This is a genomic window from Hafnia sp. HMSC23F03 (assembly GCF_001816025.1).
Lineage (GTDB): Bacteria > Pseudomonadota > Gammaproteobacteria > Enterobacterales > Enterobacteriaceae > Hafnia > Hafnia paralvei.
This window is the reverse complement of record NZ_KV824188.1, coordinates 87,494-145,164: the sequence shown is the minus strand read 5'-3', so window position 1 is coordinate 145,164 and position 57,671 is coordinate 87,494. Positions and strand designations below refer to the sequence as shown.

Annotated in this window: 52 protein-coding genes (1 of these 52 cut by a window edge); 25 read left to right on the top strand and 27 right to left on the bottom strand. The window is 48.4% G+C overall.

Annotated elements, in window-relative coordinates:
- Nucleotides 1–436: the 5' portion of a tonB-system energizer ExbB gene (gene exbB, locus HMPREF3091_RS01795; protein WP_139146182.1), read on the bottom strand. Its footprint begins 410 nt before the window's first position; the window shows 436 of its 846 coding nt (coding positions 1–436); its start codon is at nt 434–436; its stop codon lies beyond the left edge, outside the window.
- A gap of 380 nt (nt 437–816) precedes the next feature.
- Between exbB and yddG the strand changes: the two genes are divergently transcribed.
- The gene (gene yddG / locus HMPREF3091_RS01790; protein WP_035503954.1) at nt 817–1,713 is read left to right on the top strand and encodes an aromatic amino acid DMT transporter YddG; all 897 of its coding nucleotides are present in this window, start codon (nt 817–819) and stop codon (nt 1,711–1,713) included.
- Nucleotides 1,714–1,746: 33 nt separating this feature from the next.
- Here yddG and HMPREF3091_RS01785 read toward each other — a convergent pair whose 3' ends face one another.
- The 12 genes from HMPREF3091_RS01785 to HMPREF3091_RS01730 all read right to left on the bottom strand — a co-directional run bounded on the left by HMPREF3091_RS01785 (nt 1,747) and on the right by HMPREF3091_RS01730 (nt 13,822).
- Nucleotides 1,747–2,259 (bottom strand): 4-hydroxyphenylacetate 3-monooxygenase reductase subunit, encoded by a 513-nt coding sequence (locus tag HMPREF3091_RS01785; RefSeq protein WP_004095473.1) that lies wholly within the window; start codon nt 2,257–2,259, stop codon nt 1,747–1,749.
- A gap of 20 nt (nt 2,260–2,279) precedes the next feature.
- Nucleotides 2,280–3,842, bottom strand: coding sequence for a 4-hydroxyphenylacetate 3-monooxygenase, oxygenase component (hpaB, locus tag HMPREF3091_RS01780; protein WP_004095476.1), 1,563 nt, complete (start codon nt 3,840–3,842; stop codon nt 2,280–2,282).
- Between the two features lie 209 nt (nt 3,843–4,051).
- The gene (hpaA, locus tag HMPREF3091_RS01775) at nt 4,052–4,939 is read right to left on the bottom strand and encodes a 4-hydroxyphenylacetate catabolism regulatory protein HpaA (protein WP_004095477.1); all 888 of its coding nucleotides are present in this window, start codon (nt 4,937–4,939) and stop codon (nt 4,052–4,054) included.
- Nucleotides 4,940–5,016: 77 nt separating this feature from the next.
- On the bottom strand, nt 5,017–6,393 hold the full coding sequence (gene hpaX / locus HMPREF3091_RS01770; protein WP_004095486.1) for a 4-hydroxyphenylacetate permease: 1,377 nt from the start codon (nt 6,391–6,393) through the stop codon (nt 5,017–5,019).
- A 23-nt stretch (nt 6,394–6,416) separates the two neighbouring features.
- On the bottom strand, nt 6,417–7,229 hold the full coding sequence (hpaI, locus tag HMPREF3091_RS01765; RefSeq protein ID WP_070713684.1) for a 4-hydroxy-2-oxoheptanedioate aldolase: 813 nt from the start codon (nt 7,227–7,229) through the stop codon (nt 6,417–6,419).
- A gap of 10 nt (nt 7,230–7,239) precedes the next feature.
- Entirely contained in the window at nt 7,240–8,043 is an 804-nt protein-coding gene (hpaH, locus tag HMPREF3091_RS01760; protein ID WP_070713877.1) for a 2-oxo-hept-4-ene-1,7-dioate hydratase, read from the bottom strand.
- A 25-nt stretch (nt 8,044–8,068) separates the two neighbouring features.
- A complete protein-coding gene (locus tag HMPREF3091_RS01755) occupies nt 8,069–9,547 on the bottom strand; it encodes an NAD-dependent succinate-semialdehyde dehydrogenase (RefSeq protein ID WP_070713680.1) in 1,479 nt (492 codons plus the stop codon).
- An 87-nt stretch (nt 9,548–9,634) separates the two neighbouring features.
- Complete coding sequence (locus HMPREF3091_RS01750) at nt 9,635–10,018, bottom strand: 5-carboxymethyl-2-hydroxymuconate Delta-isomerase (protein WP_008814416.1); 384 nt, start codon at nt 10,016–10,018, stop codon at nt 9,635–9,637.
- A 9-nt stretch (nt 10,019–10,027) separates the two neighbouring features.
- Entirely contained in the window at nt 10,028–10,885 is an 858-nt protein-coding gene (gene hpaD, locus HMPREF3091_RS01745; RefSeq protein ID WP_035503958.1) for a 3,4-dihydroxyphenylacetate 2,3-dioxygenase, read from the bottom strand.
- 68 nt (nt 10,886–10,953) lie between these two features.
- Nucleotides 10,954–12,420, bottom strand: coding sequence for a 5-carboxymethyl-2-hydroxymuconate semialdehyde dehydrogenase (gene hpaE, locus HMPREF3091_RS01740; RefSeq protein WP_070713677.1), 1,467 nt, complete (start codon nt 12,418–12,420; stop codon nt 10,954–10,956).
- Nucleotides 12,417–13,181 carry a fumarylacetoacetate hydrolase family protein gene (locus HMPREF3091_RS01735; RefSeq protein ID WP_070713674.1) on the bottom strand — a complete coding sequence of 255 codons (765 nt, stop codon included), beginning with the start codon at nt 13,179–13,181 and terminating at the stop codon, nt 12,417–12,419. The genes hpaE and HMPREF3091_RS01735 overlap by 4 nt, the downstream gene beginning before the upstream one ends.
- Complete coding sequence (locus tag HMPREF3091_RS01730; RefSeq protein ID WP_070713671.1) at nt 13,178–13,822, bottom strand: fumarylacetoacetate hydrolase family protein; 645 nt, start codon at nt 13,820–13,822, stop codon at nt 13,178–13,180. The genes HMPREF3091_RS01735 and HMPREF3091_RS01730 overlap by 4 nt, the downstream gene beginning before the upstream one ends.
- Nucleotides 13,823–14,193: 371 nt before the next feature.
- Here HMPREF3091_RS01730 and hpaR point away from each other — a divergent pair, with 371 nt between their 5' ends.
- From hpaR to yjjG, 5 genes are all read left to right on the top strand, one after another.
- Complete coding sequence (gene hpaR / locus HMPREF3091_RS01725) at nt 14,194–14,634, top strand: homoprotocatechuate degradation operon regulator HpaR (protein ID WP_035503990.1); 441 nt, start codon at nt 14,194–14,196, stop codon at nt 14,632–14,634.
- A gap of 255 nt (nt 14,635–14,889) precedes the next feature.
- Entirely contained in the window at nt 14,890–15,528 is a 639-nt protein-coding gene (locus HMPREF3091_RS01720) for a hypothetical protein (protein ID WP_070713667.1), read from the top strand.
- Between the two features lie 435 nt (nt 15,529–15,963).
- The gene (gene cspA / locus HMPREF3091_RS01715) at nt 15,964–16,176 is read left to right on the top strand and encodes a transcription antiterminator/RNA stability regulator CspE (RefSeq protein WP_004095506.1); all 213 of its coding nucleotides are present in this window, start codon (nt 15,964–15,966) and stop codon (nt 16,174–16,176) included.
- Between the two features lie 307 nt (nt 16,177–16,483).
- Entirely contained in the window at nt 16,484–17,428 is a 945-nt protein-coding gene (lpxP, locus tag HMPREF3091_RS01710) for a kdo(2)-lipid IV(A) palmitoleoyltransferase (protein ID WP_050854800.1), read from the top strand.
- 167 nt (nt 17,429–17,595) lie between these two features.
- On the top strand, nt 17,596–18,270 hold the full coding sequence (gene yjjG / locus HMPREF3091_RS01705; RefSeq protein ID WP_035503960.1) for a pyrimidine 5'-nucleotidase: 675 nt from the start codon (nt 17,596–17,598) through the stop codon (nt 18,268–18,270).
- A 78-nt stretch (nt 18,271–18,348) separates the two neighbouring features.
- On the opposite strand, the gene HMPREF3091_RS22980 is transcribed toward yjjG, so the two are convergent.
- From HMPREF3091_RS22980 to HMPREF3091_RS01695, 3 genes are all read right to left on the bottom strand, one after another.
- Nucleotides 18,349–18,480 (bottom strand): hypothetical protein, encoded by a 132-nt coding sequence (locus HMPREF3091_RS22980; RefSeq protein WP_004095510.1) that lies wholly within the window; start codon nt 18,478–18,480, stop codon nt 18,349–18,351.
- A 301-nt stretch (nt 18,481–18,781) separates the two neighbouring features.
- Complete coding sequence (locus HMPREF3091_RS01700) at nt 18,782–19,207, bottom strand: GNAT family N-acetyltransferase (protein WP_070713664.1); 426 nt, start codon at nt 19,205–19,207, stop codon at nt 18,782–18,784.
- 114 nt (nt 19,208–19,321) lie between these two features.
- Nucleotides 19,322–19,525, bottom strand: coding sequence for a hypothetical protein (locus HMPREF3091_RS01695; protein ID WP_004095514.1), 204 nt, complete (start codon nt 19,523–19,525; stop codon nt 19,322–19,324).
- A gap of 301 nt (nt 19,526–19,826) precedes the next feature.
- Between HMPREF3091_RS01695 and HMPREF3091_RS01690 the strand changes: the two genes are divergently transcribed.
- From HMPREF3091_RS01690 to HMPREF3091_RS01680, 3 genes are all read left to right on the top strand, one after another.
- Complete coding sequence (locus HMPREF3091_RS01690; protein ID WP_004095515.1) at nt 19,827–20,141, top strand: DUF2623 family protein; 315 nt, start codon at nt 19,827–19,829, stop codon at nt 20,139–20,141.
- A gap of 101 nt (nt 20,142–20,242) precedes the next feature.
- On the top strand, nt 20,243–20,671 hold the full coding sequence (locus HMPREF3091_RS01685) for a TOBE domain-containing protein (protein WP_070713659.1): 429 nt from the start codon (nt 20,243–20,245) through the stop codon (nt 20,669–20,671).
- A 4-nt stretch (nt 20,672–20,675) separates the two neighbouring features.
- On the top strand, nt 20,676–21,155 hold the full coding sequence (locus HMPREF3091_RS01680) for a GNAT family N-acetyltransferase (protein WP_070713655.1): 480 nt from the start codon (nt 20,676–20,678) through the stop codon (nt 21,153–21,155).
- 65 nt (nt 21,156–21,220) lie between these two features.
- On the opposite strand, the gene HMPREF3091_RS01675 is transcribed toward HMPREF3091_RS01680, so the two are convergent.
- Nucleotides 21,221–22,582, bottom strand: a complete 1,362-nt coding sequence (locus HMPREF3091_RS01675; protein ID WP_064573086.1) for an APC family permease — start codon at nt 22,580–22,582, stop codon at nt 21,221–21,223.
- A 730-nt stretch (nt 22,583–23,312) separates the two neighbouring features.
- On the opposite strand from HMPREF3091_RS01675, the gene HMPREF3091_RS01670 reads away from it, so the two are divergent.
- A complete protein-coding gene (locus HMPREF3091_RS01670) occupies nt 23,313–23,852 on the top strand; it encodes a DUF1003 domain-containing protein (RefSeq protein ID WP_070713653.1) in 540 nt (179 codons plus the stop codon).
- 86 nt (nt 23,853–23,938) lie between these two features.
- Here the strand turns inward: HMPREF3091_RS01670 and yegD are convergent, their stop codons facing one another.
- Complete coding sequence (gene yegD, locus HMPREF3091_RS01665; protein ID WP_070713650.1) at nt 23,939–25,291, bottom strand: molecular chaperone; 1,353 nt, start codon at nt 25,289–25,291, stop codon at nt 23,939–23,941.
- 195 nt (nt 25,292–25,486) lie between these two features.
- Here yegD and alkA point away from each other — a divergent pair, with 195 nt between their 5' ends.
- Both alkA and HMPREF3091_RS01655 read left to right on the top strand, forming a co-directional pair.
- Nucleotides 25,487–26,920 (top strand): DNA-3-methyladenine glycosylase 2, encoded by a 1,434-nt coding sequence (gene alkA, locus HMPREF3091_RS01660; protein ID WP_070713648.1) that lies wholly within the window; start codon nt 25,487–25,489, stop codon nt 26,918–26,920.
- Nucleotides 26,920–27,402 carry a methylated-DNA--[protein]-cysteine S-methyltransferase gene (locus HMPREF3091_RS01655; protein WP_070713645.1) on the top strand — a complete coding sequence of 161 codons (483 nt, stop codon included), beginning with the start codon at nt 26,920–26,922 and terminating at the stop codon, nt 27,400–27,402. Before alkA ends, HMPREF3091_RS01655 begins: the two co-directional genes overlap by 1 nt.
- A gap of 10 nt (nt 27,403–27,412) precedes the next feature.
- Here the strand turns inward: HMPREF3091_RS01655 and HMPREF3091_RS01650 are convergent, their stop codons facing one another.
- From HMPREF3091_RS01650 to HMPREF3091_RS01640, 3 genes are all read right to left on the bottom strand, one after another.
- Nucleotides 27,413–30,400, bottom strand: a complete 2,988-nt coding sequence (locus HMPREF3091_RS01650; protein WP_070713641.1) for a PAS domain S-box protein — start codon at nt 30,398–30,400, stop codon at nt 27,413–27,415.
- A 216-nt stretch (nt 30,401–30,616) separates the two neighbouring features.
- Entirely contained in the window at nt 30,617–32,053 is a 1,437-nt protein-coding gene (gene mgtE / locus HMPREF3091_RS01645) for a magnesium transporter (RefSeq protein ID WP_004847704.1), read from the bottom strand.
- 65 nt (nt 32,054–32,118) lie between these two features.
- Nucleotides 32,119–32,361, bottom strand: coding sequence for a YfgG family protein (locus HMPREF3091_RS01640; RefSeq protein WP_004847705.1), 243 nt, complete (start codon nt 32,359–32,361; stop codon nt 32,119–32,121).
- A gap of 541 nt (nt 32,362–32,902) precedes the next feature.
- Here HMPREF3091_RS01640 and HMPREF3091_RS01635 point away from each other — a divergent pair.
- The 3 genes from HMPREF3091_RS01635 (at nt 32,903) to proY (ending at nt 38,604) form a co-directional block, all read left to right on the top strand.
- Entirely contained in the window at nt 32,903–35,107 is a 2,205-nt protein-coding gene (locus HMPREF3091_RS01635) for a sensor domain-containing phosphodiesterase (RefSeq protein WP_004847707.1), read from the top strand.
- A gap of 638 nt (nt 35,108–35,745) precedes the next feature.
- Entirely contained in the window at nt 35,746–37,065 is a 1,320-nt protein-coding gene (gene brnQ / locus HMPREF3091_RS01630; protein WP_004847710.1) for a branched-chain amino acid transport system II carrier protein, read from the top strand.
- 144 nt (nt 37,066–37,209) lie between these two features.
- Nucleotides 37,210–38,604: a proline-specific permease ProY gene (proY, locus tag HMPREF3091_RS01625; protein WP_004847712.1), complete on the top strand. Its 1,395-nt coding sequence runs from the start codon at nt 37,210–37,212 to the stop codon at nt 38,602–38,604.
- Nucleotides 38,605–38,803: 199 nt separating this feature from the next.
- On the opposite strand, the gene HMPREF3091_RS01620 is transcribed toward proY, so the two are convergent.
- Together HMPREF3091_RS01620 and HMPREF3091_RS01615 are read right to left on the bottom strand one after the other, a co-directional pair.
- On the bottom strand, nt 38,804–39,088 hold the full coding sequence (locus tag HMPREF3091_RS01620) for a hypothetical protein (RefSeq protein ID WP_035503966.1): 285 nt from the start codon (nt 39,086–39,088) through the stop codon (nt 38,804–38,806).
- A 159-nt stretch (nt 39,089–39,247) separates the two neighbouring features.
- Nucleotides 39,248–40,498: a mechanosensitive ion channel family protein gene (locus HMPREF3091_RS01615; protein WP_004847716.1), complete on the bottom strand. Its 1,251-nt coding sequence runs from the start codon at nt 40,496–40,498 to the stop codon at nt 39,248–39,250.
- Between the two features lie 277 nt (nt 40,499–40,775).
- Between HMPREF3091_RS01615 and malZ the strand changes: the two genes are divergently transcribed.
- Nucleotides 40,776–42,602, top strand: a complete 1,827-nt coding sequence (malZ, locus tag HMPREF3091_RS01610; RefSeq protein ID WP_070713637.1) for a maltodextrin glucosidase — start codon at nt 40,776–40,778, stop codon at nt 42,600–42,602.
- 80 nt (nt 42,603–42,682) lie between these two features.
- On the opposite strand, the gene HMPREF3091_RS01605 is transcribed toward malZ, so the two are convergent.
- Together HMPREF3091_RS01605 and HMPREF3091_RS01600 are read right to left on the bottom strand one after the other, a co-directional pair.
- On the bottom strand, nt 42,683–43,285 hold the full coding sequence (locus HMPREF3091_RS01605) for a peroxiredoxin C (RefSeq protein ID WP_004847724.1): 603 nt from the start codon (nt 43,283–43,285) through the stop codon (nt 42,683–42,685).
- Between the two features lie 222 nt (nt 43,286–43,507).
- Entirely contained in the window at nt 43,508–44,089 is a 582-nt protein-coding gene (locus HMPREF3091_RS01600; RefSeq protein ID WP_070713633.1) for an ACP phosphodiesterase, read from the bottom strand.
- Nucleotides 44,090–44,277: 188 nt separating this feature from the next.
- Here HMPREF3091_RS01600 and queA point away from each other — a divergent pair, with 188 nt between their 5' ends.
- The 5 genes from queA (at nt 44,278) to secF (ending at nt 49,998) form a co-directional block, all read left to right on the top strand.
- Complete coding sequence (gene queA / locus HMPREF3091_RS01595) at nt 44,278–45,351, top strand: tRNA preQ1(34) S-adenosylmethionine ribosyltransferase-isomerase QueA (protein ID WP_004847726.1); 1,074 nt, start codon at nt 44,278–44,280, stop codon at nt 45,349–45,351.
- A gap of 154 nt (nt 45,352–45,505) precedes the next feature.
- The gene (tgt, locus tag HMPREF3091_RS01590) at nt 45,506–46,633 is read left to right on the top strand and encodes a tRNA guanosine(34) transglycosylase Tgt (RefSeq protein WP_004096760.1); all 1,128 of its coding nucleotides are present in this window, start codon (nt 45,506–45,508) and stop codon (nt 46,631–46,633) included.
- 166 nt (nt 46,634–46,799) lie between these two features.
- A complete protein-coding gene (gene yajC / locus HMPREF3091_RS01585) occupies nt 46,800–47,132 on the top strand; it encodes a preprotein translocase subunit YajC (protein ID WP_004096758.1) in 333 nt (110 codons plus the stop codon).
- Between the two features lie 27 nt (nt 47,133–47,159).
- Nucleotides 47,160–49,016 (top strand): protein translocase subunit SecD, encoded by a 1,857-nt coding sequence (gene secD, locus HMPREF3091_RS01580; RefSeq protein ID WP_071778749.1) that lies wholly within the window; start codon nt 47,160–47,162, stop codon nt 49,014–49,016.
- Nucleotides 49,017–49,026: 10 nt separating this feature from the next.
- Nucleotides 49,027–49,998 (top strand): protein translocase subunit SecF, encoded by a 972-nt coding sequence (gene secF / locus HMPREF3091_RS01575; protein ID WP_004096756.1) that lies wholly within the window; start codon nt 49,027–49,029, stop codon nt 49,996–49,998.
- Nucleotides 49,999–50,081: 83 nt separating this feature from the next.
- On the opposite strand, the gene HMPREF3091_RS01570 is transcribed toward secF, so the two are convergent.
- Nucleotides 50,082–50,615, bottom strand: coding sequence for a DUF3251 domain-containing protein (locus HMPREF3091_RS01570; RefSeq protein ID WP_008814315.1), 534 nt, complete (start codon nt 50,613–50,615; stop codon nt 50,082–50,084).
- Between the two features lie 316 nt (nt 50,616–50,931).
- Here HMPREF3091_RS01570 and nrdR point away from each other — a divergent pair, with 316 nt between their 5' ends.
- The 4 genes from nrdR to nusB all read left to right on the top strand — a co-directional run bounded on the left by nrdR (nt 50,932) and on the right by nusB (nt 53,627).
- Nucleotides 50,932–51,381 carry a transcriptional regulator NrdR gene (gene nrdR / locus HMPREF3091_RS01565; protein ID WP_004096754.1) on the top strand — a complete coding sequence of 150 codons (450 nt, stop codon included), beginning with the start codon at nt 50,932–50,934 and terminating at the stop codon, nt 51,379–51,381.
- A gap of 41 nt (nt 51,382–51,422) precedes the next feature.
- Nucleotides 51,423–52,544, top strand: a complete 1,122-nt coding sequence (ribD, locus tag HMPREF3091_RS01560) for a bifunctional diaminohydroxyphosphoribosylaminopyrimidine deaminase/5-amino-6-(5-phosphoribosylamino)uracil reductase RibD (protein ID WP_070713631.1) — start codon at nt 51,423–51,425, stop codon at nt 52,542–52,544.
- Nucleotides 52,545–52,716: 172 nt separating this feature from the next.
- Nucleotides 52,717–53,187: a 6,7-dimethyl-8-ribityllumazine synthase gene (gene ribE / locus HMPREF3091_RS01555; protein WP_004096750.1), complete on the top strand. Its 471-nt coding sequence runs from the start codon at nt 52,717–52,719 to the stop codon at nt 53,185–53,187.
- A 20-nt stretch (nt 53,188–53,207) separates the two neighbouring features.
- A complete protein-coding gene (nusB, locus tag HMPREF3091_RS01550) occupies nt 53,208–53,627 on the top strand; it encodes a transcription antitermination factor NusB (protein ID WP_004096748.1) in 420 nt (139 codons plus the stop codon).
- Nucleotides 53,628–53,886: 259 nt separating this feature from the next.
- On the opposite strand, the gene HMPREF3091_RS01545 is transcribed toward nusB, so the two are convergent.
- On the bottom strand, nt 53,887–57,671 hold a 3,785-nt coding region (locus HMPREF3091_RS01545; RefSeq protein ID WP_246839939.1), incomplete at its 5' end, for an Ig-like domain-containing protein.

Here is a 57,671-nt window from a genome sequence, read left to right as displayed (position 1 = left end):
CTGAGAGCTGCTTTTCATCCTGTGCATCGTTCAGTAGAGCGGCACTGATGCTGTCTTTCTCGAAGGATTGGGATAACTCACAGGCGGTAGCTAATGAAAGTGAGGGAAATAACAGGCGATATTCTTGCTGTAATTTGCGCTTGGCACGTAGTAAGGCGATGCCTTTGGCAAATAGGATCGTCCAAGTAATGACGGATATCACCAATAAGCCAATCATGACACTTTTCACTACAATGTCAGCCTGTTGATACATGCCGAAAATAGAAAGATCCAGCGATGAAATTTCCCCCGTTGAAACGTTGGGGGGCATGTTTTCAGCTGTATTAATAACTGTATCTGCATATGCAAATCCGGCCGTTCCCGCACTCAATAAAATAGTTCCGGCGAGTTTTCGCATTGCGCTTAGTTTGCTGTAAAAAGGATGTACCTGTGCCATAAAGTTTTCCGCAAATGCTATGCGGAGCCTCCGTTTTATTTTTTTCATTGGATTGAACTGCATTTGTTGCGGACAGAATGCTAGCAAAGAATGAGATCAAATGATACTCATTATCATTCTCATTTAATTAGTAAGGTAATGATTTTGTAAGTTAGGAATTTATTTAGGTTAATTCATTCACATAGGTGTACTGATGTTAGTGGTGGCCATTTAAGTAAGAGATGAATAATAACCATAATGATGGTGTTGGATTTATGGAGGAGAATGCGTGAGAATGGAGGATTGTTGTAGCGGGGCATAACGTATATAACTATTTATTTATCAAGAAAAAATTGGCTATAAAGCAAAAGTCACTCTTCATTGAACACAGGGCGGAAAGCATGGACAGCACGAGAACCAAGGCAAATTTGTGTGGGATTTTGGCCATTTTGCTCTGGAGTACTATCGTCGGTTTGATCCGTAACGTTAGTGAAGGTGTGGGAGCCGTAGCGGGGGCTGCCCTGATTTATACCGCAGGCTCGGTGTTCCTTTTTCTTCTTCTGGGATCACCCAAACTACGAGCGTTCAAACCCGCCTATTTGTTTGCCGGTGGCGCCCTATTTGCCAGCTATGAAATATGTCTATCACTGGCTCTTGGCTATGCCACGACGCGAGCCCAATCTATTGAAGTTTCTGTCATTAACTATTTATGGCCGAGTTTTACCGTATTGCTTTCTTTCTTATGCAATGGGGGAAAGTTAAAACTTAGCCTATTGCTCGGGGTGCTACTTTCACTTTTAGGCGTGACGGTTGTGATCAGCGGCGGTTCGCTCACTTCACTTTCCGGTATGGCTGACAATATTATTGCTCATCCCGTCAGCTATATATTGGCGTTTGTTGGCGCTATTCTTTGGGCGGTATATTGTGTCGTGACGAATAAATATGCCAATGGTCAGAATGGCGCGGCGTTATTTTTTGCCCTAACGGCACTATGTTTGTGGATCAAGTGGTTATTAGGTGGTGCGCAGAGCTTTACTATTTCTTTGCACAGCGCGTTTTATATCGCGATGGCAGGGGCCGCAATGGGGTTTGGTTATGCCGCATGGAATATCGGCATGATTAAAGGGGATATTAATCTATTAGCGACGCTGTCTTATTTCACACCTATTCTTTCTGCGTTATTTGCTTCGTTGATTTTATCCTCGTTGCTGCCTACAACGTTTTGGCTCGGTGTATGTGCAGTAACGGCAGGGGCGCTTATTTGTTGGTTATCGACCAAAAAAAGAAAAGCGCAGTAGCTTGCACTCTGCGCTTGTCTTATTGGCGATGATTTACACCGCGACCGCTTCTAACATGACCGGATGAAAGTGGCGCTTAAAGTAAATAAGCCCGTGGCCAGCTTCGCTGAGGGTAATTTGTTTAATTTGCACCAGATACACCAGATGAGTGCCGATGGTTTGTACCTGCTCGATTTCCCCTTCCAAGCTGGCTAATGTGCCACGCAGCATCGGTTGACCCAGAACGCCTTTAGTCCATATGTCCCAGCTAAAACGCTCTTCCATACTGGTTCCCGTCATGCCGGCAAAATGGCGCGCCATCAGTTCCTGTTCATGGTTAAGGACGTTAACGCACAGCTTACCGTTTTCTTGAAATACAGGGTTCATCGCGCTGTTGCTATTGATACAAACCATCAGCGACGGTGGCGTATCGGTTACCGAGCAGACGGCGGTTGCGGTGATACCACAGCGGCCAGCAGGGCCATCGGTGGTAACGATATTGACGGCAGCCGACAGGCTGGACATCGCATCGCGAAAACGCAGACGGTGTTCATTTTCTAAAGACATACAGGCCTCCCGCTACTGAACTATTTCAGCAGCTTGTCTAACATATTAATGTCGTTATTGTTGTGCAGGTGTGGAACTGTCCAGCCGTGCTGGTCGTATTCAGACAGGCAGCGATCGACCATGGCCATCATGCGATCCATGTTGCCGGAGGATTGCGCCTGACGCAGGCATTGCAGACGGATTTCGTCTTGGCTGCCGGAGTAGTTGATTTCGTATAGCTCATGACGGCCACCAAATTCACTGCCGATGGCATCCCACATCAGTTTTAAAATCTTGATGCGTTCGACGTGATCCATACCGTTTGAGCCGCGAACATAGCGAGCAAGGTATTTGTCAATTTCGGGGTTATTCAAATCACGGGCACTAGAGGGCAGATATATCAGGCCACTGGTGACGTTGCGCTCAATAATATTTTTGATCTTGGCATAAGCCATCGGTGCCATCACGCGGTAGGTTTGCAGAGCAGCATGATCTGGCAGATAGGCTCCGTTAACCCATGGTGTCGCTTCGGAGCACATCGAATCACTCAGTGCCCAGAACATATTACGCCATGCGACCACTTCACCCAGATCGGCCTGCACGCCACGGAATTCGGAGGTTCCGGTACATTCCAAGCTTTTCTTCAGCAATGCCGTAATGAAATCAAGTTTAACCGCTAAACGCACGCAGGCCTGTAACGGGTACATACGGGCGAATCCGCCTTCCATTGTCCAGCGTCGGCAACGGTCGAAATCACGATAAATCAGCACGTTTTCCCATGGGATAAGCACTTTATCCATGACTAAAATCGCATCATTTTCATCAAAACGACTGGATAGCGGGTAGTCATACGGCGAGCCGGTTGCGCCCGCGACCATTTCATATGATGCACGAGAGATAAGTTTGACTCCGTCGGCGTCCATTGGGGCGACGAACATCAGCGCGAAGTCGGGATTTTCCCCCATCACCTGTGCCGAACCGAAACCAATCATGTTGTAGTGGGTCAGCGCTGAGTTGGTTGCAACCACTTTAGCACCGCTAACGATAATGCCTGCGTCGGTCTCTTTTTCCAGCTTGATATAAACATCTTTCACTTCATCAGCAGGCTTATGGCGATCAATCGGTGGATTAACGATGGCATGGTTGAAATAAAGACCGGTTTCTTGAATGCGCTTATACCAGTTGCGGGCGTTGTCCTCGAACTGACCATAAAACGCCGGATTTGCACCTAGGGCGCTGCCGAACGCGGCCTTGTAATCAGGCGTACGACCCATCCAGCCATAGCTCAAACGCGACCATTCGGCGATGGCATCGCGCTGTTGACGTAAGTCATCGCTGCTTTTGGCGAAACGGAAGAACTTATGGGTATAACCGCCGCTGCCGGTATCCGTGCCCCAGCAGAGTTTGTCCTGCATTTCAGGCTTATGCAGCGCATCGTAAAGCTGGCCTACCGAGGCGGCGGCGTTGCGAAAAGCTGGGTGAGTGGTGACATCTTTTACGCGTTCGCCGTAGATATAGATCTCGCGACCATCTTGCAGGCTTTTCAGGTACTCTTCACCGGTTAACGGGCGCTTGTTGTCGGCACGAAAATCTTCTGGTTTCATGTTTACCTCGGAGTAAGGGCAGAGAACGATGGCAGCCCTGTATTAGGCATTCTATCGTTGTTTGTTAATTTATTGTTTTGTTTTTGTTTCTTAATTGAAGCGTTTATATCAGCTTTCGGGAAGATACTTTTGAGGTAATTGCTGGTACTTTTCGGACGAGGAACTGGGTTTGTCTGAAGAATGTGATCCAGCACAAATTTTGAGCTGGATCAGTGGGAGACGGCAATCTGCTCAGCGCGATAGGCACTCGGTGAACTACCGACTAACCGATTAAAAAATCGGGCAAAATAGGCCGGATCTTTAAATCCGAGCTGATAGGCAATTTCGCTGACCGCGTAGTCACTGAACAACAGCAGGCGTTTGGCCTCGCGCAGTTGTCGATCGAAAATAAGGCGCTTGGGGGGACGATTGGCAAAACGTCGACACATATCGGTGAGTCGCGATTCGGTTACGCCGAGCTTGTTGGCATATTCTGGCACTGACCAGTGCAGTCTAAAGTTGTCGTCAATGAGCTGATTAAAACGCTGAAAAATGCGCATTTCTCCACGCATTCCGCATGATGCCTGCTCATCCAGAGGTACGTTCCTGAGCAAAAGGGTAAAAACGGCTTGGGCTAAAAGTACCAGCGTATGTTCACGCCCACCTAAATCGTTGACCGATTCACGCGCAATCAAGGTCCAGTAGTGTTCAAGTGCCGCCAGCTCCTGTGGTTTGTCAGACAGCGAAAGGCAAATACCAGGCAGATCGAAAGCATCACGCTTACCGGGATAGAGTACTTCCAGCAGCGGCCAGATTAATTCTTGCCGTACCGTGAGTACGTGACCATCGCTGTCTGGCTCAGTGAAGAACGCATGCGGCACTGAAGGCGGCGTGAGCACAAATAGCGGAGCCTGTACCGAATAGCGGTGATCGTCTAGCTGTAGCTCGATTTGGCCTGTATTCAGAAAGTGCATCTGAAAGAAGCTGTCGTGACGGTGTGGCTTCATATCACGACCAAAAAATGCCGCCATTCGGGCAAAAGACTGATAATGAACGTCGTCTGAGCCCTGTGTTTCGTCATAGTCTTTGCTGATATCGATATTGGTAATTTGGCTCATGGATTTCTCCTTTTACTCTTTGGTTTTTGCTCCCCCAACGCCTCAAGAACGCCTCTCATTAGGGGAGCAACTGAAACCTACGGCGTCGCTCTTGGCCGTGATCCTTTCATTGGGATCAGCCAGATAATAATGGCGCCGATCACGAGCAGCCCTGCGACAAAATAGAGTCCTGAATTAAAGTTTCCGGTTTGATCTTTCAGCCAACCAATCAGCAATGGGCTCACGGCTGAGCCAACGTTGCCCGTGGCGTTAATCACGGCGATCCCCACGGCGCGGGCGCGGAAGCTGATCGATTGATCGGGCGTGGTCCAGAAGATCGCCATGGCGCTAAAAGAGCCGGTAGACGCCATCACGATCCCCAGTAGTTGGATCATGCTGTGATCGGTGGCAGACGCGAGCAACCAGCCTACGGCAGCAAACAGGAACGGAAGCGCGGTATGGTGCTTGCGCTCCTGCATGCGGTCTGAGTGTTTGCTCCACCAAATCATTCCGGCGATGGTGCAAAACTGTGGGATGGCTGCCAGCAGACCAATCGTGATATTGCTACTGGATTGGTTAAAGCTCTGCATGATCTGGGGTGTCCAAATGCTGATAGCGCTCAGCGTATTGGTGAGGCAGAAATAAGCCAGCGTATACATCAGGACGATAGGGGTAAAAACTTCGCGCCACATGCTGGGCTGCTGCAACGCGCTATGGCTACGGGCTCCTTCTGGCTGTACTAACTGGAGATTATCGCTGTCCATCATTTCTTGTAGACAGTCTTTATCTTCTTTGCTTAGCCACTTCGCTTTAGACGGCTTGTCATCCAGATAGAACCAAACGACGATACCGAGCAAAACGGAGGGAAAACCTTCCAATAAGAATAGCCACTGCCAGCCTTTTAAGCTCATGATGCCGTCGAGCGATAAAATATAGCCGGAAACCAGTGAGCCGAGCGCGGTGGTGACAGGCATAGCAATCATAAATAATGCGTTAGCGCGTGCGCGAAAATAGGCAGGGAACCAGTAGGTGAGATACACCAGCACGCCAGGTAAAAAGCCCGCTTCGGTGATCCCCACGATCATGCGCAGAACATACAAACTGTGAGGGCCGGTAGCAAACATGGTTGCGGTAGAGGCGATCCCCCATAGCACCATAATCGTGGCTATCCAGCGCCGTGCGCCGACGATGCCCAGCATGATATTGCTAGGAATACCGAAAATCACGTAGGTGGCGTAAAACAGGGTGGTTGCCAGCCCGAACATGGTGGAGCTTAGTCCGAGATCTTTCCCCATCGTCAAACCGGCGAAGCCGATATTGATTCGGTCGAGGAATGAAAATACAAACAACACGAATAAAAATACGATCAGGCGGCGAAACAGTTTATTGATAACGCTTTGCTGCTGTGCGGTCAGGTTTTTATGCCGATGAGCTGGGTTGGCCTCATGGGTTACCGCTGATGATGAATCGCTCATTTGTCTTTCCTCTCAGAATGAACTCAGTACACGCTAGCGGGAGCCGGAGGCTCATTACCTTTGCCTGCGCCAAAACGTGCCGCTAATGCTTCTGCGGCGCGAGCGAGTAAGGTGGTGTCTACACCCACGGCGACGAATAGCGCGCCGAGTTTGAGGTAATGCTCGGCTACATCAGGTGCAGCCATCAGAATTCCCGGTGCTTTGTTTGCGGCTTTAATCTGCAAAATGGCATGCTCGATGGCGCTTTTGACTTCAGGATGCTGAGGATTTCCGGCAAATCCCATATCCGCGCTGAGATCGGCAGGGCCGATAAATACGCCGTCAACGCCTTCAACGTCCAAGATCTGCGGCAGGTTACGCAGGGCTTCACGGGTTTCGATTTGCACCAGAACGCACATTTGTTCGTTAGCTAACTGCAAATAGTCGGGAACGCGATTCCAGCGTGAAGCTCGAGCTAGCGCGCTGCCTACGCCGCGAATTCCCTGTGGTGGATATCGTGTGGCGCGAACGGCGGCACGGGCTTCATCGGCATTTTGCACCATCGGCACCAACAGCGTTTGCGCACCGATATCGAGCAGTTGTTTGATCTGTACAGCATCATTCCAAGACGGACGCACTACCGGTTGGCTAGGGTAGGGCGCGATAGCTTGAAGTTGGGTCAACACGGTCTGTACGTTATTAGGGGCGTGTTCACCGTCAATTAGCAGCCAGTCGAAACCGGCTCCTGCCAGTAATTCCGCGCTATAGCTGCTGCACAAACCAAGCCATAAACCAATCTGCGGGCGCCCCTCTTTGAGGGCTTGTTTAAAGCTGTTATGTAGGGAAGCTGAGGACATGACGTTTTCCTTATACAAAGCGGCAGCTAATGCAGCCCATATTGCCGTAGTCAACGTGGAAGGTATCACCGCGACGTGCCGGAACAGGTCGAGTGAAGGACCCCCCCAGAATGATTTGTCCTGCCTCAAGCTGAACGTCATGGGCGGCCAGTTTGTTTGCCAGCCAAGCTACGCCGTTGGCCGGATGATTAAGCACCGCGGCGGCAACGCCCGATTCTTCAATCACACCGTTGCGATACATCAGCGCGCTAATCCAACGGAGATCGAGTTCATCCGGTTTAATCGGGCGACCGCCAAGAATCACACCCGCATTGGCGGCGTTATCCGAGATGGTGTCGAATACCTTGCGCGGACGCTGGGTATCGGGATCAATGTTGTGGCAGGGCGCGTCAATTAGCTCCAGCGCGGGGATGACATAATCCGTCGCGTTGTAGACGTCAAACAGCGTGCAGTTGGGGCCTCGGAGCGGTTTTGCTAAGACGAATGCCAGCTCGACCTCAATACGTGGCACGATGAATTTGTCGATGGGAATATCGCTACCGTCTTGGAAGAACATGTCATCAAGCAAAGCGCCATAGTCGGGTTCGCTAATCTGTGAGCTAGCCTGCATCGCTTTGGATGTTAGGCCGATTTTGTGCCCCTTGAGTACACGCCCTTGGTCGATTTTCAGATCAACCCACTGACGCTGGATCGCATAGGCATCTTCAATTGTGATCTGCGGGTGATCGAGTGAAATTTGGCGGATCTGCTCACGGCTTTGCTCAGCCTGGTGTAGGCGATGCGCGATCTGGCTGATTGTTGCTTTATCTAACATTGCGTTTTTTGCCGACATAGGCACCTCAGTTGTTCTCAATTCCGCCAAAGCAGAGATATTTCACTTCCAGATAATCCTCGATGCCATAGCGTGAACCTTCACGCCCAAGCCCGGATTGCTTGATACCGCCAAACGGGGCGACTTCGTTAGAAATCAGCCCTTCGTTGATGCCGACCATTCCGCTTTCCAGTGCTTCAGCGACGCGATAGATGCGTCCGATGTCGCGCGAATAGAAATAGGCGGCGAGGCCGGATTCGGTTTGATTAGCTAAACGAATCGCGTCGGCTTCATCATGAAATTTGAAGAGTGGGGCGACAGGTCCGAAGGTTTCTTCGTGTGCCACTCGCATGGATTCATTAACGTCGCGGAGTACCGTGGGTAGGTAAAAGAGTCCGCCCAATGGATGCTTTTTACCGCCGGTGAGGATGCGAGCACCGTGAGAATCTGCGTCAGCCACATGCGCCTGCACTTTGTCGATAGCCGCCTGATTAATCAGCGGTCCTTGCTGTGATGCGGGCTCACTGGCGGGGCCTACGCGTAGCTCATTTACTGCACGTGTCAGGCGCTGGGCGAATTCATCATAGACGCCGTCTTGCACCAGAATGCGATTGGCGCAAACGCAGGTTTGTCCACTGTTACGAAATTTTGCCGCGAGAGCGCCCTGTACGGCGGCGTCGAGATCGGCATCGTCAAATACGATAAACGGCGCGTTGCCGCCGAGTTCCAATGACAGTTTTTTTACCGTCGCAGCGCTTTGTTCCATCAGTAACTTGCCGATACGGGTAGAACCGGTGAAGGACAATTTACGTACGATAGGGCTTTGGGTTAGCACGTTGCCAATGGCGGCGGCATCGGTGCCGGTGACGATATTAAGCACGCCTGCAGGTAGTCCAGCGTCGTGTGCTAGCACCGCCAGCGCGAGTGCTGATAACGGCGTTTCCGGTGCTGGCTTTAATACAACGGTACAGCCTGCCGCCAGCGCTGGCGCGACTTTGCGGGTAATCATCGCGTTGGGGAAGTTCCATGGTGTAATGGCAGCCACCACACCCACTGGCTGTTTAATCGTGCTGATTCGTCGGCCGGGCAACGGTGACGGAATTGTTTCGCCGTAAGTTCGCTTTCCCTCTTCGGCAAACCATTCGATAAAACTGGCACCGTAGGCGATTTCCCCCATCGCCTCAGCCTGTGGTTTTCCTTGCTCTAAGCTTAATAGCTCCGCAAGTTCGGCCTGATTTTGCATAATCAATTGGAACCAGCGTTGCAAAATCTGGCTACGCTGCTTCGCGGTGTGTTTACGCCATGCGGGCAGCGCTTCAGCAGCGGCGTGAATAGCCTGTTCGGTTTCAACGCCAGATAAATCGCTGACCTCGGCGATGGTGTCACCGTTGGCGGGATTGAGCACTGAAAAGGTGCGTCCATTGGCCGCGCTTTGCCAATGCCCGTTGATATAGGCCTGATGGCGCAATAATCCGCGCGATATGCTGGTGGTGAAAGGCGATGTCATGGTTGATCCTTTTTGTTTTTATCGTGCCTTCAAGCCCCGAACCTTCAGCCCATCAAAGCAGTGGCAGAGCGGGGCGAGTGCTTTCAACTAAGACTTAAACAGCGCATGCACGTTGTTTTGTTTGTAATTTAGCTGCGGGTGTAGCTCTTCAATTTCGAACGACAGCGCCAGATAACGACTTTCCATCAGCGCGGCGAAGTGGGTTTTAATGAGCTCGAATAGCATTTCGCCAACCTGCTGGCGACTTTCCAGACTGCGCCCGCTGCCGATTTTTAGCGTCATATGCACAAAGGCGTAATCATGCTTTCCATCCGCCATTTGCCAAGTGTCTAACCAGATTGCGCGGCTGCGGATCCCGCCGATGGGGAAAATACCGGTATCGGCCAGTGCGGCATTCACCTTGGCAAATAACGCCGGAAGATCGGCCTGTTGGCGGATATTGTCGGTACATTCAGCGTAGAAATGTGGCATAGCAACTCCTTACGCCTGTTCCGGCAGAGGGAAAACGGCGTTGACCTGCCCCGTGCCTGAACTGGCAAATAGGTCAGTAATGAATTCCACTTTGCCGTCGTATTTGTCCCAGCCCAGCATGCCAAGCAGCATCACGGTGTCATGCATATTGCCCTCGCCGTAACAGTAATCAGCGTACTCCGGCAGCATTTCACAGAACTCTTTGAACTGGCCTTCGCGCCAAAGCTTGACCACGCGTTCATCCATTTGATGGTCAAACTCGCGGGTATAGCTATTCATGCCTTGTTCAGCACGCTGATCGTCAATGAAGCGGTGAGAGAGCGATCCGCTGGCGAAAACGGCCACGGTGCCGTCGTATTGTTCAATGGCTTTGAGAATGGCTTGCCCCAGCTTGCGGCTGTCTTCAAAGGCGTGAACGGTGCAAAACGCTGAGATAGAGATAACTTTGAAATGCTTATCGCTGTTCATATAGCGCATCGGTACCAGCGTGCCGTATTCAAGCTTCAGGCTTGGAATATTGTGTGCCTGAGCGCGAACGCCTAAGGCGCAGGCTTCTTTAGCAATCAGTTGCCCTAGCTCGGGATTGCCGTCGTAGTCATAGGTCATGTCCCGAATAAAATGCGGTAATTCGTTGCTGGTATAGACTCCGCTGAAGTGATCAGCGCAGTTAATGTGGTAGGCGCTGTTGACCAACCAGTGGGTATCGAACACGATAATGGTATCTACGCCCATTTCGCGGCAGCGTTTGCCGATTTCTTTATGGCCATCGATGGCTCCCTGACGGCAACCATGGTTTTTACCTGGAAGCTCTGATAGATACATGGATGGAACGTGCGTGATCTTGGCTGCTAAGGCTAACTTTCCCATACATCCTCGCTTGAATAATTTTATATCAGCTGGGGAGTCCCCTGCGGGTTAACGCAGGGAAACAGGTATCACACACCCCATTTAGGGATGGGGTGATCGCCCATCGAGATACAGACGTTTTTCATTTCAGCAAATACTTCAAAGCTATACTCACCGCCTTCGCGCCCGGTACCAGAGGCTTTTACACCGCCGAAGGGTTGACGCAGGTCACGAACGTTTTGGGTATTCACAAACACCATGCCCGCTTCAATGCTGCGTGCTAGGCGTAGCACTTTGCTGATGTCCTGAGTCCAGATGTAAGACGCCAGACCGTATTCCACGTCGTTTGCTAAGCGCAGGCCTTCAGCTTCATCTTTGAAAGGCATCAGGCAGGCTACTGGACCAAATATTTCTTCCTGCGCCACACGCATTCGGTTGTCTACGTCGGCCAGTACGGTTGGGCGAAGGAAATTACCGTTTTTCAAATGTGCAGGTAGATCGCTAGGTTTATCAGGGCCGCCGGCCAGCAGCGTTGCCCCTTCTTCAATACCTAAGCGGATGTAGCCGGACACTTTCTCCCAGTGCTGGCGACTGATAAGTGCACCGACCTGAGTGTTAGGGTCTTGCGGATCGCCAACGCGCAGGCGGTTGGCACGCTCGGCAAAACGTTTCACAAATTCGGGGTAGATGCTTTGTTGAATGAAGATACGTGAGCCGGCGGTGCAGCGTTCGCCGTTGATAGAGAAAATCGTGAACAGCGCAGCGTCTAAAGCGCGCTCAATATCCGCATCTTCAAAAATCAGCACTGGAGATTTACCACCCAGCTCCATTGAGTATTTTTTCAGCCCTGCGTTTTTCATGATGTTGCGGCCGGTTGCAGTGCCGCCGGTAAAGGAAACTGCGCGGACATCATGATGGCGAACCAGCGCGTCACCTGCTGTTGCACCGTAGCCTTGCACTACGTTGAGCACGCCAGCAGGAATACCCGCTTCTAACGCGAGCTCCCCTAAACGATCGGCGGTAAGCGGCGAAAGCTCAGACATTTTCAGCACTGCGGTATTCCCGAGCGCTAAGCAAGGCGCAACTTTCCACGTTGCGGTCATAAACGGCACGTTCCAGGGGGAAACCAGCGCACACACACCGACGGGCTGTACCAACGTGTAGTTGAGCATTTTGTCGTCAACTGGATAGGTTTTGCCGTTCATCTGCTGACATACTTCTGAGAAGAACTCAAAGTTATGTGAAGCACGTGGGATCAGCACATTTTTGGTCTGATGAATCGGCAAACCGGTGTCTGCGGTTTCCATGGCCGCAATGTCTGGCACGTTTTCATCAATTAAATCGCCCAAGCGACGCATCAGACGGGCGCGCTCTTTCATTGGGAGATTGGCCCATTTAGGAAACGCTTCTTTAGCTGCGGCGACGGCCTGATAAATTTCATCTTCTCCACCTGAGGCAACTTCGGCTAATACTTCACCGGTGGCTGGGTTGGTGGTTTCAAAATACTGCTTGCTGGCAACGTTTTTACCGTCGATCCAATGATTTACCTTTTTCATCTCAGGCTTTCCTCATAATCGGTTTGGCTGATAATGCGGTTGACCAGACGAGCTACGTCCTCAACCTCAACAATCACTTCGTCTCCCGGTACTACGTCGGATAGACCTTTGGGGGTTCCGGTGGCGATCATGTCGCCGGGTTGGAGCGTCATAAATTCGCTTAAATAGGCGATCAAAAACGGGATATCAAAAATCAGATCGGCAGTGGTACCACGCTGGCGGAGCTCGCCGTTGACGTAGGTGCTTAGCGCTAAACGATGTGGATCGGGTATTTCTGATTTATCGATAATCCACGGGCCAATAGGCGTGAGGGTATCGCGGCTTTTTACCCGCAAATTGGGGCGATAGTAGTTTTCCAAATAGTCGCGAATAGCGTAGTCGTTGCAGACGGTATAACCCGCTACGTAGTCCATGGCTTCATCCGGCGTTACCTGATGTGCGGTTTTTCCGATAACTACCACCAGTTCGGATTCATAGTGCATGTACTCAACGTTATCTGGGCGTACCGAGATCTGCTGGTGTCCAGTTAATGAATTTGGCGCTTTGATGAAGATCAGCGGTTCTTCTGGTGCTTTAAACTCTAATTCAGCGGCGTGATCGGCATAGTTCAGGCCGAGTGCAAACAAAGTGCCTTCGGCAGGGGGGAGCCATTCCACTTGTTCGGCCGTGAGTGTGGTTCCGTCGGGTAAACAAACCCGCAGCTGTTCATCCACGGTGACATCAAATTTTTTCCCTTGATAGCGGATACGAGCGTGTTTCATGCTGTTTCTCCCGTCCTTTTGGGTTGTAAACGCACGCTGTTTTCCAGCGTAGGAAGACCGGCAGCTTTGATAATGATGCTATCGCCCGGCTTGATGCTGACGCGCTGCTGAGGTGTACCGAGTAGGATGACATCGCCAGGCTGTAGGGTGGCAAAATCGCTCAGGGCGCAGAGTAGCTCGGCGGCAGAACGATTGAGATCGGCTGTGCTCCAGCGATTGGCCTCTTGGCCGTTGATTTCAGTCACGATCTCAACGGAGTCCACGTTGGTAAGCGGCGCTAGCTCACCTAATGGACAAAACCCATCACGGCATTTGGCTTTGATCGCGGGGCGATAGAATGAGGTTTCCGGCAGGCTGACATCGTTCGCCAGAGCGTATCCGGCGATGTAATTTGCAGCATCAGAAGCTGAAACTTTGCGCGCCGTTTTGCCAATCACCAAGGCAATGGTTGCGCCGCTGCATACTTCTTCACCTTGAGGAAAAGGAATGGCGTCACCGCTGCGGATCACGGTATTGCGCGGCTTGATAAACCAAACCGGCGTTTGAGGTGGTGTTTTATAGGGCGGTTGCAGAAATGCATCGTGCCAGGCTTCTGTCTGGCTACGGTGATTGAGCGCAACGGCAAAGACGGTGCCTTTCATAAGCGACTCCTTTGAAAACGGTCGAATTAGTGCGATAAATGGTTTTTATTAATATGTTAATGATAATGTTTTAACCCTTGTTTAACATTTAGGCAATCGAATCAACTTGAAGTGTGATCTTGGTAACAGTGTTTTTACATGTTGAAGTTTTATTTGTTTATTAATCAGTTTGTTATGATTTTTTATAAGAAATTCATCATCTGTAATGTAACTTTTCATAAACATATGATGCTCGCTAAATAAAATTATTTAGTTATTAATGAGATTCAATTTAAACTCATGGTAAGTACATGTAGAATGCCGAAATGTACCTATAATCGAACTTATGGTTGCCACACGATGTTGGCTGATTTTGTGAAGAGTGCTCCGTTATGCATGAATCTTTAACTATTGCTTTACTGCAGGCTCGGGAAACGGCGATGGGCTTTTTCCGTCCTATCTTGCAAAGCCACAATTTGACTGAGCAGCAGTGGCGCATAATTCGCGTTTTGGCCGATGGTCAGTCAATGGATTTTCATGAACTTTCATGTAAAACCTGCATATCGCGCCCTAGCTTGACCGGGATCTTAACGCGTATGGAGCGCGATGGACTGATTCTGCGACTAAAGCCGGTTAACGATCAGCGTAAGCTGTATGTTTCACTGACGCCTGAGGGAAAGTCGTTATATGAAAAGGCGCGGATGCAGGTTGAAGAGGGGTATAGAGCCATTGAACAGGCATTTTCGAGCGAGAAAATGACGCAGTTGACGCTGCTTTTGGATGAGCTGATTGCTTTGGGAAATTTGTCATCAGCCACCGAAAATGATGAGTGATCCTCTTCCTATTAAAATAAATATATTGTTATACGTAACGTGCGCTATTTATCTCTGTGGATGAAAATTAGGCTATTTAATTTTAATTAATTGTTTTGTGGTCTTTTTATTTTTATCAAATTGTGCGGTATTTTTATAACCAGATATATTATGAAATATAAGTTGTACAAATTTAACTCTGAGCACAAATTGAAAAATATAATGATAGCGTCATTGTTAAATTGATAGGATCGCCATTCTAGATGTAGAAATCCTATGAAAATGAATAAAACGCTTTCACCTGCGACAGCGCTTCTGGCTATTATCGTTGCTGCTTTCCCTTTGCTTGCTATCTTAAAACTCCCCCTTGCTCATGGGGCTGTGGTTCAGGTCATTGAAGATGCACAGTCTGTCTGGCTGCTTTTTGGCGCGATTTTTACCTGGTGTTATATGAAGCCATTAACTCTCCCTCCGCGACAGAAGGTGTTTTGGTGCTGGGCTACAGTATGGTGGATAGTGCTTTTTGGACGGGGTATTAGCTGGGGGCGTGATTTCTTTCCGGAAGTGCATAAGATTTACTTTAGGACTATTTCGGTCATCCTTATTGGCACGCTATTACTTATGCTTTTTATTCCTGCTTTACGTAAAGATATTGCCACGAGGTTTAAATACCAAAGTATTCCTCTATGGACAGTATTACTGATGGTCGTAAGCTTCCTTATTTCTGATACGATTGAACATCATCGTTTATTATCTCCGCTTTTTATTAGAGATCGGCAGTATCAGGATTTGTTAGAAGAGCTCTATGAGCTCCCGTTTATGCTGTGCTTATTTAGTGTTGCTTTTGGCATTATGCGGTCAGATAAAAAATTGCACCGCAAGGAACGTCTTGCGCTTATCGAGTCTTATCATTAAACATTCTCGTATGAAGAAAGCCTTCAAAAAGTAGAAGAGTAGAAAAAATGTGCGCCAGAGGTTTAGGCGCACCATATCGATAAGCTTTCCCTAAATTTTTTCTCCTAATGCGATTTCGTTGAAAATTATTTTTTCTGATACGATATGTCTGCAATGCAAATAGTGTTTTTTCTGCTTTGATTTCATTACCTTTTTTTTATATATGGCAAATTATCATGATAGTGCTTGCGTAAAAGTACCAAACATGAGTTAATGCCTTCGGTTTGTAATGCAGAACCAGTATGAAAGACATTTTAGTAAAGCAGTTCTTTGTTTAGCGATGTGTATCACTTCGCTCATGAATTTCCTTCTTTAGTGCTCCCGTACGTCCTCTGATAGAACAGACCTTTTTCGCCCGAGAGCGGCGACTCTACTTTAAATAAATTAGGAAATATCATGTCTGATAAAATGACTGGCTTAGTAAAATGGTTTGACGCTGGTAAAGGTTTCGGCTTCATCACTCCAGACAACGGCAGCAAAGACATTTTCGTTCACTTCTCTGCAATTCAGAGCACCGCATTCAAAACTCTGGACGAAGGCCAGCGTGTTGAGTTCACTGTTGAAAACGGCCAGAAAGGTCCTTCAGCAGCTAACGTTGTAGCTCTGTAATATTGCTAAGTGACCACCAGAGTTTGTGATTTTAGGAAATCCTAAATTGCTAAACCGGTAATCATTTAATTAGAACGGGTCCTGTATATTCAGGGCCCGTTTTATTTTGTCTGCTAATATCATTAAAAGTTATTATTTGTAAATTTAGTATCTTTCTGAAAAATAAGACAGATAAGATAAATCTGCTATGCGACACCGTCGCGATTTATTAAGTTTTAATTTCGCTGCAACTTAATCGAACACAGCGAGTCAAATACAATAATGTACCGCTATAGATAAATTCTTCTTTATGCGATACGCCATGGGTATGTGTAAAGAAAGAAGGTCTATCGTGAAACATTCTGCTTTTTCTAAAAGCTTGTTACATCCGCGTCATTGGTTTCTTTGGTTTGGATTAGGTATTTTATATTTATTGGTTCAATTGCCTTATCCGATCATTCGCCGTCTTGGTGGCGCTATGGGACGACTCTCCAAACGTTTTCTGAAACGTCGTGTCACGATTGCACGCCGTAATCTTGAATTGTGCTTTCCCGACCTCTCTCCTGAAGAATTAGACGCGCGTGTCACGGACAATTTTACCTCGCTAGGTATGGGATTGTTAGAAACGGGCATGGCATGGTTCTGGCCTGATGAGCGCATCAAAAAGTGGTTTGACGTCAGTGGCATTGAGAATTTAAACGCCGCTCTGGAAGAGAAGCGTGGCGTGATGGTAATTGGCGTACACTTTATGTCTCTTGAGCTCGGCGGGCGCGTGATGGGCTTGTGTCGACCAATGATGGCCATGTATCGCAAGCATAACAACAAAGTTATGGAATACGTGCAGACTCGCGGCCGTTCTCGTTCGAATAAAGCGATGATTGACCGTCGTAATCTGCGCGGCATGGTTCATGCTCTGAAGGCCGGTGAAGCCGTTTGGTTTGCACCAGACCAAGACTTCGGGCCAAAGGGGAGTTCGTTCGCGCCATTCTTCGCAGTAAAAAAAGCGGCGACGACCAATGGAACCTTTACCATTGCCAAATTAGCCAAGCCGGTTTTGCTGACCACCGTTCTGATCCGTAAGCCGGACGGCAGCGGCTATCATTTGATTATTCAGCCTGGTCTAAAAGACTATCCTTACGATAATGAACAAGCGGCTGCGGAGTTTATTAACGCGGTAATAGAAAAAGAAATTTTGCGGGCGCCAGAACAATATCTCTGGTTGCATCGTCGATTTAAAACGCGACCGATTGGGGATATTTCCCTCTACGCATAGTTTTCTTTTGCAACGCTAATAATAATACAATCTTAAGCCCCGAATATTTTGTTAAGAAAATGTTCGGGGTTTACGCTATTCTAAGCGGCAGATTTTTAGGTAAGACGAGCTATTTGAACGTGTTTGGATAGGCTTTAAAGAGTGAAATGACGAGAGAGGCGAGCGTAATGAAATACAGTTGGGTTCTTTTTGATGCGGATGAGACATTGTTCCGGTTTGATGCTTTTGAAGGTTTAAAGCTGATGTTCTCTCGTTTTAACGTTGATTTTACCGATAGTGATTATGCTGAATATCAGGCAGTGAATCAGCCTCTGTGGGTTGATTACCAAGACGGGCGCATCAACGCAGAGCAGTTACAGACGACTCGTTTCGAGCTGTGGTCTCAGCGTCTGGGCGTGACGGCCAATCACATTAATGAAGCGTTTCTACAAGCGATGGCTGATATTTGTGATGTGTTGCCTGGGGCAAGGGAGCTGATTAACGCATTAAGCGGTAAGGCGAACTTAGGTATCATTACGAATGGCTTTACCCAATTGCAGACAATCCGCTTAGAGCGCACAGGAATGAAGGATGCCTTCTCGACGTTGGTGATTTCTGAGCAGGTAGGTATTGCAAAACCAGACGTCGGTATTTTTGAATATGCTTTCTCACTGATGAATAATCCACCGAAAGAACGTATTTTGATGGTCGGTGATAACCCGCACTCTGATATTTTAGGTGGAATTAACGCGGGCATTGATACCTGTTGGGTAAACTCGGCGGGGAGTGCTTTACCCGAAGGGATTTCACCAAGTTATCAAGTAAGCTCACTGAGTGAACTGCAAAAAATTTTGTTGGCTTAAGTATATAATGTAAACAAAAACATCTCCTCAATTGGAGATGTTTTTGTTTGAAAAAGTAAGAAAGAAATAGGAATTTATTTACCAATACATTTTGGTGAGTAGGATACAGGCGACAATACCTAATGCAGCGACACCCCAGCAGAAGCGAAGCACTAGAGTATCGATAGTGGATTTGTTGTCTGAAATATAACTTTTAACTGTGGTTGTCATTATTATCGCCTTGAAATATCAATGTGGATAAATCCTTTTTATACTTCAAAACGGTGTTTCATTGTGATCGTTATCACACTATCTAGAATAGGTCATACAAATGCTGTATTGACGTACAGAATTCAAAAGTTTTCGCACGTATGGCTAATTCTGAAAGGGGAAATGTTCCCCTTTCTTAGACTAAAAATGAATCTTGAGAAAATAAAACCAAAATCTAGTCAATCTACCACGCCGTCCCTGCATCATTTCTCAGGTTGATGCTTCTCTCAAAATGGTGATTAGAACAGAGGCGAAGTGAAAATCAGCAGAAGTGTTGAGCTGTACAGGTCCATGCGCTTGGGTGTTTATCAAAGCCGATACGTGGGTAATATTCCTGTGCCAGTGGGGCTGCGAGGAGAATAACTTTGCAGTCAGGCTTTAGCTGACGACAAGTCATTTTTATTAATTCCTGGCCAACGCCACCTTTTTGCACCGACTCGGACACCGCGAGATCGGACAGATAGCAGCAATAGTGAAAATCAGTTACCGATCGGGCCACACCGATAAGATGCTCTCCTGCCCATGCGGTTACGAGAATATCGGCATGTTCTAGCATCCCAGCTAAGCATTCATGATTATCCAATGGGCGACGAGGGCCAAGCGTCGTTTCAGACAATAGCTGTACAAATTGCTCAACGGTGATTGGTTTATTCACGTGGTAACTTATTTTTTCAGGCATTGGCGACATGGCTTATTTTCCTATCGTCTCAAAGATAATGAAACTAATGAATTAGATATGGCCTACATCATTACATTATCTCTGAGAGATTAGAATTATAAATAATGGCTTATTCATCACCTATTAGCGCTGGCGCTGTGATTTAGCCCATTGTGCTTTCTGCCAATCTTCGCAGCAGTCTTTATCGCAGAAGTTACCACTTTCGATTTTCTCGTGGCAGTTATAGCACATACCGGTAAATGGCATTTGTGTCTTTTGGCGATTAGCCAAGGCTAAATCACGCTCTAACTCTTCCAGTGCACTGGCATTATCAAATTCATCAGCCATTTTTATTCCTCTAATAAATAGTTGTTACAGAACTTTATAGTTACAGAACATGGTGGTTACAGAATCGCTATTCTGCGCCGCTTTCGAATCAAGCCGGCGATTATACTCGGTTGTGAGATGTTCGTCATAGCCCAGAATCGTTTCAGATTAAATATCGGACTACTCCTTGGCATACCTCGCGTAGGGTATACCTTTTGTTGATAAAATCGTTATATAATGATTTATATAACGAGCGTTATTTGCTCAAGTATAGCGGGTTATCGAGGTTATCTCACATGGCTGGTGGATCGTGGAGGATGATGTGAAAAACCATTTTGGTGAAGGCGTGATGGATGGTGTTCGGGCATATGAGCCGAAAACGGCTTCAGAGATGAATCAGCGCTGTTTTGACTATCGCCGTGGATTCGTGTGCGGTTTTGCGCATAGTTTCGGCAAAAGAGTCGATAATCGCTATATGGCCGCTTGTCGAGCAGGTGAACTGGCGCGTGATTATGGGCTTGAGCGAGACGCCATCGCCGATTTTTTCCATGGTAGCGAAGAGCGAGGGCTTCAGGATTATTACTATTCCGGCTATGAGCGTTCGCGGCGAGCTGATGAATTATCGCTTGATGCATAAACTATTGGACTCACAGTTATTAGCGATGCTTCTGTTGTTATGACATGCATCTGTTACTATCAGAAACAGTTTCTACATGTCTAATCTCCAAGGAGAGTCGAATGTCTGTTTCTGCACGTAATCAGCTAAGTGGTGTTATCTCAGCGGTAGCGGATGGGGCGGTGAACGATGAGGTGGAGCTAACTCTCAACGGTGGCGCTAAAATCGTTGCTGTCGTGACCCATGCCAGCAAGCAAGCGATGGGGTTGGTAAAAGGCAAAGAAGCCGTGGCTTTGATTAAAGCGCCGTGGGTGATCCTCGCTTCGGTTGACTGTGGTTTAGTATTCTCTGCCCGTAACCAGTTTGCTGGGGAAGTCAGCGCGTTGCTTAAAGGCGCAGTGAATTCGACGGTGCACATCAAAACCGATCAAGGCATTACGCTGACGTCTGTTATTACCAATGAAAGCGCAGAAGAGATGGCGCTAAGCAACGGAAGTCGTGTGATCGCGTTGATCAAAGCCTCAAGCGTAATGCTGGCGACTAAAGCTTAACGCTATGCGTCAAATTCGATTTCGGCCTTTTGTCGAGGCGGATATTTTACCGCTCAGGCACGTTTATGAATCCGCGGTTTCTGAACTTACCGCTCGAGAATATACCCAAGAGCAGCGCATTGCGTGGATTCAGGCCAGCCAAGCGCCAGAACGTTGGCGAGCAACGCTGGAACGTATTCAGCCGACAGTGGTCGTTATCGATGACGTTATTGGAGCATACTTCGATCTACAGCCAGACGGTTTAATCGATCAGTTCTATGTTGCAGCACCGTTCGCCCATCAGGGCATTGCGCGTCAGATGATGACGGAGATCCTGCGTCGAGCTCGGCAGCAACGTTTGCCAGAAATTTATGCTTATGTCAGTCTCACGGCCCAGCCGTTTTTTGCTCGTAACGGTTTTGAGATCGTTTTTGCTCAGAAAATTGAGCTAGGCGGACAGGTGCTTGAGAATGCGCGGATGCGTAAAGTTCTGCAGCCTGAGTAAGTACTAACCTCCCGATGTAAAAAAAGCCCGCATTGCGGGCTTTTTCAGTTAATCAGGTAGAGTTTTTACTGAGCGATTTCTGCATCGTACTGCGGAGGCGGCTGACGGAAACGGCGGGTCAGGAAGGTCAAGTAGCCCAGACCAATAGCGCCCCAAATCAGGCCTAACGTCATGGAGCTTTCTTCCAAGTTCACCCACAGAACGCCTACGGTCGCGGCACCCAGAACAGGCAGGATCAGGTAGTTAATGGTGTCTTTCAGCGTACGATTACGTTTTTCACGAATGTAGAACTGAGAGATCACTGACAGGTTCACGAAAGTGAACGCGACCAGTGCACCAAAGTTAATCAGCGCCGTTGCAGTGACTAAGTCAAAGGAAACCGCAGACAGTGCAATTGCGCCAACCAACAGTACGTTGAACGCCGGGGTACGCCATTTAGGATGGATATACCCGAACAGACGCTCTGGGAATACGCCGTCACGACCCATAACATACATCAGACGAGAAACGCCAGCATGTGCTGCCATGCCTGAAGCCAGTACGGTCACGCAGGAGAACACCAGAATAATAGACTGGAAGAACTTACCTGCAACGAACAGCATGATTTCTGGCTGTGATGCATCTGGGTTGGTGAAGCGTGAAATATCTGGGAAGTACAACTGCAAGAAGTACGACACCACGATAAAGATCACACCGCCAATCAGGGCAGTCAGGAAAATCGCTTTAGGGATAACGCGGCCTGCATCTGGCGTTTCTTCGGACAATGAGCTGATGCCATCAAAGCCCAAGAACGAGAAGCAGAGTATCGTTGCCCCAGTTATCATTGGTATCACATGCGCATTTTCAGAGATGAATGGACGGCTGCTGATCAGCGTACCGGCACCTTCACCACCGTAAATACCGTGGATGACCAGACCCAAGAAAATAACCATGATAGAAACCTGAATCACCACAATGATGGAGTTCAAGTTTGCAACGAGGTTAATGCCTCGTAGGTTAAACAGGGTCATCAGCGTCACTAAACCCCCAACGAAGATCCAAGATGGCACGCCTGGGAAAATCGCTTCTAGGTAAATTTTAGCCAGCAAAATGTTGATCATCGGCATAAACAGATAATCAAGCAGAGAAGACCAACCCACCATAAAACCAACGTGCGGGCTAATCGCCTTCTGCGCGTAGGTATAAGCTGAGCCAGCTGACGGGAAGCGCTTAACCAGCTTTCCGTAACTAACCGCAGTGAAAAGCACTGCAATTAGAGCAATAGCATAAGATGTTGCAACGTGGCCATCTGTCAGACCGCTGACGATACCAAAGGTATCAAAAATGGTCATCGGTTGTAGATACGCTAACCCCATCATGACGACTTGAACAAGCGTCAATGTTTTACGGAGTTCTACACGTTTTTGAGGTGCGGTATTAATCGCCATGACGCAGTCCTCCCATGCTCTCGACTTTTTGGTTCGATGTTGCGCAAAGCGGAGAGATCACAGGAAAACTTCGTGTGAAGATACTACTAATAATAGAATAATATTCGGACAGGGAAGGTGTAAAAGAGGTGCGAGCGGAGAAAGAAGCTCCTGCCCCATAGTCGCTGCTGCTGCAGCGCATGCCAGTGAATCCCGGCGCGAAAGCGAATGATTGCCCCATCTAAGTTTCCTCAGTAGTAGCGCGGCTAAATGTGCCGCTAAATAGCGATTATCATGTCCGGTTTATAAGCCGGCCTCAGTTATAAAACTCATTACCTGATGCAAAAAAATAACCGATGTCATTTTAAACATCGGCCATTTGCAGGGCGCGTATTTTGCCCCAAGGGGGGCAATCTGACAAGATGTGTAAGCCTACTTGAGGCCTTTCTTTTTTGCTTTTTGTGCTATTTTTTCGTTTTATTTAGCTGCGGCAAAAAACATGCCTAAAAAGCTAACAAATTCACAACTTATTTAGGCCTCAAACATTCACGTAACTGCCAAAAAATAACCTTATTTCGTGACCTGAATCATGTATCGCAAATGAGAATAAATGCTTGGGTTATCCTTTGTTTGGCAAAATTTATAGGGAATCGTGTTTGACGAATTCGGACGCTATTGCCAAAGTGTGAGTATCTTGACATTGGTTTGCTCTATCCGTGAGGGCTACCAATGCCTGCAACAGAGAAACGCCATGAACATTAACGACAACTCCTTGCTACAAAAGCTACGTGAATCCCGTCGATTACGCCGAGAAAAGTTTCTTAATCAGAAGAACGCCGCTAGTGCGACGTCTTCGACAGCCCCTACGCTAACCTTTGGCCAACGTATGGCAGACGGCGTCACCAGCACTATCGGCTCGTGGCGTTTTATCATTATCCAAAGTGTTCTGCTGGCTTGCTGGATGGTCGGTAATGCGTGGTTTGGGCATAACGCATGGGATCCCTATCCGTTTATTCTGTTGAACTTATTACTCTCGTTTCAGGCCGCTTATACGGCTCCGGCTATTATGATGAGCCAAACGCGTCAGAGTGATATGGATCGGAAAAGAGCTGAGAATGATTTTGAAATTAACGTCAAAGCTGAACTGGAAATTGAGTTGTTGCACGAAAAGATAGATTTGCTGAAAGAGAAAGAGATTCAGGCGCTCACTGAAGCGATTCGTACGCTGACTGCGCGTCTAGATGCTGCGGCTGCACAGTCAAATAGCACTTCACCTGCGGATAAAACCTGATCTTATCATCCCACGCTAACGCGTTGCCTGAGCGGCGTAGCGATATTTTACCGCTACGCCGCGCAGATTAAGTGCTTACTAACCTGCTAACGATACACGCGCTGAGCCCAGCGAGCTAGGCCTGCCGTGACAGAGCCAAAATCGTTACCGCCGACGATTGGGATGCCCGGTAATTGGCGTGCCAATGCGTCTCGGATAATCGGTGAGCGAGCACTTCCTCCGGTGAGATAAATGACTTCAGGAGTGATGTTGCTAACCGTTAATGCGCTGCTAACCTGCTCTTGGATACGCTCCAGCGGTTGAATAATCGCCTCTGCCAATTCGTGCGCATTCAGATGCTGTACCAAACCTTTCGCAATGAAGTCTAAAGCTGTGCTGATGCTGTCTTGCTGGGAAAGCGCAATTTTGCTCTCTTCAGCAGCACGCACTAAACGATAGCTCAAACGTTGCTGATAAACTTTCAGTAGCAGTTCAACTTTATTGGGTTCAGCTGCATCGCGGATTAAATCACGCAGCATACGGCCATTAGCGGTGCTGTAGAAATCACTTTGCGCAGGCACATCGTTAGTGGCGACGGCGTTCCAATAAGGCAGTGCCGGCAGCGCTGTGCCTTTCTCTGTGACACCCCCCGCACCCAGCAATGGCATCATCTGTTTGAATGCCAGCATAATATCCAGATCGTTTCCGCCTACGCGGCACCCGCTGTGGCCTAACAGGCTGTCGTGGCGGTCGCTAAGTTCCCGCCATTGTGGTCCCATCAACAGCACCGAACAGTCGGTTGTCCCGCCGCCGATATCGACCACGAGAACCTTTTTCTCTTCACTGAGCGTGGCTTCAAAATCTAAGCCCGCGGCCACGGGTTCGAACTGGAATGTAACGTCTTGGAAGCCTGCGCGATGTGCGGCACGGTCGAGAATACCCTGCGCCTGTGCGTTTGCCTCTTCGCCACCGGTGCCTTGAAAATTGATCGGCCGCCCGATCACGGCCTGAGTAATAGCTTGATTAAGCGAACTTTCGGCCTGACGTTTGATGTGGTACATCATGGCGCACACCAGATCTTCAAACATGGCGATTTGCTGAGGCTTAAGACCATTAGCGCCCAAAAATGACTTCGGTGATTTTACGAAGTAGACCTCTTCAGGGTCTTCCACGTAAATCCCAAGTGCTTTTAGACCAAATTGAATGCTGTCGCTGTTTACCGGAATATCTTCTTCGCGGTTAAAGTTTATTGCTCGGCGCAATAGCTGTTGGTTTTCATCGCTGCCGGTTGGCACTTGCCAATGACGATGTAAGCATTCGCTCACCGCTTCACGAGTGGGCGCGCATAACATTGAGGGCAGATACGGAGAGTCCTGCTCAAGAGGTAATAACTCAGGTTGGTCATCTCGCATCACTGCCACAGAGCAGTTTGCGGTGCCATAATCGAATCCAATAAACATATGTTCTCCAACGTTCCCCATGCCATGAAGGGCGGCGACTTTACTCTATTGCGCCGTTTTCATCAAATAACTCTCCTCTCATCGCGATTTTACCTTGCGAATGCAGCCGAACCGGCGGCGATATCAATGTCCGATTTCCGCGAGTCAGAACCGTCAATAAAGGATAAGCTGTATACAGAAACGGCAGGAGGAAGTATGAACGGCAATCATGAAATCTGGTATGCGGCATTGAAAGCGCGTGACCCTAAGTTTGATGGGCGCATTTTTGTTGGCGTGTCATCAACCAAAATATATTGCCGTACGGTTTGCGGGGCTCGTACGCCGAAAGCGGAGAATTGCCACTTCTATCCCAGTGCCGCCGCAGCGGAGCGTGATGGATATCGCCCTTGTCTTAAATGCCGCCCAGAGCTGGCTCCAGGGCTGTCGATAGTCGATCTCTCCAGCCGCTACATGCAGCTTGCGGTTCAACTGATTGAGCAGGGCTTTTTAACCCAGCATAGCTGTGAAGACTTAGCGACGCGATTAGGGATTTCCGATCGCCAACTGCGTCGGGTATTTGCCGATCGTTTTGGCGCTTCGCCCATTGAGTACGCGCAGTCCTACCGCCTGTTGCAGGCTAAACGGCTGTTAATGGACAGCCATTTGCCACTGGCAGAAGTTGCGCTCAGCGCGGGATTTGGCAGCCTGCGCCGTTTTAACGAATTATTTAGTGCGAGATATCGAATGACGCCAAGTTCTCTACGGGCTAGTCACAAAGGGCAGGAAGAAGGGTTAACGCTGTCGCTGAGCTATCGTCCTCCCTATGATTGGGCGTGGATGCTGGGATTTCTCGCTGCGCGTAGCGTTTCAGGCGTAGATAGCGTCACTGCGAACGGTGATTATCAGCGCACTTTACGGATTGGCGATGCGGCCGGTTGGATCGTTTTGCGTCCAGAGGCGTCGCGCTGCCGTGTAAAGGTGCAGATTTCTGCTTCATTGGCACCGCATGCGCCTGAGGTTCTGCGGCGGGTGCGCCAACTTTTGGATTTGGACGCCGACCCAGTGGCGATTTCTGCCGGACTAGGCAGTCTTGCCCAAAATCCTGGGTTACGGCTACCGGGCTGTGTAAATGCCTTCGAACAGTCAGTTAGGGCGATTTTAGGGCAGGTGGTTAGCGTGAAAATGGCGGCAAAGTTTGCCTCTGTCGTTGCAGAACGTTGGGGAGAGGCAGTAGATACCCCGCGGGATGAATTGAAGGTCATATTCCCAGATGCACATCAACTCGCTCGGGTAACCCCCGAGGAGTTGAAAACGATCGGCATTCCTCTTAAACGCGCGGCGAGCATTGTACATTTAGCAAAAGAAGTCAGTGAGGGGCGTTTATCGCTCGAGGATGTGCTGGATATTGAAGGAGGCATTGCTGCGATTACGGCAATTCCTGGCATTGGGATTTGGACAGCAACCTATATCGCAATGCGAGCATGGAGCTGGCCAGATGCTTTTTTACAAGGGGATTATCTGATAAAGCAGCGCTTTCCCCAGATGACGCCGAGCAAAATTGTGCACTATGCCGAACGTTGGCGGCCTTGGCGTGCCTATGCCACTTTACATTTATGGCATAACGATAGTTGGACAACGGAGATAATCTAATGAACTACGGTCATTTTGCCACGCCTCAAGGGGAGATGTTCGTGCTGTTCGACGAAGAGAGTGTGCATGGCATCTACTTTGACGGACAAAAATATCTTCCTGATTTTAGTCTACATCAGGAGCTGAAGAACCATCCGCTGCTGGATTCGGTGAAACCTCAGCTAGTAGCCTATTTTTCCGGCCAGAGCGATTGTTTCGATTTTCCACTGGCAGTGAGAGGAACGCCATTTCAGCGGGCTGTTTGGCAGGCACTCCGGGAAATTCCGTGCGGTGAAACCTGTAGCTATATGGATGTTGCTATCAAAGTGGGGAATCCGAGAGGCGTTCGCGCGGTGGCTCAGGCTATCGGGCATAATCCTTGGTCAGTCGTTATTCCATGTCATCGCGTGATTGGTACATCGGGTAAATTAACCGGCTACGCCGGCGGAATAAATCGCAAAGCATGGCTGTTGAAACGCGAGGGCGTAAGCATTCCTGCTTAGGTGATTAAGGCTAATTCATGCCGAAATAACCATCTTCAAGCACTGCCGTAAGCGGTTTTACCTCTTGGATCATGTTACCAAACGCAAGATCGATTTTGATGCTATCCAGAGTGAGCAACGTGGCCTGTATATCGGCAGGCCCTGCAATGGTTTGAGCGCCATGCCGCCACGCGTTACCGTGAATGATAGATACCAAAACTTCATCCATTTGATTGCAATGTACGTTGGTAATCAGCGTGGGGGTAATCATGACGTATTCAATATTGACCGACTCTAGCCGCTCTATGGCACTGAGGTTGCGTCCAAAATCCTCGACAATAAGCCGACAACCAAGCTCAGACAGCGCATTTAACGCAGGTTGTGATTGCGCATAGTCTTCATTTACTGCGCTTTCAGGTACACGGATGAGCAATCTAGACGTTGGGAGAGCCGAGTTTTGCAGCATGTCGACTAACTGTGCGGTAAATTGAGGATTGCATAGACTGCTGCTTGCCAGAGGTAACGCGACACTGACGCCTTTATATTTCAGCGCTTGAGAGGTGTGGTTTAACACTTTGCGTAGCAGCCAACGATCGACATCTTCCCGTCGGTGGTTCTGGAAGCATGATTCCAGAAAGAGCTCGGGTAAAATATTGACGCCATTATTCTGATAAGGCATGAGCTCTAAATTATAAAAGGCAATAGCACGAGGTGTTTTAGGGGGCGCTATTCCCTGCGCCAAAATATGTATCCGATCCTCAGCCAAGATGGCATCGATATCCTCGCCGCTGAGTAGTCCTTTCTCATAATTAATATGCAGCTTGTTTTTGGGCTCGTAGCACATGAGTTTGCCGCGGCCGCTGTGTTTTGCTGTATAGCAGGCAATATCGGCCTGATTCATCAAATCGGCAGCGATTGCGTTACCGGAATTAATCACCGTCATTCCTGCGCTGGCACCCACGCGATGTAGCTTGCCTTCCCATTCGAAGAGATAGTCATTTATTTCATTGATAATACGAGTGATGTGTTCTTTAGCTTGATGGGTTTCACAATCAAGCAAGATAAAGGCAAATTCATCTCCGCCGAGGCGGGCGAGCATATCCGGTGGGCGGGTATGGGATAACATGGATTGGCTAATCTTTTGCAGCAGTGCGTCGCCGGCTGCATGACCCGCGCTATCGTTAACGGCTTTGAATCTATCCAGATCGAGAAACACCAGCGCGTGAGTGCGTTTTTCTTCAACGGCCTGACGTAGCGCACGTTTTAGTGCCTGTTCGAAGCTTACGCGGTTAGGTAATCCGGTGAGGGGATCATGTAGGGCACTGTAGGAGAGTTTACGCAGAAGTTCGCGGGATTCGCTCACATCTTGGAAGACCAAAACGTAACCCATGAGGTTACGATGGATATCGGTTAGCTCTGAGACGCGACTCTGCACGTCAAAGTGAGCGCCTTGCAAATTTTTTAGAATCAACCGGTCTTCTGTGCGTTTTGCATGACTAACTTCATCCATGCGTAGCGGATGAACGGTATCACCATCAACACCATCGTAGAGATGTACGATGTTATCAATGGGAAGCCCCAGTGCTTCTAGCTGTGTCCATCCCGTCATTTTTTCCGCTACGGGGTTCATAAAGGTGACGTGTTTATGGCTATCGGTGCTAATGACAGCATCGCCGATAGAGGTCAGCGTAATATGCAGGCGCTCTTTCTCTTCATAAAGCTTATCGAGCAGCTGTTGTTTATATCTTTCGTTATTTTTTATCTCACTAATGTCTTTTATCTGCGATACAAAATAGAGCGGCTCTCCTTGAGGATCGCGGATCAACGAGACACTCAGCAGTGTCCAGATGCTCTCACCAGAGCTGCGCAGATAGCGTTTTTCCATGCTGTAGCTGTTGATCTCACCATCAACCAACGCATTAAGCTGGCGCAGGTCTGTCTCTAAGTCATCGCGATGGGTGATATCCTGAAATGTCATGTCGGTAAGCACATCCGCAGGATATCCCAGCATTTGGCAAAGTGCTGGATTGACCTGTATCCAACGGCCGTCGAGCCCGACCAAGGCGGTACCAATGGCAGAGAACTCAATGACGTTACGAAAACGAGTTTCGCTTTCTTCAATGTGATCGCGTTCTGATCGAAATGCATGCATCAATACTGCCACCGAGTTGACCGGCAACAGAACCAATAACAGCGGCGTATAGACGAGAATTTCGTTCACCGTGGGGTAGGCTGAACGAATATCCACGACGTGGTAGGCCATCATGATTGCCAATAAGATAATGACGCAAAGGAAGCTACTAAAAGCCTGTAGCAACGGTAGGCGAATGGCGGCCCAGAGCATTGGAATGATGGCAAAAGTAAACGGGAATGGAAGGTATTGCATGGCGTAAAAACATGAAATAAGCGCAATAGTAATAATCGTAATACTTTCGACCATGGTCTGCTCACGGAGGCTTTTTTGTAAGAAACCGCGGTAATACAAAAGGCCTACCGGTGTTAGCGCCATCACGCTGATTGACTCAGACATAAACCAGACACCGAATATCTGGTTAAAGGGGGCAAACCCGTGTAACGAAACAACCATAGCCGCTAAAGTCGCGCTGAGCAGAGGCGATACAATGACACTGCAGATCACAAATCTGAACCAAGTATGTAGACCGTCGATCGGCGATTTATGATTGAGGAATTTACTTAAAAGCAGCGTACATACCACAGCCTGAATTTGGTTAATCAGCGCCAATTGAACCGAGAATAAGCTGATAGGGAAGAAGGTCCAATTAGCCGCCATAGTGGCTAGCTGTGCTGTAATCAGGAAAAAAGGCCACAGCCGTTTTTTATGATGAAATAAAAAGGCAATCGTGGCCGCTGTTGGAAACCACAGCGAAGCCAAGTTGGTATCATGCTGAGTGAGAGTAATGCAAAAGCAGGCCAGAGAATAAATCAAGCCAGCAAAAACCGCGAGTGTGGCAACAACATGGGGCTTTTTTTCAACACTCACATCTAGACTAACATCCATACCCCAACCTTAGCGATGAGCGAGTAATACATTAATATTTTTAATGTTTTTTACGCTGGCATTTGCTCGAATGTTAGTCTAAATGCCACTATGTGCAACATTAATAGCCATAACAAATAGTTTATAGACTTACATTTGATGGGTGATTTGGTTATAACCCCAAAAAAACATCGTCGCTTTTGGGGCTAATAATAAATTAGGTTGGTTCTTAGATAATTAAAGCAGAAATAAAGTGGCTAATCCAAGGAAGATAAAGAATCCGCCGGTATCTGTTATTGCAGTAATAAGAACGCTGGAACCCACGGCAGGGTCGCGACCCAAACGGGTCATTGTCATGGGGATAACCACTCCCATCAGCGCCGCCATCAGGAGGTTTAGTATCATTGCTAGCGTCATAACGCCGCCCATCGCCGCATTATGATAGAGCAGATAGGTGACGAGCCCCATGATCCCTCCCCAGACAATTCCGTTAATCAAGGCAACGCCGAGCTCGCGCAGTAATAAAAACGAGATATTGCCTGCTTGAATATGTTGTAACGCCAAGGCTCGGACTATCATGGTGATGGTTTGATTACCGGTATTACCGCCAATTCCTGCAACAATAGGCATCAGTGCGGCCAGTGCGACGAGTTGAGAAATGGTATGTTCAAATAACCCAATGACGCGTGATGCGATAAAGGCAGTACAAAGATTAAGCGCCAGCCATGTCCAACGTGTTTTTACCGCTTTGGTGACGGGGGCGAATACATCCTCTTCGGCACTCAAGCCACCCATACGGCGTAAATCGGTATCGCTTTCCTCATAAACTACGTCAACGATATCTTCAATGGTGAGGCGTCCCATCAGCTTACCTTTGGCATCAACCACTGGGGCGCTGAGTAAGTCATCACGTTCGAAGGTTCGTGCTGCTTCTTCATCATTATCTTCAGGGTCGAATGTCGCAGGATCTTTATCCATCACCTCACTGACGCGTTTTTCTGGCTGGTTCAGTAGCACGGTCGTTAAACAAAGTTCACCCAGCAGACGGTTGGTTCTGTCGGTGACAAAGAGTTTGTCTGTATTAAGGGGAATGGTGCCGCGCATGCGCAAAAAGCGTTGTACGGTAGCGAGTGAAACATCAGGACGCACGGTGATAATTTCGAAGTCCATAATCGCGCCAACGGTATGTTTACCGTAGCGAATGACTTCGCGAACCTGCGCACGTTGTTCCGGTTCCATCGAGGTCAGCAGGCGTCCCATCAGGTTACGTGGGAGGTACTGTCCGAGATAGACCTGCTCATCGATATCGAGTGACCGTAATGCGGTTAGCAGTTCTTTGTCACTCATTTCATCAATAAGGCTGTCCCAAACGCTTTCAGAGGCTTCGACGAGCGTTTTACCACGCTTCTCTTTGCCCACTAAACGCCAAAGCGCATGTCGCTCATCCGCGGGGAGCGCTTCCAGAGTATCAGCCAGATCCGGTGCGGGCAGCTTATTGACGAGTGATTTTATTTCAGCGGTTTGGTCGAGGAGTTCAGGGTTGTGCAGTTGTGCTGGATCTTCAAGTTTGCCGAGGATACCTTCAGACAGTGATTTATTATTCAGCAGTAATTGCAGGATACGGAAACGGTCTTCTGCGCGTTGTTTAACATGATTTTTTGCAATGACGGGCATCAGAAAAGTAATTCCTTTTTCTTATTCATTATGAGGTTGTAGGCGTAAGTTTGCCTGCTTAAAGCTTAGTCTTTAAGCGGTGTCTGCGTGTCTTTTTTCTGCGCAGGTGTTGCAGAGTCAGTATTGCGTTGAAGTGGCTGAGATTTCTCAGTTGGTGCGATTTGCTGATTTTCCTTTTTATCCTGATGATGGGAAATCGCGCCAAAGGAAGCGTAGAGTAACCGGCCGATCAAAATGATAAAGCTGATCAGCAGTACAATTTTGGTCATTTGGACGTTAGTACGTCGCTTTAGTTTATGAATATTCATCGTCGTCTAATCATCTCGTTTTAGAGATATCAGCCTCTGATTTAGGCATAGTCAGGCTGAGGCGTCAATCATAGATGTGCTAAAGACAAAATCTTTCGTGCTATGAATGAGTTATCAATCTTGGGTGATTAATGATGGGAAGGGTAAGTTTCACCATCGTTAGCGTCTAGCATTTTATTCGCTTTTTAAATTTTGGTTTAACATTGGTTCAATATTTAATCTATTTAGTTAATAGAGAAAGAAAGATGCTTACAGGATAAATCTGGATTAAGCGCAAATTATAATTGAATTCAGTGTTTTTTGATCATCATCAAAAGGTAGAATACCACGTTACATAATATCTCAGGCCATTCTCAAAGCACCTTCATATGATGGGCTTGGATTGACGTCTGAACTCCTAGTGGGAGTTCAAAAGAGTGATTAGGATGCCACTTTTTATTAGCACTGTTTTTGCAACGAGCATTGTTGTTATTCATTCACTCAATGACCGTGTTAGAACATGTAGCAAGGAGTGACCTCGGAACCCATAAAAGTCTAGTCCATGAGCCAATTACAAAATCAACTACATCGCTTAAGTTATTGGTGGGGTATCCCCCTACTTTTTGCAGTTATTTTATTACCTCTCAGTCTGATGGCATCCCCTTATCTTCTCGTTGGAGAGGGCGAGGTGTTTCTTCTATTCTTGCCGTTAGCTATCTCTGTCTCTTTATTAATGATTTTTAGCTGGCGCGTATTCCCCGCCCTAGCCATAGTTTCTTTCGTTCTCTATATCTACAAACTAGGACTTCTCCCCGGAGCATTGGTCGCGTTAGCGTTTACGCTTTCGCTGGGGGTATGCTGGTATAGTTTTTTAAAGCATGTAGGAAATCGATGGTCATGTGGGTTTGGCCGCATGCAAACGATGCTGCCGCGGCTTTTTTGGATTGTCGCTGTTTTACCGTTGGTTTTTCTTTTGCTGATACAGATTGCCGTTGCTTTGGGAGTATTCATTCCAGTAGAGAGAATGGCTGCCTCTGCTCCGTTCTCAATAAGAACACTCATTAGTTACCAAGCATTAATATTGGCCTGCTTATCTGGTGTGCCAATGTGCTACTACCTGCTCCGCGTTGCCATCAAACCGCGCTTTATTCGCGTTATTGTCAGTCGTTGCCGTAAAGAGCTAGCCCAAGGCGTTAGCGCTTGGGAAATTCAGCTTTGGCTGGTTTTGTTGGTCATTATGCTGGCAATGTTGTGTATCCCTGCCAACGACAGCTCCAGCATTTTTTTCACTGATTATACGGTGACGTTACTTTTGCCTTTGATGTTATTTGGGGCTCTGCGCTATGGGTATCAATTAACGAGCCTTGTGTGGTCAGCTTCGGTGATTACGCTACTGATTAATTATGATGGCTTTGTGCAGTGGGATAACCTAGCGCATAGCCTGGCGCTAATTATGTCGATGATGGTGATGTTTACACTTACCATTATTCTGATGGCCGCAGTAAATACACGCCAGCGTAGGCTGTATATCAAAACGCAGCGTGCGTCGATGATTGATCCTGTTATTCAATTGCCCAATTTGCGATGTTTGCATCATGACTTAAAACAGCATGAACGCTCGGTGGTCTGTTTTTTACGCATTGCGAATCTGGATACGCTTTGCCGTACTTACGGAATGCAGCTAAGGCTTGAGTATAAACAGCGTCTAGCCAGCATGATGAAAAAGGTGATGGCTAATAATGAAGGGGTATACCAGCTTCCTAGCTATGACCTCGTATTACGGCTAAATAATAAAAATGCGGCTGAAACACTGACGCGGCTTAACGATGCAATGAAGACATTTCGCCTATTGTGGAATGGTCTGCCTTTGCGTTTACATTATGGCATTGGTTACTGCACCGTTCGTCAGCCACTAGAGCATATTTACACCATTATTGGCGAACTCAGTTCGATGGCTGAGCGTTCTCTGATCACGGGGAACGCAGAATCAACCCACCTGAATGCCCAGTCGTTGCAAGAGGGTATTCATAGTAAAGTCGCGATGCTTCACCATATCCAGAATGGCCTAGATAAAGATCGTTTTATGCTGATGGCTCAGCCGATTGAGGGATTTCGTGGCGATCGCTATTACGAAGTTTTGCTCAGGTTGCAGGACGAGCACGGCAATATCATCATGCCAAACGACTTCTTCCCCGTAGTACAGGAGTTTGGGCTTAACTATGACGTTGATTTATGGGTACTTAATAATACGCTGGCATTTATCAATGAAAATCGTGAACGTTTGCCAGCGGTGTGTTTTGCGATCAATTTGACTCCATCAACGTTAGCTAGGCCGACTCTGGTTCAAGATATTGCCCGTATTCTGGCACAGTATCAGGTTGAGCCTTATCAAATAATCCTTGAAATCACCGAGAGCAATATTACACAGACTAAAGAGCTGACTTCAAAAACGCTATCTCAATTACGCCAGATGGGATGCCGTATTGCCATTGACGATTTTGGTACTGGCTTTGCGAGCTACGATCGGCTTAAACACATTGAAGCGGATATTTTGAAAATAGACGGAAGCTTTGTTCGTCAATTAATGGATAGTCCTATCGATCAGCAAATTGTATCGGCCATGTGTCAGATAGCCCGCCTCAAAAAGCTTTCGGTAGTGGCTGAATATGTTGAAGATGAAGCACAAAAGTTTCAGTTGAAAGCACTGGGTGTTGATTATATTCAGGGTTATCTACTAGGAAAGCCACAACCTCTCTCTTCTCTCTGATTTTCTGCATATTACGGCTAAATCTGCTCTTTATCACTGCAGGGCAATTCCTGCAGTGAATAGGAGTGACTTCTTAATTAACACACTGATTTTATGCTGTTTTTATTGTTTCGTTTTGCTATTTTTATAGCGATAAACGTGAGTTTCACGCTTAAGGTCTTAGTAGTGTAAAATTCTTGCGTATGTATGTTTTTTAATCAATCATCCGCAGAGAACACCACGTTATGGGGCAATTTATGTATGGTGATACTCTTAAAATGCCAAATCATTAACTAGCTCACCAACTTTCTCTGGATGATGATTCCGCAAGTCAATTTAGCTCTTGTCTTTTACCTGCTAGAACGTGTTTACTTATCCGCGTAGTCGCCATATCTCGTCAGCTAATAACTTATACAGTAACTATCTGTCCGGTGATGTAACCCAATCAAATGGCTTTGCACAGGGAAAGTCAGGGTAACCAAACTAAGGCAGAGCGGCGTTTTATGTGCAGATGTGAATGATGTTGTAGGAAGAAAAATTAATACGATCTCGGTCGCCTTTTCTTCAGTATCCCTACTTCCATCTGCAAGGGGATTTTTCCGTGACTCACTATTCGATTGAAACTCTTAAACCGTTATAAGGCAGCACGACATCTCATTATGACTCATCGTTTAACGTCCAAAGATATCCTGGCATTAGGATTCATGACCTTCGCACTGTTTGTTGGCGCAGGTAATATTATTTTTCCTCCGATGGTTGGATTGCAGTCTGGCGAGCACGTCTGGATTGCGGCTATCGGTTTTCTTATCACGGCGGTAGGTTTACCGGTGATGACCGTAGTGGCTTTGGCAAAAGTCGGTGGCGGTATCGACGCGCTGAGTACGCCAATTGGTCGTAAGGCGGGATTGCTGCTGGCGACGGTCTGCTATCTAGCAGTAGGGCCATTGTTCGCCACACCGCGTACGGCAACCGTTTCATTCGAGCTTGGTATCGCGCCCTTAACGGGCGATGGCGCTGCTCCGCTGCTGATTTATAGCGTGGTCTATTTCGCGCTGGTCATTGCGATATCGTTGTACCCAGGCAAACTGCTGGACACCGTAGGGCACATTCTGGCTCCGCTGAAAATCGTTGCGCTGGCTATTCTCGGAATTGCTGCGGTTTTATGGCCTGCGGGCGTACATGTGCCAGCCATCGAAATTTACCAGCAGGTCCCATTCTCAAGTGGATTTGTGAACGGCTATCTGACCATGGATACGCTGGGTGCCATGGTGTTTGGTATTGTTATCGTTAATGCTGCGCGTTCCCGTGGTGTAAACGATAGCCGGTTGTTAACTCGCTATACTGTTTGGGCCGGTTTGATTGCGGGTATCGGTTTGACGTTGGTCTATCTGAGTCTGTTTAAGCTGGGCTCTAGCAGCGGTGAATTAGTACCAGACGCGCAAAATGGCGCGGTGATCTTGCATGCTTACGTTCAGCATACCTTCGGTGGCATCGGAAGCCTGTTCTTAGCCGCTCTGATTTTCATTGCTTGTATGGTAACGGCCGTTGGCCTGACCTGTGCCTGCGCGGAGTTTTTTGCTCAGTACCTGCCGTTTAGCTATCGCACGCTGGTCTTTATTCTGGGCCTCTTCTCAATGGTTGTATCGAATTTGGGTCTGAGTCATCTGATCCAGATTTCAATTCCGGTACTGACGGCGATCTATCCGCCATGTATTGTGCTGGTGGTCTTAAGCTTCACCGTGCGCTGGTGGAATTCTGCTCCGCGTGTATTTTCACCGGTTATGATTGTGAGTTTAGTATTTGGCATTTTAGATGCGTTGAAGGGCTCTGCGTTGGCCAGCCATTTACCTGCTTGGACTGAACATCTGCCATTGGCAGGTCAGGGGTTGGCATGGTTGCCACCGTCGCTGCTGGTCTGTGTGGTCATGGCAATTATTGACCGCACGATGGGGCCGCGAAATGTCACGGTGCATAACTAAAATGATTGTTGATGGATCTGATTACATTTTTAGATAGTGTCTTCAGCGCGCTATGCATTTATAATCACAAATAATGAGTTTATTTGCAGCACGGGCGTATAGCGCCCGTGTTTTTTTTGACAGGTCTCCACGGGTAAATTTTGTATGCAACAACAACCCAACCAATTAAAGCGCGGACTGAATACGCGCCACATTCGTTTCATGGCGCTCGGTTCAGCTATCGGTACGGGGCTGTTTTATGGCTCCGCTGATGCTATTAAGATGGCTGGCCCAAGCGTGCTGCTGGCTTATCTCATTGGCGGTGTCGTCGCCTTTATCATCATGCGTGCGTTGGGCGAAATGTCGGTTAATAACCCGCAGGCCAGCTCGTTTTCTCGCTATGCGCAGGATTATCTGGGGCCGATGGCTGGTTATATCACTGGCTGGACATACTGCTTCGAAATCCTGATCGTAGCCATTGCCGATGTGACTGCATTCGGTATCTATATGAGTGTCTGGTTCCCTGCGGTACCGCATTGGATCTGGGTGCTCAGCGTGGTGCTGATCATCGGTGCGGTAAATCTGATGAGCGTGAAGGTCTTTGGGGAGCTTGAGTTCTGGTTCTCGTTCTTTAAGGTCGCCACTATTATCATCATGATTGTCGCGGGTATCGGCATTATCTTCTGGGGAATTGGTAACGGCGGCCAACCTACCGGCATTCATAATTTATGGACCAATGGCGGCTTCTTTAGTAACGGCTTTATCGGGATGATTTTCTCGCTACAGCTGGTGATGTTCGCCTATGGTGGGATTGAAATTATCGGTATCACTGCGGGCGAAGCCGAAAATCCAAAAGTGTCGATCCCAAAAGCCATCAACTCAGTTCCGTTGCGTATCCTGGTGTTCTATGTGGGTACGCTGTTTGTCATTATGTCGATCTACCCGTGGAATCAGGTCGGGACACAAGGTAGCCCGTTTGTGCTGACGTTCCAGCATATGGGGATTCCGGTCGCTGCGGGTATTCTGAATTTCGTGGTGATCACCGCTTCTTTATCTGCTATTAACAGTGACGTGTTTGGTGTGGGGCGTATGCTGCACGGCATGGCACAGCAGGGACATGCGCCAAAAATCTTTTCGAAGGTTTCACGTCGTGGTATTCCATGGGTCACCGTACTGGTGATGGTTCTTGCGTTGTTGATTGCGGTTTATCTGAACTACATCATGCCAGAAAACGTGTTCTTGGTTATTGCCTCTCTCGCTACATTCGCCACGGTTTGGGTATGGATTATGATCCTGTTCTCTCAGATTGCGTTCCGACGCAGCCTGAGCCCAGAGCAGGTGGAAGCGCTGGAATTTCCGTTACGTGGTGGGATTTTGACCTCAGCGATTGGCATTATTTTCTTGGCATTTATCATCGGCCTGATCGGCTATTTCCCTGATACCCGAGTCTCACTGTATGCAGGCATTGTATGGGTGATTGTTCTGTTGCTAGGGTACGCGTTTGTTAAGAAGTCGGCCAAAGTAGACCATCAGGATAAGCAAACACATATTGTTCGCTGATAGATGATTGAATGAGTAAATCAAAAACGGAGCGTTTAGGCTAATGCCGGTCACTTAAGCGTGATTTTAGGGGAAGTACACCGATGGGGTCGTAGCAGCTTTAGCTGCCGGAGCGCCCCGCGGTGTGCTAGCCCCGTGTATCTCGAGCTCTTAAACGATCAGCATTAAGCGTTTAGTCTCCGTTTTTGTTGGTGTTGAATTAACTCAAACGGCTAATGTCCTCAGCTTCACTATGTTCCGCCGGTGCGACTATTTCGTGGCGATCTTCATCTCTCTCTTCTCGACGCGATTCGCGAACGCTGAGTATCAGTGCTTCACGAACATCGTGTAAATCACTGGTCAGTTGAGAATAGTTTTGTGCATTTTGGCTGGCGATTTTGCTGATATCGACATCCGCAGAGTGCAGGCTGGTAATCAGGATCAGCGCAGACAAAAATGGCATCAGATGCGCTCGTAATTTGCCAAAGCAGAGTTTACTGAACAAATTTCCCTCCGTTGATACTAATAAATGGAGTGTCATAAATATCAGATTTCTATTGAAAGGAAAGTGCGAGGAAATCATTCGCCATGCTTGTCATGGTTCCCTTACCTTCAGACACATTTATGTGGGGAAATGTCAGTCGAAGGTAAGGGTAAAACAGTCTTAGTCAGCCTGTGTATGGCCGATGGCACGCATATCATTGCCCGTAGGAGTCTGGTGCACACGTAAACCAAATTCGGACACGATGGCAAACGTATGGTCGAAGATATCGGCCTGAATGCTTTCGTACTGTGCCCAGACCGTGGTATTGGTGAAGGCATAGATTTCAAGCGGTAGACCATCTGCCGTTGGCGCGAGCTGGCGCACCATCAGGGTCATATCTTTACGGATTTGTGGATGCGCATTTAAGTAGGCGACTAAATAGGCGCGGAAAGTGCCAAGGTTTGTCATGCGCCGCCCGTTTAATGGAGAACTCAAGTCAGCTTGCAGTTCGCTGTTGTAGGTTTTTAGCTCCTGCGTTTTTGCATCGATATAAGGCGCGAGTAGCGCGCTTTTCATTAAGCGTTGATGCTCTTCTTCTGACATGAAATGTACGCTGGTGGTATCAATATTTAGGCTGCGCTTGATGCGGCGGCCACCAGATTCAGACATACCGCGCCAGTTGATAAAGGAATCAGAAACCAGCGCGTAGGTCGGGATCATGGTGATGGTGTTGTCAAAGTTACGCACTTTAACCGTGGTCAGCCCCACGTCCACGACGGTGCCGTTAGCGCCATATTTAGCCATCTCCAGCCAGTCGCCTAGCTTGAGCATGTTGTTGGCTGAAAGCTGAATTCCTGCCACTAGCCCTAAAATAGGGTCTTTAAACACCAACATCAAAACCGCAGCCATGGCGCCCAAGCCGCTTATCAGCAGCAGTGGAGATTGCCCTATCAGCAGTGAAATCATCAAAATACCAATGATGATGGCGGCAACGAGTTTGATGCTTTGGAAAATCCCTCGTAGCGGTAGCTGATCGGCAACTGACATATTGCTTGCCAGATCCAGTAAGGTATCTAGCAGAGAAAACAGTGCGAGTAGGGCATACAACATAACCCACATCTGGGCACAGATGATGAGTGCATCGCCAGCGTCGGTGCCAGGATGAAGCCAGAATACGGCCTGAATATTGACGATAACGCCTTGTAAGGTAAAGGCTAATCGGTGGAAAAGCTTATGCTGGGTAATCACTTTCAGCCAGAGTATTTTGCTATGCTGGCCGCGTTTTTCTAAGCGTGAAAGGAGTACCCGATGCAAAAGTAGATGGATGATGACCGCGGTCACCATGATGAGGCCGATAACAATAATCAGCGAAGTCACATGAGTGAATTCGATGCCGTATTGTTCCAGCCATCGTCTCAGTGTGTTATGCATTGAGATTACCTTTTCTTTCAAATATTTTGATGCAATATGCCGACATAGGCTAACCGTTCAGGGTTTACAGTCAACCCAAAAGCGAAGTTAATCACGTATCTACTCGCCATAGGTCAAGTGCCATGTGCGTTGGCTGCGTTTGTTCACCCATTATTTACAGGAAGATAATAAGGGCTATCCTCCCCCGAACTCATCCCTACAAAAAGTGTTTACAGATGAGTGCAGCAAAACATCAGCATGGCATGCTCCATTCCAATGATTATTGGGGGACTATTTTATGTTATTTGCTTGGCACCTACCCGTACCACCCTACGTACATCACCATGACGATCGTCTTGAGATCGGTTTATGGTTGCAAGGCGATGATCTGCCGCATCAGGTCATGCTGCGGTGTGAACCTGATAACGAAGAGTGGCTGCTGGTGATGCAGGCACAAAAGCAGGGAGAATATACCCGCTATCAGGCAGACCTTACGCTGTTGGCCGGTGAGTCGGTACGCCGGTACTGTTTCAAACTTCTGTGGGAAAATCGTCAGCAGTGGTTTGGTCCGCTGGGATTCAGCATTATTCCGCCAGCGCAGATGGCTCAGTTTGCATTAGAGATCCCAACGCAATCACCTGCGTGGGTGGCCGATCAGGTTTTTTATCAAATTTTTCCCGATAGATTTTCCTCTAGCGGGCTTGAGCATACCGTAAAGGATGGCAGTTATTTTCATCATGCGGTGCAACGTGCTGTGATCCGCAAAGCGTGGGATGAGCCTTTAACCGATGAAAATGCGTCTTCTACGTTCTATGGCGGCGATTTAGACGGTATCGTCGAGCGCTTGCCTTACCTAAAGTCGCTAGGCATTACCGCGCTGTATCTGAATCCTATTTTTACCGCACCGAGCAATCATAAATACGATACCGAAGACTATTATCAGGTGGATCCTTATCTGGGCGGAAATGCGGCGCTGATCCGATTACGGGAGAAAACCCATGAGTTAGGTATGCGCCTGATCCTCGATGGGGTATTTAATCATACCGGTGATACCCATCCGTGGTTTGATCGCTACCAGCAACAAACCGAAGGTGCTTATTACGATCCTGCATCGCCTCACCGCACTCGATTCACCTTTACCGCAGAGGGCCGAGCGCTTGATTGGAAAGGAAATTCCACGTTACCTAAACTGGATTTCTCTAGTCAGTCGGTGGTCGACAGCGTATATCAGGCTGATGACAGCGTGCTACGCCACTGGCTGCGTGAACCTTATCATATTGATGGCTGGCGTTTGGATGTGGTGCATATGTTGGGTGAAGGCGGCTCGGCACGCGGAAACTTACACCATCTCGGGGGCATGTATCGTGCAGTAAAGAGTGAAAATCCGCAGGCATACGTGTTTGGTGAGCATTTTGGTGATGCGCGCCGCTGGCTACAAGCCGGTGTGGAAGATGCCGCAATGAATTACATGGGCTTTGCTTTGCCAGTGCGAGCATTTTTGACCGGTGTTGACGTGGCGTATCAGCCCATCCAGCTTAGCGCCGCACAGTGCGCCGAATGGATGGATAGCTACCGTGCAGGATTATCGCATACCCAACAGCTAGCCATGTTTAATCAGCTCGATAGCCACGACACCGCGCGCTTTATCACTCTACTGGCAGGTAACCCTCAACGTATGCCAATGGCCTTGGTATGGCTTTTTACCTGGATTGGCGTGCCTTGTTTGTATTATGGCGACGAGATTGGGCTAGACGGCGAAAACGATCCATTTTGCCGCAAAACATTTCCTTGGGATGAAGAACGCTGGAATGGCAATTTATTAGCGTTAACTCAACGGATGGCGACGCTGAGGCAGCAATCCATCGCGTTACGTCGTGGAGGATGCCATATCGTACATGCTCGTGAAGATATGTTGGTTTTTGTTCGCCAATATGAGAACGAAACGGTACTGATTGCTTTGCAACGTGAAGGTCGTGGACGCTGTATTTTGCCCAACTCACCGTTTATTCCGGTAGGACAGTGGAAACGCATTGAGGGAGACGGGAAACTAGTGCGTGAGAGTGGCTATATTGAGCTGATTATGTCGGCAGAGAGCGCAGCAGTGTGGCGTTGGTTTAGAGAATAACCGTTTAGACAACGCTGGTTTGATGTGCAACCAATAAAAAAGCGGCCATTTGGCCGCTTTTGAACACGAGGCAAACTGAATTACAGTTTAGCTGCGTTTTCAGACAGGTATTTAGCAACGCCGTCTGGAGATGCGCCCATACCTTCTTGGCCTTTTTCCCACTGAGCTGGGCAAACATCACCATGCTCTTCGTGGAATTGCAGCGCGTCAACCATACGCAGCATTTCGTCGATGTTACGGCCCAGTGGCAAGTCGTTCACCACCTGATGGCGCACAACACCTTCTTTGTCGATCAGGAAAGAACCGCGCAGAGCAACGCCAGCTTCTGGGTGCTCAATGCCGTATGCCTGCATGATTTCGTGTTTGATATCAGCAACCAGTGGATACTGAACTTCACCGATGCCGCCATTGTCGACAGGGGTTTTACGCCATGCGTTATGAACGAATTCAGAGTCCATAGAAACGCCAACTACTTCAACGCCACGGGATTTGAATTCTTTGTAACGGTGATCGAAAGCGATCAGCTCAGAAGGACATACGAAAGTAAAGTCCATTGGCCAGAAGAACACGACTGCTGGCTTGCCTTTAGTAAATTCTTTGAAGTTGAAGTTTTCAACGATTTCACCGTTGCCCAAAACGGCAGCGGCAGTAAAGTCTGGGGCTTGACGAGTAACCAGGACCATATTAACTCCTGTTAATTGTATGTTGGATGGATGATTAAATTCTTAGGTCGGGAGTCACTATACGTATTAAACGTTGGTGAATAAAGCGTAAAGCGCCGATTGATAAGATAGCTTTTACCTATCAATAATGCAAAAGGGTAAAAGTAAAGATTGGTATATAACATAGCGCTTTTGTAAAAAAGGGCAATAGCTAAACGCGCTAAGTGTTAACAACGTCAGTGTTTATAGGGTCTTTGCTTTGGCCTGAGCGATCATTTGCGGATAAAACTGCCAGAATGTTTGTTCAAGTTGCAGGTAATTATCTTCAATATCGACAAAAGATCCGGCCAGCGCGCCGAGTTTTGGCCGTCGATTAGCCATACCTTGTAACACTTTGGCAATAAACGGGAGCTCAGCATAGCGTTCTAGCCAGCGCTCTTGCCACATAAAAGCATTGAGATTTTGAAAACGCTCGGGAGACTGCGGCAACATGGGGACGATTTCAGATCGAGCATGGTTTACGAAAGCGTTTAGAGATATTTCCGGCTCTAGCTCTTGCCAATGTAGTGCCAGAAAATGATCCCAAACCACATCGAGCGTAATAGGCGCGACGCGGCGAAACTCTTGGCGAAAATAGCGTTTAGCCTCTAAAACCTGAGGTAGCCTATCGGTCATCACATCGACTCTACGATGCATAAAGATCCCGTCAATGATGGGGGCAGGGTAGGTGCCCTGTGGATTACCACGGACAAAGTCGGCTAAAAGGTTGCCATACAGTGAGCTGTCGGCCAATGAGGCAAGGTGAAGGTGTGCTAGAAAGTTCATGGGGTGAGTATAGATGAGAATAACGCAGTTTAATCCATTCAATAATTAAGGTTATTTAATCTTATTTATTCTGGCTTATATCATACTGAACCGCTTAACAGTTGCAGCAGAGCGTTTGCAGCTCTAGACTAAGCGGCCTGTTTTTTGCGTGCTCCCTGCGTCCGCTATATATAGAGTGAATAATAACCATGCGTGTTTCTGATTTTTCGTTTGAACTCCCCGATAACCTTATTGCCCGCTATCCACAAGCGGAGCGCAGCGCTTGCCGTTTGTTATCGCTGGATGGGCCAACGGGAAAATTAGAGCATGGCGTGTTCACCGATGTTTTGAACAAAATCGATGCGGGCGATCTGCTGATTTTCAATAATACGCGAGTTATCCCGGCGCGTTTATTCGGTCGCAAAGCCAGCGGCGGAAAACTGGAAGTGCTGGTGGAACGTCTTTTAGATGATACTCGTGTGTTAGCGCATGTTCGTGCATCTAAATCGCCTAAGCCGGGCGCAGAGCTGCTGCTTGGCGATAATGAGGATATTCGTGTCACGATGGTTGCACGCCATGACACGCTATTTGAGCTGCGTTTTGAAGATGGCCGCGATGTACTGACTATTTTGAATGCCGCAGGGCATATGCCTTTGCCGCCTTATATCGACCGTCCAGACGAAGACGCAGACCGCGAGCTTTATCAAACCGTATATAGTTCACGTCCTGGCGCAGTTGCAGCGCCGACGGCTGGGCTACATTTTGATGAGCCTCTATTGGAAAAACTGCGCGCTAAAGGCGTGGAGATGGCATTTGTGACTCTGCATGTTGGCGCTGGAACATTCCAGCCAGTACGCGTGGACACCATAGAAAATCACACCATGCACTCTGAATATGCAGAGGTTCCGCAAGACGTGGTTGACGCCGTATTGGCCTGTAAAGCGCGGGGCAACCGCGTTATCGCCGTTGGAACCACGTCGGTTCGGTCGATTGAGAGCGCAGCCGCTGCGGCAAAAGACCAGCTTATTGCGCCATTTTTTGACGATACGCAAATCTTTATCTATCCGGGCTACCACTATCAGGTGATTGATGCTCTGATAACCAACTTCCACTTGCCTGAATCCACGCTGATTATGTTGGTATCTGCATTTGCGGGTTATAAAAATACCATGCATGCGTACCACGAAGCGGTGGCAAAGGAATACCGCTTCTTTAGCTACGGGGATGCGATGTTTATCACCCGCAGTGAATTAGCGGAGCAAGAGAAAGTGTCTGCCGAATAATTTCGTGGCTCGTATTGTTGTGCTGAAATGCGACATGCGGGCTAATTTTTGCCCACTTAGACGTTGGCTTCCCGTTCTAACGGGTATGTCGAATAGGGCGTCTTTCCATTAGGAATACAACATCAGACTGTTTTTCTGATGCTGGAGGTTTTGAGTGAAGTATGAATTAGATACAACCGACGGCCGTGCTCGTCGTGGCCGCCTGATTTTTGATCGCGGCGTGGTGGAAACCCCGGCGTTTATGCCTGTCGGTACTTACGGTACCGTTAAAGGGATGACGCCTGAAGAAGTGAAAGAAACGGGCGCACAAATTCTGCTGGGCAACACTTTCCACCTATGGCTGCGTCCTGGGCAGGAAATCATGAAGTTGCATGGCGATCTGCATGATTTCATGCAGTGGAAGGGACCTATCCTAACGGATTCCGGCGGCTTTCAGGTATTTAGCTTGGGCAAAATGCGCAAGATTAAAGAAGAGGGCGTGCATTTCCGTCATCCAATCAACGGCTCCCCGATTTTCCTAAGTCCTGAAAAATCAATGGAAATTCAGTACGATCTGGGTTCTGATATCGTGATGATTTTCGACGAGTGTACGCCGTATCCTGCAGATTGGGATTATGCTAAGAGCTCGATGGAGATGTCTCTGCGCTGGGCGAAGCGTAGCCGCCAACGCTTTGATGAATTAGGCAATAAAAACGCCTTGTTCGGTATCATTCAGGGCGGTGTTTACGAAGATTTACGAGATGTCTCGTTAAAAGGACTGGTAGATATCGGCTTTGATGGTTACGCTGTGGGCGGCTTGGCCGTCGGCGAACCAAAGGAAGACATGCACCGTATTCTTGAGCATGTATGTCCACAGATCCCGCAAGATAAACCGCGTTACCTGATGGGTGTCGGTAAACCGGAAGATTTAGTGGAAGGCGTTCGTCGTGGTATTGATATGTTCGACTGCGTGATGCCGACCCGAAATGCGCGTAACGGTCATCTGTTTGTGACCAACGGTATTGTAAAAATCCGTAACGCTCAATATAAAGATGATACGACGACGCTGGATGCTGAGTGTGATTGCTACACTTGCCGTAATTATAGCCGTGCGTACCTGCATCATCTTGATCGTTGTAACGAAATTCTTGGTGCGCGCTTAAACACTATCCATAACCTGCGCTATTATCAGCGTTTGATGGCGGGTTTACGCCAAGCCATTGAAGACGGTAAGTTGGAAGAGTTCGTCGCTGATTTCTATGGTCGTCAGGGTAAGCCTGTACCGCCTGTCGGCGCCAAATAGAATTTGGCCGGTCAGGAGTGATCTTTGACCGGCTTACTCTTTGTCGTCCAAGTTGTTGATAGCAAAGCAGCGCTTCTACAACTAGACATCTTTAGAGTATAGAATGGCTTGTTTCTGGCTGTTTGTTGTTGCTTTCAATCTGTAGTTAATAATGAGGGATATTTAGATGAGTTTATTCATTTCCGACGCTGTGGCATCTGCTGGAGCACCGGCTCAGGGCAGCCCGTACTCTTTAGTGATCATGCTGGTCGTATTCGGCCTGATTTTCTATTTCATGATCCTGCGTCCGCAGCAGAAACGCGCTAAGGAACATAAAAAACTGATGGATGCCATCAGCAAGGGCGATGAAGTTCTGACTAATGGTGGATTGATCGGTCGCGTAACGAAAGTTGCAGAGACGGGTTATATTGCTATCGCTCTGAACGATACGACTGAAGTTATCATCAAACGTGATTTCGTGACCGCTGTTCTGCCGAAAGGTACGATGAAGGCGCTGTAATTTTTGATTTTCCCTAAGGGAACTGCCGTGTTAAACCGTTATCCTTTGTGGAAGTACATCATGCTGATCTTGGTAATTGCCATTGGTCTGCTTTACGCACTTCCTAACCTTTATGGCGAGGATCCGGCTGTTCAGATCACTGGCGTGCGCGGTGTCGCCGCCAGTGAAACAACACTGGTCCAAGTCCGTGATGAGCTTGAAAAACAGCACATCGCCAGCAAATCTATTGCGCTGGAAAATGGTGCCATTTTGGCACGCTTCAAAGATACTGACGTCCAGCTCCGTGCACGCGAAGTGCTGATGGATATGCTGGGCGACAAATACGTTATCGCGTTGAACCTTGCACCTGCTACGCCAAGATGGCTAGAAGCGATTGGTGCAGAGCCGATGAAGTTAGGTCTGGATCTGCGCGGTGGTGTGCACTTCCTGATGCAGGTTGATATGGAGACTGCTCTGAGCAAATTGCAAGAGCAGAGTATGGATATGCTGCGCAGCGATTTGCGTGAAAAGGGCATTCCTTATTCAACGATCCGTAAAACTGACGGTTCTACCAACGGCGTTATCATTACATTCCGTGATGCTGAGACTCGTGATAAAGCGAGCAGCTATCTGTCGCCTCGTTACCTTAATAATTTAGTATTTAGCAAGGTTGGTGATAATGGTCTGAAAGCGGTAATGACCGATCAGCGTCTGCAAGAAGCCCGTGAATATGCTGTTCAGCAGAACATCAATATCCTGCGTAACCGTGTAAACCAGTTGGGCGTTGCCGAACCGCTCGTTCAGCGTCAAGGCGCAGACCGGATTGTGGTTGAACTGCCGGGTATTCAAGATACGGCACGTGCGAAAGAGATTCTGGGTGCAACCGCAACCTTAGAATTCCGTTTGGTGAACTCGAATGCTGACAGCACCGCTGCTGCCAATGGGCGTGTACCGGGCGATTCTGAAGTGAAATACACACGTGATGGACGTCCTATCGTGATGTATAAGCGCGTTATCCTGACCGGCGATCACATTACCGACTCTACCTCGAGCCAAGACGAATTTAACCGCCCTCAGGTTAATATCTCGCTCGATGGCGCAGGTGGTAGCGCGATGTCTAACTTCACGAAGGATAACATCGGCAAGCCGATGGCAACCCTGTTCGTTGAATACAAAGACAGTGGTAAGAAAGACGCGGGCGGTAAATCAATTCTGGCTAAGCAAGAAGAAGTGATTAACGTGGCGACTATCCAGTCTCGTTTGGGTAATAGCTTCCGTATTACCGGTATCGACAACCCGAATGAAGCTCGTCAACTCTCTTTACTGTTGCGTGCTGGCGCGTTGATTGCACCAATTCAGATTGTTGAAGAACGCACTATTGGTCCGACGCTGGGTGCTCAGAATATCACTCAGGGTCTGGAAGCATGCTTGGCGGGTTTGATTATCTCGATCCTGTTCATGGTGTTCTTCTATAAGAAGTTTGGTCTGATAGCGACCTCTGCGTTGCTGGCTAACCTGGTGCTCATTGTGGGGATTATGTCCCTGCTGCCGGGAGCGACTCTTACCATGCCTGGTATTGCGGGGATTGTGTTAACCCTTGCAGTAGCAGTGGATGCCAACGTACTGATAAACGAACGTATTAAGGAAGAGCTTAGTAACGGGCGTTCAGTACAACAGGCTATCAATGAAGGTTATCAAGGCGCATTCAGCTCCATTTTTGATGCTAACGTTACGACGCTTATCAAGGTCATCATCCTGTATGCCGTTGGCACCGGGGCAATTAAAGGCTTTGCGATCACGACCGGTATTGGTGTGGCGACGTCAATGTTTACCGCAATTGTCGGTACTCGTGCCATCGTAAACCTATTGTACGGCGGCAAGCGCATCAACAAGCTGTCTATCTGAGGAGTGCGTTGTGGCACAGGAATATAGTGTTGAACAATTAAACTACGGCCGTAGAGTCTATGACTTTATGCGCTGGGACTACTGGGCTTTCGGTATTTCTGGTTTTCTGTTGATTCTTTCTATCATCATTATTGGTGTGAACAAGTTCAACTTGGGACTGGATTTTACTGGCGGTACCGTCATTGAAGTTTCGCTGGAAAAACCAGCGGATATGGACATGATGCGTGATGCACTGAAGAAAGCCGGTTTTGTTGATCCTCTGTTGCAGAATTTTGGCAGCAGTCGTGACATTGTTGTACGTATGCCTCCAGCGACAAGTGAAGCTAGTGGTGAAGCGTTAGGCAGCAAAGTCATTAGCGTGATTAACGAAGCAACCAGTCAGAATGCAACGGTAAAGCGTATTGAGTTTGTCGGTCCGAGCGTTGGTGAAGATCTGGCACAGCACGGCGCTATGGCGCTGTTGGTCGCGCTAATTGCCATTTTGATTTACGTTGGCGTTCGCTTCGAATGGCGTTTGGCTGCTGGGGTGGTTATTTCACTCTTGCATGACGTGATCATCACCTTGGGCGTATTGTCGTTATTTCATATTGAGATTGACCTAACCATCGTCGCGTCGCTGATGTCGGTTATTGGTTACTCACTTAACGACAGTATCGTGGTATCTGACCGTATCCGTGAGAATTTCCGTAAGATCCGTCGTGGAACACCTTACGAGATCTTCAACGTGTCGTTGACACAAACGTTGCATCGAACATTGATCACTTCCGGCACCACGTTGATGGTGATCCTGATGCTGTATTTGTTTGGTGGTCCGATGCTGAAGGGCTTCTCGCTGACCATGCTTATCGGTGTTTCTATCGGTACAGTGTCGTCCATCTATGTTGCATCAGCGCTGGCTCTGAAACTGGGCATGAAGCGTGAACATATGCTGCAGCAGAAGGTCGAGAAAGAAGGGGCGGATCAGCCGTCAATTCTGCCGTAATCCGATGTTGTGTGATAGTCGGCTATAATGTAAAAACCCCGCTGCGGCGGGGTTTTTTTATGGCATAAGCACTAAACGAAAATCTATTGGCGCTCAATACCACTTAGGCGAATGAAGCCCAGATTTTCTGGTGCGATATCGCTTAAGCGAACTTCCATGCTGGTAACGTTAGTGGGCGTCGCAGGGCTTTTAAAGCTGATGCTTTGTGACAGCGTGCTGCTTTGGTCTGGCTCTAACGTTGCTTGATTCAGCGAGCCCCACTCCAAAGAGCCGGTGAAACTTGGCAGAATTGAGCCGTTGGCGGTTTTTATTTGCAACACGGCTTTACTGCCATCGGCTTCAGGTTCCAGATGGCTTATCAACAAGCGCAGTTGGCCGATGCTGGTGACCCCTACGGCGTCGCTGTTGGCGGCAGGGATCAGATAAATGCTCTGCTCGTTATTTTCATTCATGGCTTTCTGACGCTCCAGATACTCGGCTTCAGTGCTAAGTTTCTGAACTTTTTGTGTCAGCTCCTGAACTTCCGACTGAAGAGCCTCAGTTTTTGGATCAGAAGCGCATGCCGTTAGCATCAATGCCAAAGGGGCAAGCACGAATAAAGGGCGGTATATAGACATAGATCGCTCGATTTATTATGGACATAGATAAAAGATTAATCGCCTTTGACCTGAATGTCACATGCTAATTGCTACTAGATAGATATGACTAAGTATAGTGCGATGGAGATAATGCGCGGGGAAGTTTGTCTGCATGCCATTTCATCCCCCCTAAATTGGGATGGGAGCGGCTAGCAAATTATCTTCAGATTTTGCATAAATGCCCTGTTTTCGCGAAAAATGAGGCTGCGAGCGCACCATTGTCAAGCTGACATCCCTTTGTTGTTATGTCACTTCGGGGTACACTAGCGTTATCTCAGGCCTTTCAGGAAGAGCTATGCATTGCCCATTTTGTTCCGCCGTTGATACCAAAGTCATTGATTCCCGTTTGGTGGGGGATGGTACGCAAGTGCGTCGTCGCCGCCAATGTCTGGTTTGTAATGAACGATTCACCACTTTTGAGGTTGCCGAACTCGTCATGCCTCGCGTTATCAAAAGTAACGATGTTCGCGAACCATTCAACGAAGATAAGTTACGCAGTGGTATCCTAAAAGCATTAGAAAAACGCCCTGTAAACTCAGACGATGTTGAAATGGCCATTAGCCATATCAAATCTCAGCTACGCGCAACCGGTGAACGAGAAGTTCCAACCAAGATGGTGGGAAATCTGGTGATGGATGCGTTGAAAAAGCTCGATAAAGTGGCCTATATCCGCTTTGCCTCCGTTTATCGTAGTTTTGAAGATATTCGCGAGTTTGGTGAAGAAATTGCCAAATTGCAGGACTAAGCACTGGCTTAGATTCGTTAGTTAATCTCCGGACGACACCTATGCACAACCAGCCGCGTGGCGATGAGTTTTACATGGCGCGAGCCTTTGAATTAGCACGCCGCGGGCGTTTTACCACAACGCCTAATCCAAATGTTGGCTGCGTTATTGTTCTTAACGATGAAATTGTCGGTGAGGGGTATCACCTACGTGCGGGTGAACCTCACGCTGAGGTTCATGCGTTACGCATGGCTGGTGACAAGGCCCGTGGTGCGACTGCTTACGTGACGCTTGAGCCGTGCAGCCACCATGGTCGCACACCGCCTTGCGCCGATGCGTTAGTTGCCGCCGGTGTTAGCCGTGTGGTTGCAGCAATGCAGGATCCCAATCCAAACGTGGCGGGGCGTGGGCTGTTTAAGCTCCAACAAGCGGGCATTGATGTAAGTCATGGCCTGATGATGAATGAGGCCGAAGCCGTCAATCGCGGTTTCCTTAAGCGCATGCGTACAGGATTCCCCTTTGTGCAGCTAAAAATGGCGGCATCTTTGGATGGCAGAACGGCGATGGCATCGGGGGAGAGTCAGTGGATCACTTCTGCCGCAGCGCGTCAGGATGTGCAGCGCTACCGCGCTCAAAGTTCAGCCATATTAAGTTCTAGTGCTACCGTATTGGCCGATGACCCTTCATTGACGGTGCGTTGGGATGAATTAGACGTGACCACCCAACAGGCTTACCCGCGTGAAAATCTTCGCCAGCCACTGCGTGTCATCGTCGATAGCCAAAATCGTATAACGCCTGAGCATAAACTTATCTCTCAGGCTGGTGAAACCCTGCTAGCTCGTATTCATCCTGATGATCTGCATTGGCCTGAAAACGTTAAACAGTTGGCGCTCCCGCAGTATGGACAAGGGATAGATCTGGTTGTTTTGATGATGCAACTAGGCAAACTGCAGATCAATTCGGTGTGGGTGGAAGCGGGCGCGTCTCTTGCTGGCGCGCTTTTGCAGGCCGGTTTAGTCGACGAATTGATTATCTATCTTGCCCCTAAGCTCTTAGGGGATACTGCGCGCGGTCTGTGTGTTTTGCCGGGGCTGGAACAGCTAGCCGACGCTCCGCAGTTTGTTTTTAGCGAAGTCATGCCCGTAGGAGCGGATTTACGCATCGTGCTGCGTAATGCGTATTAACTGGCTCTTTGTGTACTGTTTTTACTGATTTATTTTTGTTTCAGTTCGTCTCTAACTCAAGTAAGCAAAATGCACCTGAGCAGGTGACGAAAGAATGTGATAGAATCCGCCCCCCTATTAGCTCTTCTAGAAGGGTTAGGGGTATTGAACATCAAGATTTTAAGGAAACTGCATGAAAACGATTGAAGGCGTTGTCGCTGCTCCGCAAGCTCGTATTGCTATCGCTATTGCGCGTTTTAACAATTTCATTAACGACAGCTTGCTGGAAGGTGCCATTGATGCCCTGAAGCGTATTGGCCAGGTTTCTGATGACAATATCACTGTAGTTTGGGTTCCGGGTGCTTATGAACTGCCATTAGCCGTTCGCGCACTGACCGACACCAATCGCTACGATGCGGTTGTCGCTTTGGGAACCGTTATCCGTGGTGGCACTGCCCACTTTGAATTTGTTGCGGGTGAATGCAGCTCCGGTCTAGCAAGCGTTGCGATGAACAGCGTTGTGCCGGTCGCATTTGGCGTACTGACTACCGAAAGTATCGAACAAGCCATTGAACGTGCAGGGACTAAAGCGGGTAACAAAGGTGCAGAAGCTGCCCTGACCGCTCTCGAAATGATCAATGTTCTTAAAGCAATTAAAGCCTGATTTTTAGTAAGGGGAATTCCGTGAAACCTGCTGCTCGCCGCCGCGCCCGTGAATGTGCTGTTCAGGCACTTTATTCTTGGCAGATATCCAAAAACGACATTGCTGATGTTGAATATCAGTTCTTGTCAGAGCAGGACGTCAAAGATGTCGATATTAGCTACTTCCGTGAGCTGTTGTCTGGCGTCGCCACTAACGCAGAATATCTGGATGGCCTGATGGCTCCAGTATTGTCGCGTCAGTTGGAAGAATTGGGTCAGGTTGAGAGAGCGGTTCTGCGTATTTCTCTGTTTGAACTGAGCAAGCGCGAAGACGTCCCTTACAAAGTGGCAATCAACGAAGGCATTGAGCTGGCAAAAACTTTTGGTGCAGAAGATAGCCATAAGTTCGTCAACGGTGTGCTGGACAAAGTTGCCCCGACTATTCGTAAATCTAAAAGATAAGATTGCTGTTCAGGTTCACCTGACGGAAGCCCTCGGGCCATCTCGTTTATTCCAAAGGCCGGTTTTCCGGCCTTTGTCTTTAGGTTAGTGAGTTGAGGTAAAGGATTTATTTTTACCTGCCGTGACACCTTGAGCACTCCTTGTCAAAAAGCCCGCAATGCGGGCTTTTTTTCATCGTTCAGAAGGGGGAGTAAAAAAGCATCGGCTTAACAAGCCGATGCTTTTGTCAACGTTACAGTAGGTTAAGATGGGAGCATTGTTACTTTGTGTCGTATATATACGTCGGTGAAGTTCCCGTTACCTGCCTCTGCGTTGATGGTTTTACTACGACTGCGGTTGCCACCGATTCTAATGGCGGATTTTTATTTGTATCAGCCTGTACTCCGATTAGGGTGCTACCGTCAATAGTAAACGCGATAGGCTTACCGACTTCGGCCGTAGTGACCGTATGCACTGGAAGCGTCACGTTCGGCAGTGGATTTGTTGAGTTTGGATCTAAAGTGCCGGTCACGTTGAAGTTCACCGTAATCTGATCGCCCTCGGCCATACCTGCATAGGCATCAACGGTGATATCTAGGCCATCAGATACGGTGTTAGAGTTTATATATACAGTGCCAGGGGCGTGTTCCAGCTCTACGCTGACAGGCCCAAATGCATCACTGGCAAACGTTGCTGTCGTTTGGCCCTGTTTACCGCCAGCATGCGCAGTTAGCGTGACATCTTCTGCAACTGTGTCCGTTAGGCTTAAGGTGGCAAAACCATTCGCATCTGTTGATGTTGTTAACGATGTAGTGGCGTTGGCCGTGGTGCTACCCGTGATATTCCATGTGACTGGCACATTGGCTATTGGGTGATTACTGGCGTCGGTCACGGATGCTTGAGCCACGTTTGTGTCGATACCATTGGCTTTGGCATTATTTGTGGTCATCGTGACTGCGACAGTATTGACTGGCACCGCAGTAAATGTGGCCATTGCCTGATTTTGCTTTCCTCCTGCTGAGGCCGTTACTGTCACGCCTTCAGCGACGCTATCGACAAGTGTTAAGGTCGCAATGCCGGATGAATTAGTCGTCACCACGGTTGGGCTAGTGGTCGTGGCCGTTGAACTCCCACTCAATGTCCAAGTCAGGCTCGCATTTTCTACCGGCAGTCCGTTTGGTCCTGTCACGGTGGCTTGCACGGTGTTCGCGGTGGCGTTATCGGCCGGAGAGTTATTTATGGTGACTGCCATCGCAATCGCGGAGACGGGAGCTATAAACGTAGCGGTAGCTTGAGCTTGTTTTCCTCCCGCCGAGGCTGTCACTGTCACACCTTCAGCGGCGCTATCCACAAGTGTCAAGGTCGCAATACCTGATGAATTGGTTGTCACCGTTGTAGGGCTTGTTGCATTGGCCGTTGAACTACCGCTTAAGCTCCATGTAACGCTCGTGTTTGCAACAGGGAGTCCTTTAGCATCAGTGACAACGGCTTGAGCTGTGTTGGCCGTTGTACCATCTGCTGGTGAATTATTGGTTGTTACTGAAACGGCAACGGCAGCGACCGGAGCCTGGAATGTTGCAGTCGCCTGATCTTGTTTCCCATCCGCACTTGCTATAACCGTTACTCCGCCAGCGGTTGTGTCCACTAGGCTTAAGGTTGCAATCCCTGACGCATTGGTGAACGCCGTCGTTGGACTCGTTGCACTGGCGGTTGAGCTGCCACTCAGGCTCCAGTTTACGGTAATATTTTTAAGCGGCTGGCCGTGGCTGTCTGTCACAACGGCTTGTGCGACGTTTGCTGTCGTCCCATCTGCCGGTGAGTGATTGGTTGTCATGGAGACGACAACAGCCCCTGTTGGTACTGCGACAAAGGTTGCCGTCGTGGCGTTTGTAATACCGTCGGCACTGGCCGTAATGGTTACAGGCTCTGCTACGGAGTCTTTTAAACTCACGGTGGCAATACCACTAGAATTGGTATTTACCGACGTTGAGGAGGTAAAGCTTGCGGTTGAACTTCCAGTCATGCTCCATGTGACGACGGCGTTCTCAACCGGATTCCCATTCCCGTCAGTGAGTACCGCCTGCACGGTGTTTAAGGCGGAATTATCCGCAATAGCATTATTTCCTGTCATGCTGACAGCGAGATTTTTGGCGACCGTTTGTATAAAGGTGGCCGTCGTTTTACCGGTTTTTCCACCCGCGCTCGCGGTTAGATTGACGGACTCTTTGACGGAGTCTTTCAACGTCACGACAGCAATACCGCTGGCGTTTGTTGTTACCGTAGCGGGACTACTCAAGCTGGCCGTTGTGCTACCGCTGATTGTCCATGTCACAGAGACGTTCGGCATAGGCTGACCATTCGAATCTGTAATTAGTGCTTGTGCCGCGTTGTTGGTAGCGTTGTCGGCGGGGGAGTTGTTGGTCGTCATACTCACGGTAACCAGATTTACTGGTGTTGCACTAAACACGGCTTGAGTCGTTCCGGTGCTTCCTCCCGCGTTCGCCGTGACTGATACCGTTTCTGCGACGGTGTCTTTAAGGCGAAGTAGAGCGACACCATTAGCATCCGTGGTCACTACAGATGGGCTATCCATTTGCGCTGTTTGGCTATTGCCTAAGTGCCACGTCACGCTGACATTTGGCATCGGGTTATTTGCCGAATCTCTCACAATAGCTTGTGCTTCATTGGTTGAGCGGCCATCGGCGATGGTGTTATTCGTCTTCATGCTAACATCAATCTTAGATACGGCTGCAGCAACGAATGTCGCGTCTACGGTAGCATTTTTCCCTGATGTTCCTGCCGTTAACGTTACCGCGCCTGCTTTTGTATTCACAAAATGAACGGTGGATTGTCCCTTGGCGTTTGTTTGTGCATCGCTACGTACAATAGAAGCACCATTGCTCACTTTCCATGCGATAGGCATGTTAGGCATCGCCTGACCATTTGCATCTTTAACAGTGACTAGGCCCGCATTTTGGGCACTGCCATCCGCAATACTATTATTTTGGGTTAACTGCAGATCCATGCTGTCAACAGACTGCGTAAACGTCGTGGTGGTGGTGCGGGTAATATTCCCTGAGTTTGCTTGGACAATGACCTGCTCAGCTGACTTGTTAGTGACATTAATCGACGCATCACCATTGCTATCGGTTACGCTGGTAGAGGTGCTGAGTAGGGCTTTCCCCGTCGTTGACCAGTTGATTGGCGTATTACGCGCCGGAGCGCCACTTTCTGTGCTTGCATGCACGGTGACAATATTTGCGGAGGTTCCATCGGCCGGGCTGTTGTCTTTTGCCAGCATCAATGTCATGTCAGAGAGCGCGTCATCCTGCTGCTTTTTCTTATATTGAAGAACGATTTCGTTATTACGTTCAACGAGATCATAACGACTGCCGGCCAGACTGCGTTGAATGGCCACCTGAGATGGAGATATCTGTTCTGCCCATGGCTGACCGAGGGTATAACGGAAGTTAATGCCGAATGTGGTTTCATCCATGGAGTCCTGACCACGTTTGTAGTCAACGGCCGCCGTGATCAGAGGGACGGGAGTGTAGCTGAGACCGACTGTGACCGCGGATGGATCGCTTTGCAGATGGTCTTTGTCGAACAGGGCGACGTTATTGCCATAGTACTGTTCGTACATCAGCTTAGCGCCTAACTGTGGATAGGACGGCAGGTAACCCTCAGCGCGAACATCGTAACCGTCGGCTGGTTTTTCATAGTAATCATTAAAGTCACGTGAAGAATGCCAGTCGGTCGTTCCTACGTAGGTGTTGGCCGAAAGTTTTAAGTTATTGGTCCAAGCTTCAGCCCCAACTCCAACTCGGCGGTTTTTCCCAGTGAAATCATCATCAAAGAAAACGTTGCCGCCAAACATCCAATCTTCGACATAAAAAGTACGTACGCCCATCCCCATATTACCCGTGATACGACCATCGGGCGCGCGCAGGCCGAGTTGGGTAAACAGCATGGATTTTTTATTGTCATAAAGCGGTGCAAGAAAGTCGATGGCGCTGTCGTCCCAGTTACCATTGTCATCCACGTTAAGCTGAACGCGGGCGGTAC

What these genes read in the sequence shown, in the direction of transcription:
- yddG (WP_035503954.1), top strand. Translation starts at nt 817, where the DNA reads ATGGACAGCACGAGAACCAAGGCAAATTTGTGTGGGATTTTGGCCATT.
- HMPREF3091_RS01785 (WP_004095473.1), bottom strand. Translation starts at nt 2,259, where the DNA reads ATGTCTTTAGAAAATGAACACCGTCTGCGTTTTCGCGATGCGATGTCC.
- hpaB (WP_004095476.1), bottom strand. Translation starts at nt 3,842, where the DNA reads ATGAAACCAGAAGATTTTCGTGCCGACAACAAGCGCCCGTTAACCGGT.
- hpaA (WP_004095477.1), bottom strand. Translation starts at nt 4,939, where the DNA reads ATGAGCCAAATTACCAATATCGATATCAGCAAAGACTATGACGAAACA.
- hpaX (WP_004095486.1), bottom strand. Translation starts at nt 6,393, where the DNA reads ATGAGCGATTCATCATCAGCGGTAACCCATGAGGCCAACCCAGCTCAT.
- hpaI (WP_070713684.1), bottom strand. Translation starts at nt 7,229, where the DNA reads ATGTCCTCAGCTTCCCTACATAACAGCTTTAAACAAGCCCTCAAAGAG.
- hpaH (WP_070713877.1), bottom strand. Translation starts at nt 8,043, where the DNA reads ATGTTAGATAAAGCAACAATCAGCCAGATCGCGCATCGCCTACACCAG.
- HMPREF3091_RS01755 (WP_070713680.1), bottom strand. Translation starts at nt 9,547, where the DNA reads ATGACATCGCCTTTCACCACCAGCATATCGCGCGGATTATTGCGCCAT.
- HMPREF3091_RS01750 (WP_008814416.1), bottom strand. Translation starts at nt 10,018, where the DNA reads ATGCCACATTTCTACGCTGAATGTACCGACAATATCCGCCAACAGGCC.
- hpaD (WP_035503958.1), bottom strand. Translation starts at nt 10,885, where the DNA reads ATGGGAAAGTTAGCCTTAGCAGCCAAGATCACGCACGTTCCATCCATG.
- hpaE (WP_070713677.1), bottom strand. Translation starts at nt 12,420, where the DNA reads ATGAAAAAGGTAAATCATTGGATCGACGGTAAAAACGTTGCCAGCAAG.
- HMPREF3091_RS01735 (WP_070713674.1), bottom strand. Translation starts at nt 13,181, where the DNA reads ATGAAACACGCTCGTATCCGCTATCAAGGGAAAAAATTTGATGTCACC.
- HMPREF3091_RS01730 (WP_070713671.1), bottom strand. Translation starts at nt 13,822, where the DNA reads ATGAAAGGCACCGTCTTTGCCGTTGCGCTCAATCACCGTAGCCAGACA.
- hpaR (WP_035503990.1), top strand. Translation starts at nt 14,194, where the DNA reads ATGCATGAATCTTTAACTATTGCTTTACTGCAGGCTCGGGAAACGGCG.
- HMPREF3091_RS01720 (WP_070713667.1), top strand. Translation starts at nt 14,890, where the DNA reads ATGAAAATGAATAAAACGCTTTCACCTGCGACAGCGCTTCTGGCTATT.
- cspA (WP_004095506.1), top strand. Translation starts at nt 15,964, where the DNA reads ATGTCTGATAAAATGACTGGCTTAGTAAAATGGTTTGACGCTGGTAAA.
- lpxP (WP_050854800.1), top strand. Translation starts at nt 16,484, where the DNA reads ATGTGTAAAGAAAGAAGGTCTATCGTGAAACATTCTGCTTTTTCTAAA.
- yjjG (WP_035503960.1), top strand. Translation starts at nt 17,596, where the DNA reads ATGAAATACAGTTGGGTTCTTTTTGATGCGGATGAGACATTGTTCCGG.
- HMPREF3091_RS22980 (WP_004095510.1), bottom strand. Translation starts at nt 18,480, where the DNA reads ATGACAACCACAGTTAAAAGTTATATTTCAGACAACAAATCCACTATC.
- HMPREF3091_RS01700 (WP_070713664.1), bottom strand. Translation starts at nt 19,207, where the DNA reads ATGTCGCCAATGCCTGAAAAAATAAGTTACCACGTGAATAAACCAATC.
- HMPREF3091_RS01695 (WP_004095514.1), bottom strand. Translation starts at nt 19,525, where the DNA reads ATGGCTGATGAATTTGATAATGCCAGTGCACTGGAAGAGTTAGAGCGT.
- HMPREF3091_RS01685 (WP_070713659.1), top strand. Translation starts at nt 20,243, where the DNA reads ATGTCTGTTTCTGCACGTAATCAGCTAAGTGGTGTTATCTCAGCGGTA.
- HMPREF3091_RS01680 (WP_070713655.1), top strand. Translation starts at nt 20,676, where the DNA reads ATGCGTCAAATTCGATTTCGGCCTTTTGTCGAGGCGGATATTTTACCG.
- HMPREF3091_RS01675 (WP_064573086.1), bottom strand. Translation starts at nt 22,582, where the DNA reads ATGGCGATTAATACCGCACCTCAAAAACGTGTAGAACTCCGTAAAACA.
- HMPREF3091_RS01670 (WP_070713653.1), top strand. Translation starts at nt 23,313, where the DNA reads ATGAACATTAACGACAACTCCTTGCTACAAAAGCTACGTGAATCCCGT.
- yegD (WP_070713650.1), bottom strand. Translation starts at nt 25,291, where the DNA reads ATGTTTATTGGATTCGATTATGGCACCGCAAACTGCTCTGTGGCAGTG.
- alkA (WP_070713648.1), top strand. Translation starts at nt 25,487, where the DNA reads ATGAACGGCAATCATGAAATCTGGTATGCGGCATTGAAAGCGCGTGAC.
- HMPREF3091_RS01655 (WP_070713645.1), top strand. Translation starts at nt 26,920, where the DNA reads ATGAACTACGGTCATTTTGCCACGCCTCAAGGGGAGATGTTCGTGCTG.
- HMPREF3091_RS01650 (WP_070713641.1), bottom strand. Translation starts at nt 30,400, where the DNA reads ATGGATGTTAGTCTAGATGTGAGTGTTGAAAAAAAGCCCCATGTTGTT.
- mgtE (WP_004847704.1), bottom strand. Translation starts at nt 32,053, where the DNA reads ATGCCCGTCATTGCAAAAAATCATGTTAAACAACGCGCAGAAGACCGT.
- HMPREF3091_RS01640 (WP_004847705.1), bottom strand. Translation starts at nt 32,361, where the DNA reads ATGAATATTCATAAACTAAAGCGACGTACTAACGTCCAAATGACCAAA.
- HMPREF3091_RS01635 (WP_004847707.1), top strand. Translation starts at nt 32,903, where the DNA reads ATGAGCCAATTACAAAATCAACTACATCGCTTAAGTTATTGGTGGGGT.
- brnQ (WP_004847710.1), top strand. Translation starts at nt 35,746, where the DNA reads ATGACTCATCGTTTAACGTCCAAAGATATCCTGGCATTAGGATTCATG.
- proY (WP_004847712.1), top strand. Translation starts at nt 37,210, where the DNA reads ATGCAACAACAACCCAACCAATTAAAGCGCGGACTGAATACGCGCCAC.
- HMPREF3091_RS01615 (WP_004847716.1), bottom strand. Translation starts at nt 40,498, where the DNA reads ATGCATAACACACTGAGACGATGGCTGGAACAATACGGCATCGAATTC.
- malZ (WP_070713637.1), top strand. Translation starts at nt 40,776, where the DNA reads ATGTTATTTGCTTGGCACCTACCCGTACCACCCTACGTACATCACCAT.
- HMPREF3091_RS01605 (WP_004847724.1), bottom strand. Translation starts at nt 43,285, where the DNA reads ATGGTCCTGGTTACTCGTCAAGCCCCAGACTTTACTGCCGCTGCCGTT.
- HMPREF3091_RS01600 (WP_070713633.1), bottom strand. Translation starts at nt 44,089, where the DNA reads ATGAACTTTCTAGCACACCTTCACCTTGCCTCATTGGCCGACAGCTCA.
- queA (WP_004847726.1), top strand. Translation starts at nt 44,278, where the DNA reads ATGCGTGTTTCTGATTTTTCGTTTGAACTCCCCGATAACCTTATTGCC.
- yajC (WP_004096758.1), top strand. Translation starts at nt 46,800, where the DNA reads ATGAGTTTATTCATTTCCGACGCTGTGGCATCTGCTGGAGCACCGGCT.
- HMPREF3091_RS01570 (WP_008814315.1), bottom strand. Translation starts at nt 50,615, where the DNA reads ATGTCTATATACCGCCCTTTATTCGTGCTTGCCCCTTTGGCATTGATG.
- nrdR (WP_004096754.1), top strand. Translation starts at nt 50,932, where the DNA reads ATGCATTGCCCATTTTGTTCCGCCGTTGATACCAAAGTCATTGATTCC.
- ribD (WP_070713631.1), top strand. Translation starts at nt 51,423, where the DNA reads ATGCACAACCAGCCGCGTGGCGATGAGTTTTACATGGCGCGAGCCTTT.
- ribE (WP_004096750.1), top strand. Translation starts at nt 52,717, where the DNA reads ATGAAAACGATTGAAGGCGTTGTCGCTGCTCCGCAAGCTCGTATTGCT.